A 54,561-nucleotide genomic window follows, 5' to 3' on the forward strand; every position below is an offset into this window, starting at 1 on the left:
CCCTGGAACCCATCCGCCAGGAGGGCGAGGCCCTCCTGGACCTCTCTTCGTCCGGTCCCGGCGGCTGGAACACCTCGGACGTCCCTCCCGAAACGGGGGATCCAAGGGGGCTTCGCCCCTTGGTGGGGTCCAGGGGCAAGGCCCCTGGTGGGGTCCGGGGCGAAGCCCCGAAAAGGCCAACACGGAAGGTGACCGCTTGCCCCGCTACGACGTGGTGATCCTCGGCGCCGGCGCCGCCGGGCTGATGGCGGCAATCGCGGCCGGCCGGCGCGGCCGGCGCGTGCTGCTGCTCGACCATGCCGCCGAGGCCGGCGCCAAGATCCTCATCTCCGGCGGCGGCCGCTGCAACTTCACCAACCTGCACACGGCGCCGGACCGCTACCTCTCGGCCAACCCGCATTTCGCGAAATCGGCCCTCTCCCGCTACACGCCGGCCGACTTCATCGCGCTGGTCGACCGCCACCGCATCGCCTGGCACGAGAAGACGCTCGGCCAGCTCTTCTGCGACGGCTCCGCGCGCGCCATCGTCGCCATGCTGCTGGAGGAATGCGCCGCGGCCGGCGTGGAGCTGCGCCTGCGCCAGCGCCTCCGCGAGGTCACCCGCGCCGAGGCCTTCCGCGTCGAGACCGAGGCCGGCGACATCGCCGCGGAATCCGTTGTCCTCGCCACCGGCGGCCTCTCCATCCCGAAGATGGGCGCCACCGGACTCGCGCACGTCGTCGCCCGCCGCTTCGGCCTGCCGGTCACGGCATGCCGCCCGGCGCTGGTGCCGCTGACCGTGGACGCGGCCATGCTGGAACGCGTCCGCCCGCTCAGCGGCGTCTCGCTGCCGGTGGCGGCGGCGCTGGGCCGGCGTCGCTTCCGCGAGGCGATGCTGTTCACCCATCGCGGCCTCTCCGGCCCGGCGATCCTGCAGATCTCGTCGTACTGGCGCGAGGGCGAGGCGCTGTCGCTCGACCTGCTGCCGGACGCGCCTTCCGACTGGCTCGTCGCGCGCAAGCGGTCCCGCGCGAAGGCGGCGCTGCGCACCGTGCTGGCCGAAGCCCTGCCGCAGCGCCTGGCCGAGGCGCTGGCGCCGCCGGAGAGCGCGGCCGCGCCGATGGCCGACCTGCCGGACCGCACCCTCGCCGCCCTCGCCGCCGGGCTGAAGGCGTGGCCGGTCACGCCGGCCGGCACGGAGGGCTACGCCAAGGCCGAGGTGACGCTGGGCGGGGTGGACACCGCCGCCCTCTCCTCGCGCGACATGAGTGCGAAGGCCGTGCCCGGCCTGTTCGTGGTGGGCGAGGCGGTGGACGTGACGGGCTGGCTCGGCGGCTACAACTTCCAATGGGCCTGGGCCAGCGGCTGGTGCGCCGGCGAGGCGGCGTGAGCCGGAAGCCGCCCGCGGAACGCGCCCGCGGCCCGGCGGAACGCCCTTGCCCCGATGCGTGGCAAGGGGTGACGGCCGCTAGAGCCGATCCAGCCTGACTGTATCAGGCCGGAACGGCTCTGGCCTTTGATTTTTCGCATTTTCCGAGCCGCTGAGCGAGGACGCTCAGCTTGAAAATGCTCTAGACCTTGCCCTCCAGCGTTCGGAATCGGTTGCTTGGCTGCCACCGAGCCGCGGATTCCTCCGACGGAAGGGTTTATCAGGGGCCGATATCAGGGCCTGCCCGGCTCCCCTCCCCGCATGGCTTCCCTCGGGCGATCACCCAGGCCGGCCTCCATCGCGTCATCCCTCCAGCAATCCGGCATGGTCATCCAGGGCCGGCCACCTTTCGGCGTCCGCCTTGCCTGCTTGTCGGCATACATGAGCCGATCGGCTTCCTGGAGCGTGGCGTGCAGCGAGCTGACCGACGGATCGGCAATGGCGATGCCGAGGCTCGCGCCCGGATAGTGGAAACCGTGCCCGGCGAGAACGTAGGTGCCGATCAGGCACGGCGCCAGCCGCCTGCGCATCGCGTCGGCCGCCTCGTCCCGGGCACCGGGCCCGGAAAGCGGCGCCAGCCCGATCACGACGAATTCGTCGCCGCCCCACCGGCCCAGCATGTCGCCTTCCCGCAGGCCGGCTGACAGGCGCCGCCCGCACTCGACCAGGAATTCGTCGCCGATCTCGTGCCCGTAGGTGTCGTTGACCGTCTTGAAGTCGTCGAGGTCGATGAACGCCACGAGAACCGACTGCCGCGTCTGCCTCGCCAGCGTGAAATACTGCTCCAGCCTGGCCAGGATCGCGCGCCGGTTCGGCAGACCGGTCAGCGCGTCGCAATTCGCCGCATACCGCTCCTCCTGACGGCGCATCATCATCTGCCCGGCGACACGGCCGCAGAGCAGGATCAGGGCGAGGCCGAACGCCGCCACGATGCCCCCGGCCCAGAAATGCTGCCGGCGCATCGGCTCCAGAGGGTCGAGCGAGGCCAGCGTAAGCAGCTGATAGGCCTCGTCGGCCAGCGGCTGGCGCCGCAGCAGATAGGGATGTCCGGCGATACGCCACTGGTCGCCCTGATCGGAGCCGGCCATCGCGCGCACCGCCAGGGGTTCGCCGGGATCCTCGTCGTCGTCCGAAGGTTGCGTCTGCAGGGTGCCCGGCGGCAGGAGCGCCGCCACGTTGCGCAGCATGAACGACGCGTCGGAAGCGGTGGTCACGCGGCCCTGGCGGTTCACGATCAGCGCGATGTGCCTGCCCGTCAGGTAGAGCGCCATGGCCGACGCATCGAACTTCACCGAGACCGAGCCCAGCGGCATGTCCTCGGCGTCCTCGATACGGCTGGACACGAAATAGGACGGAGTCCTGTTCAGACGCGCGATGCCGAACATCTGTCCCTTGCCGTCGCGCAGCGCGTCGACGAGGTAGGGCCGGCCCGCATAGATCATGCCGACGATGCTGTCGGGCTCGGCCCAGTTGCTGGCCGTCACCGTATCGTCCGACATGTTGTTCATGTAGATGCGGGCGTAATCGAGATCGCCGGACAGCCTGTTCATGAAGTCGCCGACGCTGCGCACCAGCGGGTCGCGCGTGAACCGTTCCGCGCGCTGCTGGCGCGTCAGCGTTTCCAGGCCGGACGGATCGACGTTGTAGCGGGTGGCGAGCTGGATCACCCCGCTCTGGCGCGCCACCATGTTGGCCACGCTGGCCATCTCCAGGAACAGCCGATCGACCACCCGGGCGGTTGTCCTGGCTTCGTATTCGGCGCTGGCCGCCAGGTCGTCGAGCTGCTCCGCGATGATGCGCCGTGACATCCACCAGCCCAGGCCGGTCACCAACAGCAGCCAGACCACGGCAACGGTCAATGTCACACGGTGCACGATGGGCGGCATCTGCGCTCTGCGAAGTCCTTGCTTTTGTGGCACGCAGCACCAGTCTCCTTCGCGACCGGAACGGACCGTCGGAGGAAGGACGCGCCTGGAGGCGGCATACGCTCCGTGAACGGGAACCTGCGGCGAACCGCCGTTCCGGATGGATTGCGGCTCGCCAGGGAGTCCTGGCCCGGAGCCACGCCCCCCTAGGGGCCGCTTCCCTTAGCATGGCATCCGGAATTGTCGGATACCACCACAAGTTGCCGATGGCGGCCGGGATACGCCAGCCCATGGGCCGCCGGGGCGGCCGCCCCGACGACGCGCCCATGGAAAGCCTCTTCCAGGCCCGCAGGACGAACCCGTCCGGCGGCGCGCCGGTCGGCAAGGCGCGACCACACCAGGCGCGCCGTGTCCGCCTGCGTCAGGACCTTCCGCGGTCGATGGCGCCCCGATCCCGTCCCGGCCGGGCTACGGCACCCCGGAGCGGATGGCGTTCGCCGGCCCGGGGGAGGAGGGACTCACCCATGGGCCCGCCAGAAGAACACCGCCGTCATCGCCGCCCCGTACAGGATGACGAAGCCGCGCAGCACCGGCGCCGGCACCATCCGCGCCAGCAGCGCGCCGCCATAGCCGCCGATCACTGCCCCCAGCAGCACCGCCAGCGTCGCCGGCCAGTGCACCGGCCCGAACAGCGCGAAGCACAGCACGGCGACGCTGTTCATGGCGCTGACCAGCAGCGTGCGCGCCGCGCTCATCGCCTTGATGTCCACCTCGGACAGCAGGCTCCACACCGCCATCATCATGATGCCGACGGCGCCGCCGAAATACCCGCCGTAGATCGAGAGCACCACCTGCGCCGCCACCACCGCCCCCGGCCCGAGCGCCACGTGCCGGCGCAGCAGCGCCCCGGCCTGCCGCCCGAAGGCGAAGGCCAGCGTGCCGAGCAGCAGCAGCCAGGGCAGGATGCCGTCGAAGGCGCTGTTCGGCGTCAGCAGCAGCAGCGCCGCCCCGGCCAGCCCGCCGAGCAGGCTGATCGCGAGCAGCAGCCGGATCGACACCCCCTCGAAGGAGCGGAATTCCGAGCGCCAGGCCAGCGCGCTGGCCAGCGTGCCCGGCAGCAGCGCCACGGTGGAGGAGACGTTGGCCGCCACCGAGGGCACGCCCGTCGCCACCAGCGCCGGCAGGGTGACGAAGGTGCCGCCCCCGGCGGCGGCGTTCATCGCCCCCGCCAGCAGCCCGGCCCCGAACAGCAGCAGCATGGTTTCCATGGGGCCAACCTGTCGCGGATGGCGCCGCGCCGGAATGGGGGATGTACTGAGGCTGCCTTCGGCGCGGACGGAGGCTGGTCGGAGCCGCTCCCTCGGGCCGGGCCGGGGCCGACGGCCGGGAAGGAGGGAAAGGCGTGCGATTCGACCTCGTGGACCTACGGCTGTTCCGGCTGGTGGCCGAGGCCGGCAGCATCACCGCCGGCGCGGAACGTGCCGGCCTCGCCCTCGCCTCGGCCAGCGCCCGGCTGCGGGGGATGGAAGCGGCACTGGGCGTCGCGCTGCTGGCCCGGCACCGGCGCGGCGTAGCGACGACCACGGCGGGCGAGGCGCTGCTGCGCCACGCCCGGCTGGTGCTCGACCAGATGGAGCGGCTGCGCGGCGACATGGGTGCATTCGCCAAGGGGTTGCGCGGCGAGGTGCGGCTGCTGGCCAACACCGCCGCCACCACGGAATTCCTGCCCGGACCGCTCGCCGCCTTCCTCGCCGCCGAGCCGCAGGTGGACGTGGTGCTGGCCGAGCGGCCGAGCCGGGTCGTCGCCGAGGCGCTGTGCGCCGGCCAGGCCGATCTCGGCGTGGTCGCCGACCATGTCGACCGCACCGGGCTGGAGAGCCGGCCGTTCCGGGTGGACCGGCTGGTGCTGGTGGTACCGGGCGGGCATGCACTGGCGCGGCGGCACGGGCCGGTGCCCTTCGCCATGGTGACGGGAGAGAGCTGCATCGGCCTATCCGAAGGCAGCGCGCTGCAGGCGCATCTCGAGGCCCAGGCGGCGCGGCTCGGCGTCCGGCTGCGCTACCGAGTCCGCGTACCCTCCTTCGAGGCGGTCTGCCGCCTGGTCGCGGGTGGCGCCGGCCTGGGCGTGGTGTCGGAGACGGCGGCCCGGCGCTGGCCGCGCGGGCCGGCGCTGCGCCACGCCGCGCTCGCCGATCCCTGGGCGACGCGGCAATTGCGCCTCTGCGCACGCCGCTTCGACGAATTGCCCGCGCATGCGCAGGCGCTGGCGGCGGCGCTCGCCGGCTCAGCGTGAGAGATGACGGGTCTGCAGCACGGTGGTGGAACGCATCGCGGCGGCGGGCAACGGCTTCGGCCCGGCGGCCCGGACGTTGACGAAGGTCTGCAACGTATCGAACCAGAAGGGCGCACCGAGCATCGCGGCAACTGCAGTCAGGAGCCAGCCTAGGACGCTCGTCAGCCAGTCGAACTTCGGGTCCTGCCAGGGCCAGCCCTTCGGCCACCCCAGGGGCAGGCCGATCGAGCCCAGCTCGGATTGCAGGTTCGTGTACCTTGTCCGGACCGCCTCGAAATTCCTCTCGAGGTCCGGATCGACGGGCGGGGCACCGGCCGGAGACCGCGCGGGCGCCGTCTCGCCGGCAGCCGGCGTCGCGGGCGTTCCACGAAATGCCGCGGCATTGGCATCGACCCAGCCCGTCGCGAGGCTGGCCAGGGCCTCCCGCGTCGCCGGCGCGCCCGCGAGCGTCCGCTCGATGCCGATCGAGTCCACGTTGATGACGACGGCGAGGACGAAGCCGATGCAGAACCCGATCACCTTCGCCCAGCGCTTGTAGATGCCGCTGGTACGGGCCATCGCATGGTCGAACCAATCCTCGACCGCGTGCCGCAGCGTCTCGATCTGGCCATCCGCCTGCCGGACGAGGGCCTGGAGCGCGATCTTCGCCGCGCCGTCGGGCAACGCGTCGATCGCACCCGCTACGCCGCCGAAGGTGATCTCGGCTTCCCGCCTGATTGTCAGCAGATCGAACAGGGCGTGGGAAAAATTGGCGGAGGAAAGGTAGGCGGGCCCCCAGAAGCGTTGCCGCACCAGAGGATGCGCCAGGATATCGACCGACCTGGCCTGTGGCGCCGGCAACGGCGCCGCCGCCGGCTCCGGGCCCCGAGGCGACGGATCCACGGCCGCCTGTTGCTGCCCCTTCTGCACCGCCTGATCCAGCAGCCTCGCCAGCGCATGTCTCAGGGTGATCGCCCGCAACCCGACCAGCGCCGCGATCGCCTCCTGAACGGTGGTCACCAGCAGCGAGAACATCAGGAACACGAAAGTCAGACCGATCGCGGTCTCGATCACCGTTCCGAACATCGCTTCCCCCGCCCACCTGGCCGAAGCGGGATGGCCCCGGCCCGAAAGAAACGATTATGCAATAAAAAGCCGGCGGGACTTATGGCATCTCGTTAATCATTCGCAACACTTCCGCGACCACCGCCGCCGTCCCGTCCTTCCCGCCGACGTCGCGCGTGCGCAGCCCGGCCGCGAAGGCCCCGTCCACCGCCGCCTCCAGCGCCCGCGCCGCCTCCTGCCACGCCCCGCCCGCGCCGCGCCCGCCCAGCCAGTCCAGCATCATCGCGGCCGAGAGCAGCATGGCGGTCGGGTTGGCGATGCCCTGGCCGGCGATGTCGGGCGCGGTGCCGTGGCTCGGCTGGAACACCGCGTGCCCGTCGCCGATATCGGCCGAGGGCGCGAAGCCCATGCCGCCGATCAGCCCGGCGGCGAGGTCGCTCAGGATGTCGCCGAACATGTTCTCGGTCGGCAGCACGTCGAACTCCCAGGGCCGGCGGACCAGGTCGAGCGCCATCGCGTCCACGTAGTGGCTGCGCGATTCCACGCCCGGGAATTCCTTCGCGACCCCGTCGAAGATCGAGCGCATGAAGGCGAAGGCGCGGAACACGTTGGCCTTGTCCACCAGCGTCACCACGCCGCGCCGGCCGCGCGCGGCGGCGCGCTGCTCCGCCAGCCGGAACGAGAAGCGCGCCAGCCGCTCGGTGGTGCCGCGCGTGATGCGCAGCGTCTCCTCGGCCGCCTCCGCCGTCACCGTGCCGCGGTCGCGCGAGAAGAACAGCCCCTCCGTGCTCTCGCGCAGGATCACGAGGTCGATCCCCGCCGCGCGCGGATCGGCCAGCACCGTCGGCAGGCCGGGAATGGCGCGGATCGGCCGCACCCCGGCATAGAGGCCGAGGCGGAAGCGCAGGTCGAGCTGCGGCGCGATCTCGGTGCCGTCCGCGTAGCGGATGCCGGGCCAGCCCATGGCGCCGAGCAGGATCGCATCGGCCGCCTCCGCGCGCCGGAAGGTCTCCTCGGACATGGCGGTGCCGGTGTCGCGGTAGCAGAAGGCGCCGGCCTCCAGCGTCTCGAACGCCACGCCGAGGCCGTGGCGGCGTACCAGCACGTCCAGCACGGCGAGCGTCGCCTCGGTCACCTCGCGCCCGATGCCGTCGCCCGGCATCACCGCCACGCGCACGCTGTTGTCGCCGCCGGGCATGACGCCCCTCCCCTTCGCCGTCTTGCCTCCCCTATCCTGCCGCAAGACCGCCCCGGCAAGGGGCAAAGGGAGGGAACGGATGCCGGGAGCTTTCAGGATCGGCCGGCGCGCGTCGCTCGGCCTCGGCGCGGGCATGGGCGCGGCGCTGGCGGCGGGCGCCACGGCGCGACGCGCCTTCGCGCAGGAGACCTACCCGGGCCGCCCGGTACGCATCATCGTCCCCTTCCCGCCCGGCCAAGCCGCCGACATCTTCAGCCGGCTGCTGGCCGAGGAGCTGTCCCAGCGCTGGCCGCAGCGCGTCTTCGTCGAGAACCGCGCGGGCGGCGCCGGCGCCATCGGCATGGAGGCCGGGGCGCGCGCCACGCCGGACGGCTACACGCTGGTCTGCGGCACCTCCGGCACGCTCGGCATCAACCCGAGCGTGCTGACCCGCCTGCCCTACGACGCGGAGCGGGACTTCGCCCCGATCACCAACATCTTCATGCTGCCGCTGGTGATCGTGGTACATCCCGACTTCCCGGCCCGCACGGCGCAGGAGCTGGTCGCCTACGCGAAGGCGCGGCCGGAGGGGACCGACTTCGCCTCGGCCGGCCCCGCCACCTCGCAGCACATGGCGGCCGAGCTGTTCGCGCTGCGCACGGGCGTGAAGCTGAACCACGTCCCCTATCGCGGCAGCGGCCCGGCCATGGCGGACCTGCTGGCGGGCAACGTGAAGCTGATGTTCGACAGCATGGCGAGCGCCCTGCCGCAGATCCAGGCCGGCCGCATCCGCGCCCTGGCCGCCACCACCGCCACCCGCGCCGTGCAGCTCCCCGACCTGCCCACCGTGGCCGAGACGGTGGCGCCGGGCTACGCCGCGATGGGCTGGTCCGGCCTCGTGGCCCCTTCCGGCACGCCGCCCGAGATCGTCGCGAAGGTGAACGCCGACAGCGTGGCGATCCTGCGCGAGCCGCGCGTGGTGGCGCGCATGCAGGAGCTGGGCGGCACCGCCGACCCGCAGACGCCCGCGCAATTCGCCGCCTTCATCCGCGACGAGATCGCCAAGTGGCGCGAGGTGGCACGCGCCGCCAACGTCCGCCTGGACGGGTAGAGCATCGTCGAGCCGCGCGCACGCGCCTTGAAGCCCTCGCCTCGGCGCCCCCGCCTCAGCGCCCCGCCCCGGCGTCTCCCCCGGCGCCCGCCCGGGCGTCCACCCCGGCGTCCCCCCCGACGCCCCCTGCGGGCGCCGCCGTGCCGGGCGGCGGCCCGGCGACGCCGAGGATCGCGTCCGGGTGCGGCACCGGGCGCTGCGGCGGCGGCGCGGGCGCCGCCGTCTCCTCCCAGCCGCCGCCGAGGGCGCGGTAGATCGCCACGACGTCGAGCGTCAGCGCCAGCGTCGCCTGGAGAAGCTGCTGGCGCGACTGCAGGAAGGTGCGCTGGGCGTCCAGCACGTCGATGAAGCTCGACAGGCCGTGGTCGTAGCGCTCGCGCGCGAGCTGGAGCGCCGTTTCCGCCGCCCGCACCGTGCGCCGCAGCGACTCGCGCTGCTGCGCGTCGGTGCGGTAGGCGGCGAGCGCGTTCTCCGACTCCTCCAGCCCGCGCAGCACCGCGGCGCGGTAGGCGAGCGCCGCCTCCCCCGCCTGGGCGCGCGCCACGCGCAGGTTGGCCGTCAGCCGCCCGCCCTGGAAGATCGGCAGCGAGATGCTGGGGCCGATCGAGTAGAAATGGCTCGACCAGTTGCTGAGGTAGCTGAAATCCGTGGCGCGCACGCCCAGGCTGCCGGTCAGCGAGATGTCCGGATAGAACTGCGCCACCGCGACGCCGACGCCCGCGGTCGCGGCGTGCAGGTTCGCCTCGGCCTGGCGGATGTCCGGGCGGCGGCGCGCCAGCGTCGCCGGCAGCCCCACCGGCACCACGGGCGGCGTGGGCGGGATCGGCGCGGCCGCGGCCAGCTCCGCGTCGAGCCGGCCCGGCGGCTCGCCGACCAGCACGGCGAGCCGGTTCATCGCCAGCCGCGCCTGCCGCTCGTACTGCGGCAGCTGCGACTGCTGCGTCTCCACCTGCGCCCGGGCGTTCTCCACGTCGAGCTCGGTGGTCAGCCCCTGCTGCCGCCGCCGCCGGGTGAGGTCCAGCACGCCCTGCGCCGTCGCCACGTTCTCGCGCTGCGAGGCGAGCAGCGCCTGGGCGCCGCGCAGCGTGGCGTAGTTGCGCGCCACCTCCGCCTCCAGCGAGACCAGCCCGTCGCGCGTCGCCTCCACCGAGGCCTGGGTGCGCGCCCCGGCCTGTTCGACGGAGCGGCGGACGCGGCCGAACAGGTCCAGCTCCCAGGAGGCGTTGAGCGCGCCCTGGTAGAGGCTGATCGGCTGCGTCACCTCGCCGAGCAGGTCGCGCCCGGCCGCCCCGACCCGGTCGCCGAGGCCGGGCGAGTACCGGTTCAGCGCCGAATCCGGGGCGCGCAGCCCGTCCACCGCGCCGTAGGCGCCGTGCGACTCCAGCAGGCCGCGCAGGCCGAGCTGCTGGTAGGTGTAGCTGGCGGTGCCGGTCAGGCTGGGCAGGCCGGCGGCGCGCGCCGCGGCCTCGTTCTGCTGCGCCTCGGTGATGCGCAGCACCGCCTGCTGCAGGTCGAGGTTGCCGGCGATGGCGCGCTCCACCAGCGCGGTGAGCTGCGGGTCGCCGAAGCCACGCCACCATTCCGGATCGGGGTCGGTGCCGACGGTGACGCCGGCGAGGATGGCGCCCTCGGCCGGCCGCGCCGCCGGCTCGCGCGTCGAGCGGTCGTTCCAGCCGCCCAGCGGCCAGAGCTTCGGCAGCGAGAAGTCCGGCCCCACCGTGCAGCCGCCGAGGCCGAGCAGCAGCGCGGCGGCGGCCAGGCGGGCGGGTATCCGGGCCAGAGGGCGGGCCAGAGGGCCGGCCGACGGACGGGCCGGCAGGCGGCGCGTGCGGCGCGCCGCCATTCGTCTCGAACGGAGCATGCGATCAGTGTCCCCCGCCGCCCCCCTGGACCTTCAGCCCCGACATCATCAGCGCGGCCGGGATGATGAGGAAGGCGAGGCAGGCGGTGATGATGAAGACGTCGCCATAGGCGAGCACCGCCACCTGCGCGCGCAGCATCTGGAAGACCTGCCCGGTGGCGAGCTGCGCCGCCTCGGCGGCGGAATAGCCGTGGTCGACGAAGGCCTGGCGCAATTGCTGGAGCAGCACGTTGTAGGGCTCGTTGGTCGGCGACAGGTGCCCGACCATGTGCGCCTGGCGGATCTGCATGTGGTCCTGCACCAGCGCCGTCGAGACCGAGATGCCGATGCCGCCCAGCACGTTGCGGCACATGGTGAACAGCGCCGTGGCGTCGCCGTTCAGCTCCTTGGGCAGGGTGGCGTAGGCGAGGGTGCTGATCGGCACGAAGAGGAAGGCGAGGCCCGCCGTCTGGGTGGCGCGCATCAGCGCCAGCCCGGCGAAGTCGATGTCGGGCGTGATGCCCTGCGAGTAGAGCAGCGACGAGCCGAGGACGAGGCCTCCGAAGGCGATCACGTACTTGGCCGGGATGAAGGAGAGCGACTTGCCGACCAGCGGGATCAGCAGCACCAGCACCACCGCCCCCGGCGTCAGCACCAGGCCGGACCAGGTGGCGGTGTAGCCGAACTGCTGCTGCGCGAGCTGCGGGATCAGCACCGCCGAGGCGTAGAGCACGAAGCCCATGATGCTGATGAGCACGCAGCCCAGCGCGAAATTGCGGTCCTTGAATACCCGCAGGTCGACGATCGGGTGCTTCGCGCGCAGCAGCCAGGTGATGCCGCCGACGAAGCCGATCACCGAGAGCAGCGCGGTGATGCGGATGAAGCTGGAGTCGAGCCAGTCCTCGTTCTCGCCGCGGTCCACGGCGATCTCGAGGCCGCCGAGGGCGAGCACGATGAAGCCCAGGCCGACATAGTCGAAGCGGAAGGGCCTGGCGTGCTCCTCCTCCACCCAGGGCGGGTCCTCCACCACCTGCAGCACGCCGAAGAAGGTGATCAGCCCGACCGGCACGTTGATGAGGAAGATCCAGTGCCAGGAATAGGTGTCGGTGAGGTAGCCGCCCACCACCGGGCCCAGGATCGGCGCGATGATGATGGCGATGGCGGTGAGCGAGAAGGCCGCCGAGCGCTTCTCCGGCGGGAAGCTGTCGAGGATGATCGCCTGCTGCGTCGGCTGCAGGCCGCCGCCGAAGAAGCCCTGCAGGGCGCGGAACAGGATGATCTGCCAGAACTCGGTGGCGAGGCCGCAGGCGAAGGAGGCGACGGTGAAGCAGCCGATGCAGATCAGGAAGTAGCGCTTGCGCCCCAGCATGCGGCTGAGCGAGCCCGAGATGGTCAGCACGATGCCGTTGGCGACGAGGTAGGTGGTCAGCGTCCAGGTGCTCTCGTCGTTGCTGACCGAGAGGCTGCCGGCGATGTGCGGCAGCGAGACGTTGACGATGGTGGTGTCCAGCACCTCCATGAAGGCGCCGAGGGTGACGGTGACGGCGACCAGCCACGGGTTGTAGCGCGGCTTCCAGCCGCGCGACGCCGCGCCGCTCATTCCCGCGCCGCCGGCACGCGGCCGCCCTCGGTCCATTCCGTTCCGGCGCCGGCCGTTCCGGTGCCGGTGGTTGCGGTGCCGGTGGTTGCGGTGCCGGCGGTTCCCGGGCCGCCATTGGCCGCGCCGCCGGTCCCGCGTGCCGTCGCCCCGTTCGCCCGCCCCCCATCCGTCCGCCCCGCATCCGCCGGGCGCCCCGCATCCGGGGCGAGGTCCACCGTCGGCACCACGGAGAGCCCCAGCGGCAGCGGGATGCCCGGATCGAGCCCGCTGTCGATCACGATCTTCACGGGAACGCGGCGGACGATCTTGACGAAGTTGCCGGTGGCGTTCTCGGCCGGGAAGGCGCTGAAGCGCGCCCCGCTGCCCATCTGGATGCTGTCCACGTGGCCGCGCAGGTCGAGGCTGGGATAGGCGTCGACGCTGATCCGCACCGGCTGGCCGGGGCGCATGCGGTCGAGCTGACCTTCCTTGAAATTGGCCGTGATCCAGACCTCCGGCGTCACGATGAAGAAGACCTGCTGTCCGGCCTGCACGAAGGCGCCGCGCTCCACGTTGCGACGGGTGATGCGCCCGTCCTGCGGGGCGCGGATCTCGGTGTAGGTGAGGTTCACCTCGGCCTCGGCGAGCTGCGCCTCGGCCTGCTCCACCTGGGCCCGGCGCTGCTGCACCGTGGTCTCGGCGAGCTGGATGCTCTGCTGCACGAGCCCCGCGATCTGCACCTGCGCGTTGGCCTGGGCGACGGCGGCGGTGTTGGACTGGAGCTGCGCCGTGGCGGTGTCCACGCTGGTCTGGGTGGTGGCGCGGGGATCGACGCTGCGCTGGCGGCGGTACTCGGCCTGCGCCTGCGCCTGGCTGGCGCGGGCGGAGTCGCGCTGCGCCTCGGCCTGCTGCAACTGCGCGGGATAGCGGACGCGGGCGATCTGCAGGTCCAGCTCGGCCGCGGCAAGCTGGGCGCGGGCGAGGTCGAGATTGGCCTTCGCCTGATCCCGCGCGGTGACGTAGTCGCGCCGGTCGATGCGCAGCAGCAGGTCGCCGGTGCGCACGAACTGGTTGTCGGCGACGTTCATCTCCACCACGAAGCCCGCCACCTTCGGCGCCATGGAGACCGCCCTGCCCTCGGTATAGGCGTCGTCGGTGGATTCCAGGTTGCGCGTCAGGTACCACCAGACGCCGCCGCCGGCGGCGGCAATCAGCACGAACAGGGCCAGGACGATCAGCGGCCACCGGCTGCGGCCGCGCTTGCCTTCCTTGCCCTTGTCTTTGCCCTTGCCCTCGTCCTGGCCTTCTCCGGCCGTCCCGGCGCCGTCCCGCCCCGACTCGCCATCGGCGGGGTCGGCCTGCTTCCCGGGCTCGCGGCGCGGCCGGTCGCCGCGGTCCGCCTCGGCCGTCGCGCCGCCTTCCCGGCCGGCATCCCGCCCCGTCGCCGCGCCCCGCCCGCCCGGCCGGTGCCCGTCCGCGTCGGGCCCGCCCGTGTCGCGCTCGCCCGTGTCGCGCTCGCCGCGCGGCGTCATCCGCTCGTCGTCGACATCCTCGGAGGGGACGCCCTGTCTGTCAGTCATGCTGTCCTCGTCCCCGGCGGGGTCCCCGGCGGGCTGCCCACATACATTCCTGAACGAATGTAAGACACACACGGTTGGTTGAGCCGCGCCGGGGCGTCCCGGCCGGCCTGGCCGTCACCCCCCGCCGGGAGGCGCATGCCGGAAGCGCGAGCCGGATCAGCCGCGCCCATCCGCCCGCATCGTGGCCAGCAGCGCGCGCAGGATGGCCAGGCCGTCCGGCAGGAGGCGGAATTCCGCCGGGTCGCGCAGCCAGCGAAGCAGCATGCCGTGCACCAGGGAGTGCACCGCCATCGCCGCCTCGTCCGGCAGCCAGGGCGCAGCCAGGGGGCGGCGGGCATGGCCCAGCCGGAACAGCCGCGACAGGGCGGCGGCCAGCGCCTTCTGCGCCTCCACCTGTCGCGACAGGGCCGGGGCCATCTCGCCCACATACTCACATCGCAGGAACAGCACGGTGAGTTGCCGCTGGCGGCGCGGATCGCGGCTGAAGGAGTCGAAGGTGGCCTCCAGCGCCTGCTCCAGCTCGGCCACCGGGTCGGGGTCCGCCTGCTGGCCGAGGCGCGAAAGCAGTTCCTCCTGCGGCAGCAGCAGGCGCTGCTTGATGGCCAGGAACAGGTCCAGCTTGCCGCGGAAGTGCCAGTACACGGCGCCGCGGGTCACGCCGGCGGCGCGCGCGATGTCCTCCAGCGAGGCACGGGTCACGCCGCGCTCCAGGAAGATCTGCTCCGCCGCATCCAGGATGGCTTCCCTGGTCTGCGCGGCCTTCTCCTTGGTCTGCCTCGCCAACGCCGGCCCCTCTCGACGAGGGCGCTCTTACTTACATTCACGGATGTATGCAAACCGACCGTGGCCCGGCACGTCCCGCCACTGGTCACGTTCGTGTCACAGGGCCGGCGGGGCAAGGGGCGGACGGCACCGCCCCCGCCCAACCCGCGCCCGGATGCTCAGCCCCGCGCGAGCCCCGCCGCGCGCATCGCATCGCCCATGATGCGGTCGGATTCCGCCATGCGCGCGGCGAAGCCCGGCCCGTCGGCCCACACCGTTCCGAAGCCGCGCGCGTCCATGAATTCGCGGTACTCGCTGGAGTTGTAGACCTTCTCCAGCGCCTTCCCCAGCGCCTCGCGCACCGGCGCCGGCAGGTTCGGCGGCCCGGCGATGCCGCGCCAGGTGGCGACGGAGTAGTCGATGCCCAGCGTCTCCTTCAGCGTCGGCACCTGCGGGAAGACGCGGCTGCGCTGCGGCGCCATGATCGCCAGGGAGCGGGCGCGCCCGGCATCGATCATCGCCCGCGCCTCCGGCACCGAGCAGGGCACGATGTCGATGCCCCCCGCGGCGAGGTCCTGCATGGCCGGCGCCGCGCCGTTCGAGGGCACCCAGCGGACGTGGTCGCCGCGCAGCCCCATCGCCTGCAGCCAGCCCACCAGGGCGAGGTGCCAGCTTCCCCCCTGCCCCGTGCCGGACGCCTTCAGCCTGCCCGGCGGCGCCGCCCTGATCGCCTCGGCCAGGGCGCGGATGTCGTTGTAGGGCGAGGCGGTGCTCACCTGCACGCCGGGCGGGTCCTCGTTCATCAGGGCCAGCGGCGTGTAGGAGGAAGGGGTCAGCTCGGTCAGCCCCTGCCAGTGCAGCATGGTGATCTCGACCGTCAGGATGCCGATCGTGTAGCCGTCCGGCTGCGCCGCGTTGATCGCCGCGTGCCCCACCACGCCCGAGCCGCCGGTGCGGTTCACCACGTTGACCGGCTGCCCGAGCTCCCGCTCCAGCCCGGCGGCGACGATGCGCGCCGTGGCATCGGTGCCGCCGCCCGCGCCCCAGGGGCAGATGAGCTGGATCGGCCGCGACGGGTAGCGCGCCTGCGCCAGGGCCGGCCGCGCCGGATCGCCCACGGCCAGCCCGGCCGCACCCAGTCCCGCCGTCGCGAGCAGCCCACGACGCCTGATCCCGACCATCCGAACCTCCTCCCCGCTGCGTCCCGCCGGAGGCGGCCGCGCTTCGTTGCGCCGACGCTAGAGCATTTCCACGCCGAGCGCACGCGCTCAGCGGCGCGGAAAATGCGCCGAATCAAAAGGCTGGAGCCGTTCCAGCCGGATCCGGGCAGGCCGGCGCGGCCCGCCGGGAGAAGAGCGGCACCCGCGGGCGCGGGCAGGCGGTGGCGAGTTCCTGCTTGGCCGCCGCAGCGCGTCGCGGCGCCCGCGGGCGCGGGCAGGCGGGCGCCGTCCCGCGCCGCCGGCCCCGCGTGACGCGGAACCGGCCGCCAGGGCGACCCCCGCCGGCAAGGCAGCCGCGTCCCCGGGAATCATGGAACGGATTTCATGATCGCGCCGGAACGGCCTCCAGCGCCCCGGGCCCAGCTTGCCGTTCGAAGCGGGGCGATCCCCGCAGCCCCGATGGAGCCAGTCCCGATGCCGTCCCCGAACCCCGCCCCCCGTCGCCGCCGCGCCGCCTTCGCCGCCGTCCTGCTGGCCGGCTCGGCGCTGGGTGGCCTCGCCTGGAACACGCTGCCGGCCTTCGCCGAGGGCAACGCCACCCAGAACGCGCCGGTCAACGTGCCGGCCGCCGGTGCCGGCCCGATCGCCGTCGCCGCCGCCGCCCTGCCGAGCTTCGCCGACCTCGCCGCCAAGGTGCGGCCGGCGGTGGTGACGATCACCAGCACCGAGCGGGTGAGCGCGCAGGCCGACTCGCCCTTCCAGCAGGGCTCCGGCCCCGACGACATGTTCCGCCGCTACTTCGGCGCGCCCGGTGGCCAGGGGAGTGGCCAGGGGGGCGGCCAGGGCGGGCCCGGCGCCGAGGAGGGCCGTGGCGCCCGCCCGCGCACCGTGCAGGGCCTGGGTTCGGGCTTCATCGTCGATGCCGAGGGGCACGTCGTCACCAACAACCACGTCGTCAACGGCGCCACCCGCGTCACCGTGACCCTGGCAGACGGGCGCGAGCTGCCGGCGCGGCTGGTGGGGCGCGACCCGCGCACCGACCTCGCCGTGCTCAAGATCGACGCGGGCGGCCCCCTGCCCTACCTCGCGCTCGGTGACAGCGACAAGGCGCGCGTCGGCGACTGGGTGGTGGCGATGGGCAACCCGTTCGGCCTGGGCGGCACGCTGACCGCCGGCATCGTCTCGGCCCGCTCGCGCGACATCGGCTCGGGCCCCTACGACGACTACCTGCAGGTCGACGCGCCGATCAACCGCGGCAACTCGGGCGGCCCGCTCTTCGCGCTGGACGGCACGGTGATCGGCGTCAACACGGCGATCCTCAGCCCCTCCGGCGGCTCGGTCGGCATCGGCTTCGCGATCCCCTCCAACCTCGTGCGCAACGTGGTGGCGCAGCTCGAGGAGCATGGCCGGATCGACCGCGGCTGGCTCGGCGTGGTGACGCAGCCGGTCGATGCCAACATGGCCTCGGCGCTGCGCCTGCCCAACAACCACGGCGCGCTGATCGCCGACGCCCAGCGCAACAGCCCCGCGGCGAATGCCGGCGTGCAGTCCGGCGACGTCATCACGGCGGTGAACGGCAAGCCGGTGGCGAGCCCGCGCGAGCTGGCGCGCACCGTGGCCGGCCTCGCCCCGGGCAGCACCGCGACGCTGACCCTGCTGCGCGATGGCAACGAGCGGACGCTGAGCGTCACCCTGGCGCGGCAGCAGGACGAGACGGTGAAGGAGGCGGCCGCCGACCGCCAGGGCGCCGAGCGCGGCATCGGCGTGGCGCTGGCCCCGCTCAACCCGCAGGTCGGCGAGGAGCTGGGCCTGCCGCCCGGCACCCGCGGCGCCGTGATCGCCCAGGTGCGGCCCGACAGCCCCGCCGAGGCGGCCGGCCTGCGACGCGGCGACGTGATCCTCGGCGTGGGCAACCGCGCGGTGGGCGAGCCGGGCGAGGCCGCGCAGGCGATCCGCGAGGCGCTGCGCGGCAACCGCAACGCGGTGGCGCTGCGGGTGCTGCGGGAAGGCCAGTCCATCTTCGTCGCGGTGCCGGCGGAGGCCAACGCGGCCAGCCGCAACGGCTGAGGTCCCGGCGCCGGCCGCCGGAACCCGGCGGCCGGGCCCGGCCTCGGCAGCCACGGTCTACGGGGGCAGGGCCAACGCGCCATGCTCCCCGCAGGATCCCGTCCGACCGAGAGGGGTCGGCCGGATGGGATGACGGGACGGCGGCGGGCAACCGCCGCCGTCCCTGTTGCCCCGCCTCGTTGCCCCGCCTCGGTGTGGGGGCGACTTCCTTCGGTCGCCATGCCGGCATGCCCGACGGGGTGCCGGTACGGCGCAGGGATGGCCGCGCGACACGCGGGCCACCCGTGGCCGCGCGACGCGAAGGGCGGGTGCGGCCGCTCGACACGAGGGCCGCGCGCCTCCGCCTCGCGACGGTACCGACCCCCGGGCAGTCCCGGAACGTCCCGCGCCGGACAGCCGCGGTACCGCCGGCCGGGGCGCCTCGATGGGGCGCCCCGGTGGGGGCGCCCCAGTTGGGACGCCTCAGTCGGCGCGACGGTGCCGCCCCTCCCGGATCTCCTCGATCATCTTCCGGCAGAAATCGGGCAGGTCGTCCGGCTTGCGCGAGGTGACCAGCCCCCGGTCCGTCACCACCGGCTCGTCGCTCCAGCGGGCGCCGGCATTGGTCAGGTCGGTCCGCAGCGAGGGCCAGGAGGTCACGTGCCGGCCCCGCACGCCATCCGCCTCGATCAGCGTCCAGGGACCGTGGCAGATCGCCGCGATCGGCCTGCCGGAATCGACGAAGTGGCGCACGAAGGCCACCGCCGCCGGCAGGGTGCGCAGGCTGTCCGGATTCTTCACGCCGCCCGGCAGGACCAGCGCGTCGTAGCGACCGGGGTCATCGTCGCGCAGCGACCGGTCGGCCGGGATCCGGTCGCCCTTCTCCGTATCGTGGTTGTAGGCCTGGATCGGGCTGCCTTCCGGCGTGACCACGAACACCTCGGCGCCGGCCTTGAGCAGCGCCTCGCGCGGCCTGGTCAGCTCGACCTGCTCGACGCCGTCGGTCGCGAGAATGGCGACGACACGGCCGCGCAGGGAGTCATCGGGGTTTGCGGTTGCCATGCAGCATCCTCCGTTCCGGATCGGATCAGCAGAACGAGGAGCGCGGCGACCGGGTTCGCGAACATTCCGTGCGGCCAAGGGAACCGCCTGGAAGCCGCCGGAGACGGACCGCACGAAGCCCCGCGAACCGCACCCGGCCGACAGGGTTGACAGCGGCGACGCATCCGGCGCTTAGGAACGGCGACAGCTCCGGTGCCCGTAGCTCAGCCGGTAGAGCACGTGACTTTTAATCATGGGGTCCCGGGTTCGAATCCCGGCGGGCACACCACTCTTCTTCGCGCGGGGGCACATCGGGGGCACAAACCTGCAGTGCCCCCTCCCCTCTCCCATCACACCACCCAAGCCCTGACCGCGACCCGCATCGGCATGGCGATCAGGCCCCGGTGCGTCACGGTCATGGCGGTGGCGCCGTTGCAGATCGCCAGCGCCGGGACGCCGCGGAGCAGCGCCCGGTCGCGCAGCACCAGCAGGTCGCCGCGCTGCGCCAGCGCTGGCTGCACCTCCTGCATTCCGGCCGCCTGGCATACCTCGGCGCAGGCCGCCTCAAGGTCCTGGCCGTAGCTCTCGATCACGCCGCGCGCATCGGCCTCGCCGTCGTAGGTCCCGCGCCAGTCCCGCCCCAGGTCCGGGCCACCCATGGCCCGGATGGCGCTGGCGGCGAAGGTGGCGCAGTCGTGGATCGCCCACTGGAACGGGCGCTGCCCGGCCTTCGAAGTAGGCCATCAGCCGTTCGAGCCAGTCGGGGCGACGGGGCATCAGCGCCTGGGTTTGCGGCACGCCGCCGGGCAGGAAGACGAAGGTCCGGGTGTCGGGCGCCTCGCGGTCGGTCAGATCTCCCCATGCCGGGTAGAGGCGCGGCTGCGTCTCGATCAGCAGCAGTCGGCCGACGAATCGGACCTCGGCGGCGATCGCGGTATACTCGTCATAGGTCCCGGCATCGGCGTGGATGACGATCGCCCTCGCCCAGCGCATCAGGCGGGCGATACCCGGCCATCCGGCGGGGCCGGTCGAGCCGGCTGGCGGGGACGCCGCGTCGGCCACGATGGGCCACGATGGCGAGGTGCAGTCCTGCGGCTGCCGCCTCGGCCACCGCCGCGATGATGGGGCTACGACAGGCGCGTCAGATCGCCCTCGGCAGCGTGGCTGCGTGGTGCATGGGTGGCTCCGGAGTGGGGTGGGACTTCTTCGGGAGAAGTCGAAAAAAGGCCGGTGTGTTCCCAAATCCAGAACAAAAGTCTTGTTCCCGAATGTGGAACAGGCTACATCATGCCCATGCAGATCATCGCGAAGCGCACGCTGCGGCAGTTCTGGGAGCGGGAGCCGCAGGCCGAGGCGCCGCTTCGCCTCTGGTTCGCGATGGTCAACAAGGCCGAGTGGAACAACCCCGCCGAGGTCCGCGCCACGTTCGGCTCGGCCGACTTCGTGGCCGACAGCCGCGTGATCTTCGACATCGGCGGCAACAAGTTCCGGCTCGTCTGCCGGATTTCGTACCGCTTCAAGCGGGTGATGGTGAAGTTCGTCGGCACCCACCGCGAGTACGACGATATCGACCCCAGCACCGTCTGAGGGCGCAGAAGGGAGCCTCACGCATGGACATTCGTCCGCTTCGCACCGAAGCCGACTACGACTGGGCTCTCCGCGAGGTGGAGAGCTACTTCGACAACGAGCCCGAGCCCGGCACGCCCGAGGCCGACCGCTTCGACGTGCTCTCCAGCCTGATCGAAGCCTACGAGGCCAAGGTCTGGCCGATCGAGGCGCCCGACCCGGTGGATGCCATCCGCGCCCGCATGGAAGATGCCGGCTACAGCCAGACCGATCTGGCTGTGTTGCTCGGCTCTCGGTCCCGCGCCTCGGAAATCCTGGCCCGCAAGCGCGGGCTGACGATGGAGCAGGCGTACAAGCTGCACACCGAGTGGAGGATCCCGGCCGAAGCCCTGATCCAGCCGCTGCACGCTGCATAGGAGAAGGGCGCCTCGTCGCCAGGACGCCCTCGGTTCAGGCCGTCGGTCAGGTGTTGTGGCGCACCGCCAGCAGCTCGTGGCGGCGATGGTCGAACCTGCTGCGGAGGCAGGCCACACGGCCATTGCCGCGATGATCGGAACGACGACGGGTATGTCAGTGCGCGGCCGCCGTCTCGGCCGACGCGCCACTATCAGCCGGCTCGCCGAGCTTCCCGCGGAGGAAGGCGCGCCAGGCGTCCAGGTCGACGGCCTCGCCGGCCTTCTCGGCCAGCCCCGGCCAGTCGACTTCCTCGAAGTCGGACAGGCGCCAGATCGACGCCTGCTGCCAGTCGTCGCGGCCCGGAGGAGGCGGCACGTCCGCTGCGTCCAGCAGGTCGGCCACCTGCTGGATCAACGCCATCTGCGCACCCATGGCGATCGCGTAGGCCACCCGCATCGGCGCGCCGCAATGCACGGCGAGGGCGGCGATCGTGGGCGGCGCCCGGTGAGCCATGCCCGGCAGCACCGCCGCCAGCATGCCGTCCATCGGCTCGCTCAGGTGCTCGGTGCCCGGCGGCGGCTTCGCGTTGCGCCCGGGATCCTCGCGACGGCGATCTTCGGTGGCCCGGGCGCGCTGGTGGTAGTTTCGCAACGCCGGATCGACGTTGGCATGCACCCAGGTTGCGGCGGCGTCGGGATCGACCTGCCCGCTGGCGAGCACGGGCATCCCGAGCTGATCCCAGCGGGTGACTTGGCTCTTGTGGACGTTCATCAGCCGCGCGAAGGCGGCCTTGCTCATGGGAGCAGCCATCGGCAGTGCCTCCGGGCACAACTAATGCGCGTGGGTTGGGTTGCGATTATGTACGGTTTCGTGCCTAGAAAAGGCGCGCGACTCCGCCACCCGTGTGTCACCCACCCCCCCCCTGGGGCCCCACGCCTGGACAACCATCAGTCGTGCCCTCCGTTGGCTGGGGTTAGGTCCGGGCAGCCGCGCAGGATCTCGATCGCCCGCGCGACGTCGTGGTCGAGGAGGCCGACGCGCCAGTGCGGCTGCACCAAGTGGGACGCGTGCGCCTCCAGGCCCTCGGGCCGGTCATCGAGGACGACGTATCGGCCTGCATCGTGGGCCTGGAGCCAGCGGGTGATCTCGTCTCCCCGCGTCGGGCCGTCCTCGTCTGTGCACCAGTCCGCGTGAAAGGGCGCCGTGAGGCCAGCGTGAGCGAGATGCGGCCGCACATCCCCATGCAGCCGCCACGTGCTCGACACGACCACAAGACTGGCGGTCTCGGCGCAGAGGCGGTTGAAGCGTTCGATGGCATCGACATGCAGGACGCGCCGCGGCTTCTGGCCGGATCGCAGCCGCTGCTTCCAGCCCGCTGGGTAGAAAGCGAGAACGCCATCGATGTCGAGGAAGATGATCGTGGAAAGGCAGTGTTCGGATGCGACCATTGCCTGCACTCGGTTCTGGTTCACTGACACGCCAAGAAACTTGGGCACGAGGTGCAGCGCATCGACCTTGATGCTCCCCGCCTACCCGCCAGCCTTCTTCGTCGGCTGCTTCGGCGCGTTCATGCGCTCGTAGATCTTCTCGGCGTTGGGGATCTTCAGCGCGCTCGGCTTGTAGCCCCTGTGGCTTGCGTCGGTGACGATCGCACCATCCGCCGCGGCCTTCACGGTGTGGGCGACCTCGCGGAAGAACTCGACGGGGCAGCCGCAGTGCACCGCCTTGCTCGCCATCACGGAGAGGCCGAGCGTGTGGCCGATCGTCGTGATCATGCTGGCGCGCTCGATGTCGGCGCGCACGGCCTGGATCGAGGCGCCGCGATGCATCAGCGGCGCGATCAGCTCGGGGAAGCCGGCCGCGCTGCATTCGGCGACGATGGCGGTCATCTCGGCGGCAGCCTGCCTTCCCTTCGCGCCCATGCTGGCCGTGGCTTCGGGGAACATCGCCACCGGAGCGGCGGCGAGCTGATCGCCGGCGGGGGTAGCGGCTTCTTGCGGTGAGGGCGTCGGGGCGGGCACCGCGGCGACGGCCACGGGCGCCGTCACAGCCGGCGCTGGTGGGGCATTGGCCTTCACCTTGGCCGTCGTCGCGGGCGCTGCCGCCTCTCTCGCCTTCGCGGCGGCATGCACCAGGCTGGCCCCGACCGGGGCGGTCACCTTCTGCGTCATCGCGTTCATATCGTGTGGTCCTCTCGGATCTGGGTCGGCGCGCTCAGCCACGCACCAGTCGGCGCAGGCTCTGCGGGCGGATGCAGGCGATCAGCGGGTTGGACTGGACTTCCAGCACCACCTGCTTGCTGGTCTGCCGCTCTGGCCGACGCAGCACGTAGAGCTGTTCGCCAGGGGCCTGGACGGCTTCCATGCTGTCGGCGGGTGCGTAGTAGGTCTGGAACAGGCCGGGGACGCCTTCCACGAACAAGCGCGCTTCATCGGTCGGCACGGCGACGGTGGCGTTGTCGTCGGTGCCACGGTAGTTGACCCAGAGGATGCCGGCGTAGCTGAAGGCTGAGTAAGGCGTGCTCTCCGAAATTGCCTTCGCGATGTCCTGGCTGCCCAGCGCGTCGAACTTGCGGGCATGGACCACCTCCCGGCAGGTCCAGAAATCATCGAAGAAGTTGTCGCCGCAGAGGACCGTGATCATCGCCTTGCTGGTGGGCAGGCCGTTCAGTGCCCGCACGACCTGTCGCTTGAGCCCCAGCGCCCGCTGCACGATGACGGCGGTGTCGGAGGTGCTGGTGGAGAAGGGGATCGTCACCGGCGCCGGCCGCGTGGTCCCCGTCCAGCCGAAGAAGTCGTAGAGGATGGTCGCGTTGTCCGCGTCGTAGACCACGCCGTCGATCGCCCCCAGCAGCAGGTGCTCCAGCGTCAGGGCCCATTCTGTCAGGATGCCCCACGGGCCTTCCAGGCGGTCGTTGATCAGGCTCTCCAACGTCTCGGGCTGGCCGGTGCCGGGCCGCAGCGCGGCGAGAAGCTCGTCGGCGGTGACCTCGAACTCGCGGCTGAAGTGGTAGGACGGCAGCTTCCGGATCGCACCCTGCGGCCGCACCAACTGGCTCGGCGTCGATCCGCGCGGGCTGCTGGACAGCAGGCGGATCGAGCCGGTGGCTTCCTCGAAGGCAGCGTCGAGGGTGGTGATGCCCTCGGCCGGCGCGATGCCGCGGCTGCTGAGCAAGCCCGGGACGTAGGGCGGCTACTGATCGACGCCGAGGATGTAATAGATCGTCGGCGTGCCAGTGGCATCGGACATGATGATGCTCCCTGTCACGGCCACGCCGTCACGGCTCGTCCGGCTGGTATTCGTCGTTCAGGCCGAAGCCCTTCAGCCACGACGCCACGCGGTCATCATTTCCAGGCGCGGGACTTCCGATCCAGGACCGGGTTGCGCAGTTCGGCCTCGGGGTGGTGCCTCTCCATGCACTCCTGCGATCGCGCCCAGGCATCGGCGAGCCGGCTCACTTCCTCCCGCTGCGCGGCGCCGTCGCGGATCAGCGCCTGCAGCTTGGGTGCGGTCCTGCGCCACCATTCGGCCCGCGCGGCGTCGGCCTTCTCGTAGGCACGCAGGGCCGCCTCGTGCTGCCCGATCGCCTCGGACTTCTCAGCATCGGCGCGCCGGGCATGCAGTTGCTCGATCACCGCTTCCACCCGTTCGGCCAGTTCGCGGGCGGCGACCAGCGCCTTGTCGGCGGCGGCAAGCTGCGCCGGCGTGCCATCAAGCAGCAGGGCATCGCGGCGGCGCTTCGCCTCAGTGACGCCTATCTGCGCCTCGGCGCGAGCGGCCTCGGCGCGCGTCAAGGAATCGGCGATCGCCGCTGCGGTGTTCGCGGCGGGTCGCAGGGTGCTCAGGTCCATGACATGAACTTCCGGAAGGAGTGGATGGCGGGTGATGGCGTGCGCTGGGAGACGGAGCAGGTGTCGCGCCGCTGCAGCGTGGCCTCGGCGGCGTTGAGCCGCTCCAGCACGAGATGCAGCGTGTCGGCCTCGGCATCGGCCACGGCGATTGCGGCCTCGGAACCGTCGGTCAGAAGCAGCGATTCACGTCGGGCACGGATGGCAGCGATCCGCTGCTGCACGGCGCTGCGTCGCCGCTCGATCTCCTGCAGCCCTTGTACCGGGCTCAGGGATAGGAGGTCGTTGATCCGCACGAAGGCTCTCCAAGCATGGAGAGAATTTTCGATAGATTGCAGATATATACGTGACTTCTATGCAATCACGCTGTGTCGCTGGCGAGATCGTGGATGCGCCGCCAGCCGAGAGAGCGGCCGTCGCTGAGCATCGTCAGCCGGAACAGGGCACGGCGCAGCACCGAACTGGCGAGAGGTACGCCGTCGCGCTCGCGATCGCCAGGCCAGCACTCGATCAGGTATGTGTCCCAGGCACGCGACAGCGCCTTCGCGGCGACGGTCGGCGGCATCGTGCCGAACAGCGCGATGGCGGCACGTACGGCCTCGCGGCGCTTCTCCTTGATCGGCTCTGGTGGCGGCGGGATCTGCCGCGCCAGCCATTCGGCTTCGGCCTGCGGCAGCAGGGCCAGGACGCGGGCGCGCATCGCGACGTCGGCCGGGGTCACGGCATGCGCCCCCGGATCAACTCGGCGTAGTACCTGACGGCCTGCACCGCGCCCGGCGCCGGCGGGACGGCGTTGATGTTGTGCATCACGACGGCGTTGATGTTGTGCATCATGAAGGCGCTGCGCTCCGCCGGCTTGAGCAGGCCGAGGTTCAGCAGCACGAAGTTCACCTCCGCGCGGAATCGCTGCGTCCGTGTGTCGGCTTCCCAGGCGTAGGGCGGCGGCGGCGGTGGCGCGCTCCTCGTGCCGGGCCGGGTGGTGCTCCCCACGGCGGGGATCACGTCCTCCCAGGTCAGGCCGGCCGAGGCGAGGATGCGCGTCGCCGCGAGGCCTGCGGCAGCCCGCTCGCCGTCGTGCGGCGAGGCCAGCAGGGCCAGTACCTCCACCCGCCGCTCGCGCTTCTCAGGGCTGAGGGGGCGGCTCATGGCTGCGTCCCCATCACCTCGACCCAGGCCAGCCGCTCTGCCTCGGCCCGCGGCAGCCCGGCGTCGAACTCCAGGATCGCGGCCCGCTCCTCGAAGGCGTCGCGGAGATCGGCCTGCAGGGTGCCCGGCGATACCTCGGCCCGGGCCCGCCACCGCTCCGCCAGAACCGCCAGGGATGTTCTCTTCTGAGCCATATCCTGCGTTTTCAGGTCGGAAGGGTCGGAATGGTCGGAAGGCGAGCCGATATCAGCCACTTACGAGCTTCCGACCACTCGGGAGGCGGTCGGAAGCGGTCGGAAGGAAGCCCTCTCACGGGCTGTTCTCCGCCTTCGCCGCGCCCAGCAGGTCCGGCTTCACGGCGTAGCAGCGCTTCACCCCCACGCCGGGCAGCCACACGTTCTGCGCCAGGTTCTTGCCGTCGCCGATGTCGAGGAAGCCCTTCGCCCGCAGCGTGCGCGCCGTCTCGGCCGGGTCGGTGCCGGCCTCGGTGCAGAGCTCCCGCCACACCTCCGGCGCGATCAGGTACTCGTCCCGGCCATCCTTCTGCCGGCGCCGCCAGCCGGCGCGCTTGACCACGGGCCGCTCGGGATGCGTCTCGACCCAGGAGCCGTCCAGCTTGTGCAGCGCCACGAAGCGGCTCGCCCCGTGCTCGGTCAGGAACAGCCGTACCGCGGCGAGGTGCTGCGCCTCCTCGGTCGAGGCGCTGCCGCCGCGCCGGCCGAGCCAGCGTTGCAGCATGGCCTCGGCGGCCTTCACCGCCTCGTCCTTCGGCCAGGGCAGGATGTCCCACGCCCGCGCCAGCTCGCCGGCCAGCGCCACCAGGGCACAGCGGCGGGCCACGTCGCGCACCTGCGGGTCCGCGTCGGCCGGCAGCAGCTTGGCGAAGCGGGCGCGCATGGCGTCCGCCGCGTCGGCGAGGCCGGTGGGGTTCTCCCGACGCTCGGCCACCAGGCACGCCAGGAAGGCCCGGATGGCGGTGCCGTGGTGCCGCCGCAGCGCGCCGTGCAGATCGGTCATCAGCGCCTCGGGCGAGGCGCGGCCGTGCAGCGCGGGCCAGATGCCGGCCGAGTCCACCGGGATCGAGGGCAGACGCACCTCGGCCCCGGCCGGGAGTTTCTGCCCAGCCTTCGCGACCATCGCGGGAAGGTCGAGCTCACCGGTGCTGAGCAGGAAGGCGCGCCAGGTGCGACGGCGCTGCGCCGTGGCGTCGCGACGGAGGCGCCCCTTCCCACTTTCGTTCGCCAGCATGTATGCAGATGCCGCCACTTCACGCGGATCGGCCTGATGCAGCTCATCCAGGCCCAGCAGACCATCGCCGGATTCCTCGGCGGCGCCTTCCAGAGCGTTTCCGGTGCTACGCCAGTCGCGGAGCGCACCACCCTTGAACGGCAGCCCACAGGCGGAGAGGCCAAGGCGCAGCGCGAGGGTCTTGCCGACCTTCGACCGGCCGGCGAGGTGGAAGCCGCCGCTCGGTTCGCCGAGGGGATCGAGGAGTGGCCCGGCGAAGGCACAGGAAATGACGAAGGCGGCAACATGGTTGCCCACCGCCAGCTTCGCCACCTCCTCTTGCCAGCCCTCCAGCGTGCCGGCGGTAGCGACAAGTTGGGCACCATTCTCGGGCGGCGCCTTCATCACCACCGCCTCGGCGGCATCGCCGATCACCGTGCCGTCGGGCAGCACGTAGGCGTCGCCGTGCCAGCCGGCACGGGAGACCAGGGTGACGCGGCTGCCGGCCTGCACCTCGCCCAGCGCCCGGCGTAGCAGCAGCCGCGCCGCCGGGTCGGGCGAGACGCGCAGGCCGCGATCCACCAACTCGGCCTCCATCTCACCGGGTCCGACCATCAGCAGCCGCGCCGGCAGCGGCCAGGTGTGTGGCCGGCCGTCGCGGTCGTTCCAGCGCAGCCAGAGGCCCCAGCCCTCGCCGGCGGCGTCGCGCGCCTCGCCCAGCACGACGAAGGGCGCCGCGAGCCAGATCAGGCCCTGTTCGCCGGCGTCGGCGTGCAGCCCGTCGCCGCGCATCAGGAAGCCGAACGGCCACCGCACCTCGCCCGGGCCGGGCGGCGGGCGGGAGCGGTCGGCCTCCACGGCCGCGGCACGGCGGCGGGCCCGCTCGGCCTTCACGGCCTCGTCCAGGGCACCGAGGCCAATCCCGGCCTCCTGCGCGGCCGCCTTGCGCTCCGCCTGGTACTCGACCGGCGAGAGGGCGGCGAGGCGGGCGACCGTCGCCTTGACGTGCTCCGGCGACTGCGGCTCCGGCTCGGCCTCGGCGGGCGGCGCGTCGGCCAGGGTGAACCCGTCAGCCACGGTGCGCCTCCATCAGGATGTCGTTGAAGTCGGCACCGGGCCGGTCCGGTGTCGCGATGCGGACTTTCCGCCCCTCGGCCGTCCAGCGCGTCCAGGCGGCACGGGCGGCGTCCTGGCCGGCGGGGTCGGCGTCGGTCGCGATGACCACGCTGCGGACCTCCGGCGGCAGCACCAGGCCGCGCGCCAGGTTGCCGGCCGAGATCGCGGCCCAGGCCGGCAGGCCGAGGAGACGGCCGGCAGAAGCCGCGGTCTCGATGCCCTCGCCGATCACCAACTCGGCCGCGGCGGGGTGCAGCCGGATGGCGCCGCCCCACACCGGGCCGAGGCTGGCCTTCGCCGGAGTGACGGCCGCCTTCCGAGCCGTGGCCGGGTCCAGGAAGGTCCGATGCGCCGCCACGACGGCGCCGGTGGAATCGCGCACGGCGGCGATCATGGCCGGGTAGGTGCCGCTCTCGGGGTGCGGGGTGCTGGCCAGGAAGTGCAATGCCGGGGAGGCGGCGAGGCCGGCGAGGCCCCGGCCCATGAGGTAGCGGTCGGCCAGGGTGCCGGCTGCCGGCAGGCACCGCTCCAGCATGCGCAGGGCGGCGGCCTGACGACGCCGGCGCGCGGCATCGTCGCCCGTGGTGTCGCGCTCCGGCGGCTGCCATTCACCGCCGGCGATGCGGGCGACGGTGCTGCCCAGCGTGTCGCGGTCGCACCCGTTCGAGCAGTACAGCAGCGGCCGGTCGCGCCCGGCGCGGACGCTGAAGGCGCCGCTGTAGCCGCAGCTTGGGCAGGCGCCGCGCCAGGACTTCGGGTGTTTCTTCAAGCCAAGGCGGCCGGCGAGGTCGGAGACGCTGGTCATGCCTCGCCTCCCAGCCCGGAACCCTGCAACCGGCCGACCAGGTTCAGCAGCAGGTCGCGCTCGCTGGCTTCGGCTGCCTTCAGCACGTCGAGCTCGTGCCGGGGCAGGTGATCCTCGATCGCCACCTGCACCAGCGCGCGGAGCATGGCCGGCTCGATCGCGTCGAGCTCGACGGAAATCTCGCCGAAGCCCTTGGCCCGGCTGTCGGTCGTCTTGGTTGGGCGGGTCGGCAGGTTCCATGCCCGGATCTGCCCCGGCGTCACCGCCAGCCGCTCGAAGTGGATCTCGGCGCCGGGCGCCATCTCACGCAGCGTCGCCTCGATCTTCTCGCCAGCGTTGACGCCGGACGGATCGAAGTCGCCGAGGTGGTACACGTAGGCCGGCACGTCGAGCTCGGCGATGTACTCCGCCGACGAGTGCAGGAAGGTCAGGCTGGCATAGCCCCTCGCCACCATCAGCGGCACGTCGTAGAGGCTGGTGACGGGATAGACCACGCCGGAGAGGGCGTCCTTCTCCAGCCACACCTCGACGTAGCTGCCGGCTGTGGCCCACAGGCTCTTGCGGTACAACCGGGCCGTGTCGTTCAGCGCCTCGGCGATGCCGCTGTAGGTGCGTGGCTTGCGCTGCCAGCGGGTGTTGTCGGCCAGCCACTCATAGGGCAGCTCGCCGGCGCGGCGCATCTCGGCCAGGTCGGCCTTGACCTTGCCGTAGCCCTGCTCGGTCTTCTCCACCACACCGCGGACGGTGGCCTGATAGAAGACCTGCCGGACCGTCATCGGCTTCATCGCCTCGATGATGGCGTACAGGGCGGCGCGCCGCTCCTGCATCTCGGCGCGGGTGGCCCGCTGGCGCTTTATCGACCTAGGCGGATAAGCGGCGTCGGAGGCACTCATGCCGGCACCTGCTGGACCTGCGGCGGAAACCTGTCGCCGCCGGCGGCGCGCAGTACGGCGGGATCGAGGCGGGCGTACACGCCAAGACGGTCCACGACCTCGGTGGTGATGCCGTACCGCTCGCCCAGTTCGGCCAGCAACTCGGCGACGGCGCGGGGCCCGAGGCGGCAGATCAGTTCCGCGCCTCGCCGCAGGCGCACGTCAGTCACGGCCGCGCTCATTGCAGCGGCTCCACGTCATCGGGGTTGACCAGGAAGTTGCGTGGGTCCTGGCCGAGGATCCGGCGCCCTTCCTCCTCGCTGATGCCGAGCTTCGCGTGCAGCTCATCGAAGGGCACCACCAGCTCGCCGGTGTGCCGGTTCACCATCGGCCGGATGCCGTGCTCGGCCAGGAATTCCATCAGCTTCGCGCGGAGCTTCTGCTGCAGCTCGGACGGCAGCTTCGCGATGTCGTTCGGATCGAACATCACCGCGTGCCCTCCGCCACCGGATGCACGCCGCCGCGCACCTTCGCGCTGATGATCAGGGCCGGCAGGTGGCGGCCGGCGGCGTTGCGCCGCTCCTCCTCGCCGCGCACCAGGTCGTACCAAGCGGCCTCCTGCGCGGTCGCCGTCTCGATCAGCAGCACCCGCCGGACGAGCCGCGCGGCGTCGGCCACCGCCTCGTAGTCCCGCGCCGCGCCGCCCGAGGCGTGGAGCATGACGGCGGCGGACCATGCCAGCAGCCGGCGCGCCTGCGGGAAGGCCTCGGGAGCGGGCGCCGGCCCGCCGCTCGCGGGATCGCCGGAGACGACGATGACGGTGGGCGGTCGGGTGTGGTCCAGCACGCGGGCCGGTACGCGGCCACCCGGCGCCAGGAGGGCCAGCTTGAGGTCGCCGGCGAGGGCGGCGCGGTACAGCGGGATCGCGAAGGCGTGGGGGCTGCCGTCGATCTGGCGGATGACCGCGCTCAGCATCGCGGGACTGCCCATCTCGATGCAGCCGGGGCAGGTGTTCATGGGCGCACCTCCAGGGCACGCAGCGCGGCGAGCGCCGCGGCGACGTTCGGGAACAGGGTGGGGATCGGGTTGCCCGGCAGCGCGACGGCGGCCTTGGGCTCGCCGTCGGCGTTGATCAGGCCGGGCATCAGCAGCAGACGCGGGCCGGCAGGCAGCGGCGCGCGCTGGCGCGGCTGGCGGCGATGGCGGGTGGGCTTGGGCACGTCGGGACCTCCAGCGATCTGGGGCCCGGCGGCGGAGGCTTTCGGCTTGGCGGCGGCGCCGCACTGCGCTAAAAAGCGAACGGCATAGTTGTTCAGTAGCGCGCAGTACGGTTTCGCAGCCCGCCGGTGGATCCTCCACTGCGCGGGCTGTTTCCGTTCAGGCACTCATCTCGTGGGTGACGCGGTGCTGCTTCTTCGCCCTGCGGGCGGCCACCGCCTCCGTGGGCAGCATGCGCGTGCGCATCACGGCGGCGCGCAGCTCGGAGCGAACCCAGCGCGGGGCGCGCGCTGCCGGATAGACCGGCGCCGGGAAGCGGCCGTCGCGCACGCCACGCCAGAAGGCGGGCAGGCTCAGGCGGACCTCGGCGGCACCCTCGCGGGCGGTGAGCAGCGGATCGTCGGACGCGGGCGTCGGGTGCGGAGCCGATGCGGGAAGGCTGGGCTTGGGCAAGGCATCCTCGTGTCTCTCGGGATGCCCCCTACTCTCCACACGGAAATGATCGCGTCTAAAGTTCTCGCGTCTCCCGGAAAAGATCGCGCGAAGATTTCCGCGATGATTTACCCGGCCTGCCTCGGGCGGCCGGGCCGCAGCCCCTCGCCGGAAGGGAGGGCGCGGAGCGCACTTTCGATCTGCCTGTCTCGCGCGTGGATCAGTTTGGCTTCCTGCTCCACTTCGGAGCGTGAAGGCTCTTGGCCACCCTCGCGAGCTTGTCGCAAGAACGCCCGGATGTGATCGTGCACGCGCGCGTCGCTCGGCCTCGGAGACGCGGTTGGCGTGGGTTCGGCCGCCTCGGGTGGTGACGAACGTAGGTCGCCTGGCGGCCAGAGCGTGGCCACCTCCGAGGTCTTGAAGTGGACGTCTCCATAGGTCGACTGGCCTTGGTGCGAAATTACACCGCGTCGGGCAATACGAACTGCTGAACTGGCAAATCGGAAGGAAGGAACTGGCTCCGGAAGCCCGACTGGATGACCGCTGATGTCGAGCGGTGTTGCCAGCATCGTCAACTTTTCTCCGCGCACAGCAGCCAAAATCGTGTCCTCTGCGCGATGCAGGAGCTGTTGGCGATTCTGATAAAGCTCGATATCGACAGCCAATCTCACGATGAGAGTGGGCAACGGCTCGCTGTATTGCTCGGCGATCTCTCGGGCGCGTTGTCGAGCATGAAGGACCCACCTCGGTTCCTCCCCGCGCATGTTGACGTGGACAGCCTCGTCTGACGGCACCCAAATCGGGGGCCCGCCATTCATCTCCTCCAATGCGGCCAGTGTGGGCTGCCGCCTGAGATCGCGGTCGGGATCTGGCAGAAAATCCCACTTCCCGACGAAGTAGGAGGAAAGGTTTTCCTCTTCTGGCCACGGATGCCCGAGAGCGATCCAGTTGACCACCTGCATGGCCGACAAATACGTGTCGGCCGGCAAATCGCCCCGCACGACCGTATCTGGGGAATTGGAGTTCAAAGCCGCCGCCTCCGCAGCACACTCCGCACATCGAAGGCGGCGGGGCAACCCGGTGCGGAGGCGTCGGGATTTCGGGGGCCAGCCTAGCCCCGCCGGAGATGACGATAGCAGAGCGGCACGATTCGCGCCGCAGCCCACGAGTGAATCCGCGCGATGCTTGTTGGCCCGGCATCACACTAGGCTCCGCGCGACGTGCCGCTCGAGCCATGCCGGCGTGACACCCGCCGCGTCGCACCAGAGGCGCCGTGCGATCGCCCACGGGCCGGTGCGATCGGTCAGGAAGGCCCTCGCCTCCTGCCGCTCGGCCGCGGTCACGCTGGCGGCACTGCCACCGCGGCGGGCGGCGCCCACCACGCGCTTGGTGGTCGCATCGCTGATCGCCTGCCGGATCACGGCCAGCGCCAGTTCGCGCTCGCGCATGGCCTCCTCGGCGCGCTCACCGATCGCAGTGGCGGCGGGTGGAAGCGCCCCACCGTGGGGCGCCTCCGTCGTGCCGGGGCGGGTCATGCCGCGCCGCCCAGCGTCAGGATGTCCTGGCAGAGCTGCCAGAGCATTTGCTCGTCGCTGTCGTGGGGCTCGATGCCATCAGGGGCGTAGCTCACCCGTGTCAGGGCGAGCCGGGCCCGCGCAGCGGCGCCGGCCGAGGTATGCGCCGGCAACTCCCAGGCGTCGGCCAGCAGTTCGTGCAGCCGCGGCACCATGGCGCACTGCGCCTCGTGCAGCCGTTCCTCCTCGACTCTATCGCCAGCCTCGAAGGCGGCATCTTCGGCCAGCGACAGCCGCTCCATGTCGGCGTGCCAGGCCAGCGCCGCCTCGCAGCGGCGGATCAGCTCGGCGTCGGGGTTCCGCGCCTCGGCGGCGCAAAACTGCGCCGGCGCCGGGACGGCCGGCAGCACGGCGGCGCCCAGCAGGGCGCGCCGGCGGGAGACGGGCGCCTTCATGCTGCACCCCCAGTGGCTTGCCGCTCGGCTCGGCACCGCTCCGTCGCCCAGGCCTGCGCCTCGCCGCGCCCCTTGAACTTGCGCGCCACCTCCGGGCTGCTGTCCGGCGGCACCACCAGCCAATCCGGATTGCTGAGGAACTGCGGACCGCAGCCCACCACCAGCTCCCGGTAGTATGGCACCGGCAAGATGCGCCAGCCGGCGGCGTTCAGATCGTCCAGCCGCATCATGCGGGCGCCGGCGCGGCCGCCAGTGCGCTGGGGCGTCGCGTTGGAATCGGGGAACTCGCCGCAGGAGATGCTGGTCGGGATGTTGACGGCGCGCTCGTAGGGCACCGGCCCGATCGAGCGACGGAGGTGCCGCACCACGGCGGCCGCCATGCCGGCCCGGCACGCGATCGCCGTCACGACGGGGTTCTTGAAGGCGTTCATGCCCCCGCGCTCCCCTTCGGTGCCGGCGGGGGAGGCGGAGGTGGGGGTGGGGGCGGCACGTAGTCGTCCGGGTCGCCCTCGTAGCTTCCCGGCGGCGGGACCTTGAAGGCGCGCAGCCGGCGCGTCGGCACACGGTCGGTGAACAGGTGCAGCGGCACGATGCTGCACTCGTCCGGCTCGGCCTCGCCGTCGTGGTCGGGCTCGGCGTCAGGGTCGCCGTCCAGCAGGTCGAGGGCAGCGATCAGGTTCTCGATATCGGCTTCGAGCTGCTGGCGGGTGAGCACCAGCTCGGCACGGCGCCGCTCCTCGGCGGTCATGCGGCGCAGGATGCGCGGGAAGGCGAGCACGATGGCCTGGGGCGATTCGGTGGCGCTCATGCCCGCACCTCCCCGATCAGGTCGCGGGCCAGCGAGCCGGCGAGCGCCGCGGCGGGGCGGTCGTCACCCTCCACCAGCTGGGCCAGGACGGTGGCCTTCGCCACCATGCCGGCCGTCGAGGTGGCGGGCAGCGCGATCGCCTGCCGCAGCAGGTCGCGCGCCGGCATGGTCAGGGCGCGGGCCCGGGCCATGATGGAATCGCTCGTGGCGGGATCCGGCGCGGCCGCGCTGAGCTCGGCCAGCCAGGCAGCCTCGCGCACGCTGCGCAGCCAGCGGTCGGCGACCGCCAGCAGCAGCGCGTCGGGCGGGGTGGTGCCGATCGCCGCGATGGCGGTGGGCAGCAGGGCGCCGAGGGGAAGACGAGCGGTTTGGTTCCCCGAAATGGGGGAACCAATGACGGGGCGCGCCGGGCACGCACCGCCGTTCGCCCCCGGAGGCGGGGACGTGATAGGGATATGGGCAGCCATTGCCTGCTGACTCCTTCAGCGGGTGGGGGTCAGGCCGGGTGGAAAGCTCTCACCCTCTCCATCCGGCCGCTACGGATGTTACGTAGCATACGGCGCGCACGTCAATGGTTTACGTAGGTGCCGTAGTCGCCGTATCGTTGCCGCATGAACCGGAAGCCCACGCGCTTCGAGCTTCGTCTTCCGCCGGAGCTCGGCGATGAAATCGACCGCTGGCGCCGCGAGCAGCCGGACCTCCCGCCGCGTGCTGAGGCAGCGCGCCGCCTGATTGAGCTGGGGCTGGAGGCGGCGAAGCCGCGCCCCCAGGCCGGCGGCGGCGACGTGGGCAACGGCTAGCGCCATGAGCATGGGGACGATGACGGTCGTCGCCCTGTTCTGCAGCGCCGTGGCGCTGATCGTGTCGTTCTCGCCGCCGGCGCTGGGCCCGCGGCTGAGCGAGTGCCGCAGCATCACGGACGGCACCGCGCGGCTCGCGTGCTACGACCGCATTGCGGCGGCGCGTCGGTAGTTGTCGGCATGGGGTTCGTGCCCGGCGGCATTCAGCTCCGGGACTCCACAACTTCCGGCCAAGGCTGATAGCGTATCGACTCCGGATCGAACGGAGCCCTGATGCGCCTCCTGGCCCTCTCGATGTTGCTCGTGATTGCGGCCTGCCAAGCTCCGCAGCCAGTACCGGCCCCTGCACAGGCCTCCGCGCCATACACCGGCCCGAGAGCGCTGGCTTGCCCATCCAACCTGTCGGCGTCTGAGTGCCAGGAAATCAGGGCGCGGGATGCACAGTGGCGAAGCGCCAACGCGTCTCGCATCCAACCACCGGCCGCGCCTTCGACAGCGCAGATGACGCCGGAGCAGCGCCGCGAAACAGAGAAGCAGGCCCGCGAAACACGGCTAGTAGATATGGCCGTTGCCCGGGCGCCTAATCTATCGGCCGAAATCCGCAAGGCCGCCGAAGCCAATATTGATGCCGATATCATGGCAGAGCGGGCTGGCGGCAGGACCCGACCAGTTTCTGCCGGTGCCCGCTCAGCACGCATTACCGCAGAAGATCAGCGCTTAGTAGATCGCGTAGAGGCCCTCCGCCGGAGCGTGATTTCAGGACAGGAGCAAAACCAAATTCAGGCCCAACGATCTGCGCGAGACCAAGCCGCGATTCAGATTTGCACCTATCGCGGGCAAATGCTTGATGCCCAGGTCGGCGCCTCCAACCGCTCGATCCTCAATCTTGAAGGAATGATCGCCGGAGTTCGGGCTCGTGACGCTTGCCTCCAGGTCTACCAGCAGACCGGAATTGTGCCCGGCCTCTAGCCCTCTGCGCCGGCCCGCCAAGGGCCTGTTCTGTTCAGACCTCCACCTTCGCCCTGGCGACCAGCAGCTCGGCGGCGAAGGCGAGCACGAAGGCTTCGCGCGGAACAGGTGTTGGTTCTGAACAGCAAAATCTGAGAGGAAAAATCTGTGTCAAACACGGATATAATAGGCTCAAAAATTGACGACGAGGTGCTGGAACGAGTATTCAAAAGCCGAGAAGATTTGCGCAAAGCCAATGAGGATTTGCGCAAGGCGGTAGAACATCGAGAGGCCAGATACAGACGCATCCAAGATGCCAACGATGCCGCAGCCATTCAAATGGCTCATGCCATGCTGCGCACAAACATGAGTTTGAATGCTGGCGCTGCTATAGCTCTACCCACTATTGCAGGCTTGTTCAATCTCGATGCTCATGCTGTTTTGGTTCCTCTGATGTGGGCAGGCGCACTGCTTGCGCTTGGGGTATCGACCTCTGCGTCTGCATATTTTGTCGGCTACTTTATTTTAAAGGCTCGCTCTGATGCGGGAGCGGAGTGGGCAGAAAGCGAAAAATCCGCCGTGTACCACAGCCACTTCGGCGAAGAGATTTCCCCGGGCTCTAAGGAACAATCTTTGGAGTACAACAGGAGAGGCCATAAACTTTGGAGGCGCGCTTACAGGCTGGAGGCATTAGGAATCACGCTCTGTATTACTTCCTTTAGCGCAGCTATTGCTGGCGGCTTGGTGGGCGGAACAGCTTTACTTCGTGCGCCTCAAAAAAACCTTGCTGTCCTCTCTATTCCTGCGGCCATTCCTACAACTGCACGTTGACCGCCAGTGTCACTGACGGTGATGCCGCCAGACAGCATCACCCCAGCTACGCAGGAAGCGATTGGGTCGATTACGTCGCGCTTCTCACTTGCTGTAATTCGATTAGCCAAATCGCAGGCGGACGATATTTCGAAGCACACTCCTTTACTCTCCGCGAGGTTTCTGCGCAAATATCTCCACATACGATTCGAGGCTAACCCCATGGCAACCAAGCAAACCATTGATCTCGACAGCATGACTGCCGAGGAGCTGCGAGCGCTGATTACCGCAGCCGAGGCCAAGTTCGCCGAGAAGCGCGAAGACGCACTCCAGGCGCTCAAGACCGAGATGGAGGAGCGGGCCAAGCAGCTCGGCCTTTCGGTCGGCGACCTCTTCGGCTATGCCCCACCCGAAAGCCATGACAGTGCCCGCGGAGGCCGCAAGCCGCGCAAGGATGCCGGCAAGACCATCGAGCCGAAGTATCGTGGCCCGAATGGCGAGGAATGGACCGGGCGCGGGCGCAAGCCGAAGTGGCTGATGGCAGCGGAAGCCGACGGCAAGGATCCGGAGCAGTTCAGGATCGCGGCCTGATTTCTCCGGTCGGGCACCTTTCCAGGGGGCGGGCGCGCCGTCCTCGCTCCCCGCAGCGGCCCCTGCGGCAGCGGCGCATCGCCGCCTCGGTGACGGCGCTGTTCAACGACCAAGCACGCGGCGAGCAGCCCGTGGCGCGCCACCTGGACGGGCTGTTCGGGCCCGGTGCCGTGTCGTGGCGGGTGCATGGCGACGTCGGCGCGATGATGGTGGGCGGCGTCGCCGGATGCGGCAGCAGATGCTGCACCCGGGCATGCTGGCCGGGGTGTGGGACCATTCGCGTTTGCGCGAGGACATGCACGGGCGGCTGCGGCGCACGGCCCGCTTCATCGCCACCACCACCTACGACAGCCGGGAGGAGGCGGAAGCCGCGATCGCCCGTGTCCGCGCCGTCCATACTCGGATACGCGGCACGCTGCCGGACGGCACGCCCTACGCTGTGGATGACCCGGCACTGCTGGCCTGAGTGGAAAAATTTGCACATCCTATTTTGCCAAACCCATGCGCCGCGCCAAACTCACTTGAGTAAACGTTTCGGTGAGTCCTTAATAGGCAGATGCTTGAAGTTGCGCTCAAGGACCGCCGATGCTCGATGAACAAGCCTTAAAAGTTTTACAGGCTCAACTTGATGAAAATCGAGATTGGCTAAAATTCGTGCTTAGCGAGTACTTTAAGTGGTACGCAGCGTTTCTTGCACTAAACTTGGCGGCGCTAGGTTTTTTCACGACGAACAAACCACGCTCCGTTGCTGCTCTATTTATCGCAATTGATATTGTTGGGGCAATTTTAGCTGCGCAAGTATTATCTTGGTTGAAGAAAGCCGAACAGGATGCCGACAATCAGCGAACGCATTTGATTTTGGGCGCGCAATTAAATATAGACTGCATGACCTCTTATCCATCACGCCCAATTAAATTTGGATTGCAAGCTGCCGCCGGAACACAACTTACTTTTGCGGCAGTCTGGTTATGGTTTTTTGTGAAACGTCTGCTTCCGACATTCTATTGATTTAGATGGCGCCATATCACCCTATCGCTTATGGTTATCTCTGAGGCGTCCAGCACACATCCTAGCCATCAATGCGTAAGCATGTAACGCGCGATAGAGCGGCTGCGCCTTGATCACCAATAAAAGCGAACGTGCTACGCGCCAAGCTTGGCGGTCGGCGAGTTACCAACCACCAGCCCCAAAGATATACTTATCGGCTACGCAGAAAGGATTTTAGGCTCTCGACGGATTGGTATAAAAGCCTCAAGTTTACTGGTGGCTGGCCGAACGTTTTTGCCCGACCGCTCTATAATACCCATTTTAATGAGGGCATTCACATCTCTCATTACTGTCTTAAGCGTTTTTCCTGCATATAGCTCAGCCAGTTGGGGCGTCAGTCTTCTAATTTGATTTAGAGGATATCCTTCCGGAGTTTCGGACACCGCTAGCGCCAAGTGGCGACGTCGATGATCAGATGGAGATTTTTTATCCCTGAATTCGCCGTGCACGAAATTTTGCCAGACAGCCTTAAATTGGTAATTTTGAACAAACTTAATCTGCTCTTTGAGTTGCCCACAAAAGCCTTCGACGGCATATTTGATAAAAGGCATTACATCGCCACCACTTCTACTCGCATTGTCCAATTGCCGGTAATATTCAGCCCTGGTCTGATTGTAGTGATTGCTTAGCAGATGAGCTGCGGCGCTGGGCGCGCCAGCTTCGAGAAGTAAACGAGCTTCAACGAGGCGAGCTGTCCGCCCATTACCATCTCCAAATGGGTGAATCCAGGCTATATAGAGATGGGCAAGAATGGCTTTTAGAACACCAAATACCACATGCCGACCAGGAGTTGGGTTGAAAGTAGAACTTGCTAGCCACTCACACATACGGCCAAGAAGATATTCACAATCCTCTGGCGGCGCACCTCTATAACGACCAACTTCTACGCGATGTTCACGAATACTACCCGGAATAGTGGCGTCATCTACTTCAAGCCCCTCAAGGATCTGCATGTGATATTTTTTGATGTCTGAAGAAGACATATTACACTCTTCGCGTGTCATTACTTCATGTAATACAAAATTTGTTGCTTTAAGAACGTTATCAACTTCTTTTCCTAAATACTCTTTTGAGGCGGGAAGTTTTAATTGACCCTCAATACGTTTTGCAACCTCGCTTTCGCTAAGGGTATTTCCTTCAATCGCAGTAGTGGCCATTATGCCCTTCACTAAGTAAATCTTGTGAAGCATTGCAGCAGTTTCGGGATCAAGCGAAGCGTTTCCCAAGTGATCGCATTTACTTTGGATTTCACCGAGCGCCATCCAGGTGACAGCGTCAGCGCGTCCCATGTCTATGTGGAACGTGAGCCACGGATGTGTCTTGAGGTATGAGCGCTCGTTTGTCCGCATGTTTGTCCAACCCAAATCACTGTTTTCAAAGGACATTAGTGCCCATTCTGGGTATAAGATGTCCTATCCTGGCGGACACTACCATGGCTTAGTGAATGATACATGTGGTTCCTCATTGGGAGGCTCTGACTCCAGGGCGCTCGCCGTCGCCATCAGCCCTACCTTCCGACCCTTCCGACCGGCCGTAAGCGTAACAAACTTGGTCGGAAGTGAGCAAAATCAATGGCTTTTCCGACCCTTCCGACCCTTCCGACCGCCCAGCGTAAGACCTGGCTGAAAAAGAGAAGGCCGGAAGAGCTGGTCAGGCCTTCCGGGGCGGCTTGCGGGAGGCGAGCGGCACCACCTCGGCGCTCGGCTGCGGCGCGACCAGCCCCGCCAAGTGCGCCTGCCAGCGCCCCACGGCCGCCAGGATCTCGGGCCCGTAGTCGTGCCGGTCGTAGGTCCGCTCCAGCTTCGTCCGGCCGGAGATGTGGTTGATAGCCAGCTCGGCGTGCTCCCGCGGCACCCCGATCCTGGCCATGCCGGTGCGGGCGGTGCGGCGCAGGTCGTGCCAGCGCCAACCCGTCACACCTGATGCAGCGTCGATGCGCTGCTTCAACTTGCTCCACCCCTGAAAGCCGGAACCCCGGATCCGGCCGAGCAAGCGCCATCCTGTTCCTGCCCTTTCACCGTGCTCCGGCCAAACGGCGCGCAGAGCGACCAGAGCCAGGTCGGAAAGCGGTAAGGTGATGGCCTGTCCGTTCTTGGCTCGCTCCTTCGGAATGGTCCAATGACCGGAAGCCAAATCCACTTCTCCGGTTGCGATGTCGGCAACCTCGGTACGGCGCGCAGTGGTCAGGATCAGCAGATGAACGAAAGCGCGCGGCTTTGGGCCTTGGCGATCGGCAGCACGCCAGATGGCTTGCAGCTCTGAATCGGTCAGTACTCGGGATCGCGACGACACTGCCGGCGCCAGTGTCGCCGCCCCCTTGCGTGGCAACAGATGTATGGGGATCCAACCATGGGCCTCGGCATAGCTGAGAAACGACGAGATGGTTCGATACAGCAGAGCCGCCGTTGCCGGAGCTCCGCGGCGCTTGGCTGCAACAATGCCCGCCCACTGTTCCCGCGTGGTGTCCCGGAGCGGCAGCTTGCCGAGCTTTGGCACCACCTCGTTGGTCAGCATGCTGCGGTACTGCGCCACGGTGGTGTGGGCGAGCGGCTTGACCCGATCCCGCTCCCGAGCCCTGATCCACTCCTGGATCCGATCCGCGACCGACTGCTCTGCTGCTTTCGCCTTGCGGGCCGATCGCGCAGCTTGAGCCTCGGCGACCGGGTCCCCTCCCCGCTGCACCTCAACGAGCCGCGCCTGCGCTGTCCGGCGCGCCTCCGCGATGCCCATGGCGGGCCAGGTGCCGATCGTCGGGCGGGTCTGTTTCCCATCCCTGGTGCGCGTCCGAATGCTCCAGGTCGCCCTGCCCTCGGCAGTCAGGCGCAGAACAAGCCCAATCACCCTGGCGTCGCGTATTTCCAGCCGACCGGACGCGGGAGGGGTAAGGGCGCGCAGGAACGCATCCGTCAGGTCGCGTCGCATGGTGCTCCAGCCGAATCAGGATGTGCCCCCGATTTTACGTGGGGGCACAGCGGGGGCACAAATTCGGCGCGATGCTGAGATACAGCAGGATGCTCCGGTGTATTCTAAGAGACTGAGAAACCGATAAAACTGCCCGAGAGATCGTTGCTTAGGCCGATATGCGGTAGGCAGGATCCCTAACTTTTAATCATGGGGTCCCGGGTTCGAGTCCCGGCGGGCACACCAGCCATTCCTCGCCCCCGCCCCTGGGGCGCATCGCGACCGCCCTGCGCGGCCCCGCCTGTCCCGGCACCGGCCTGAACCCGATGCCGATTGCGGCATCGACGGCATCCCGCCATGCCCTGGCGGGACGATCCATGCTAGCACCCCCCGCCATGAACGAACGGCAAACCGGCAGCGGCCATCCCTCCCTGCCGGCATCGCTGGCGTCGGGCGCGCGCCCGGCCATCCGGCGGCGCCTGGCGCTCCCGGCCGCGGTGGACCGCCGGCGGATCGTCTGGCGCTACGCCATCCCGGTCGCCCTCTACCACCTTCTCGCCCTGCTGGCCTTCCTGCCCTGGTTCTTCAGCTGGACCGGCGTGGCGCTGGCGGTGCTCGGCCTCTACGTGTTCGGCACGCTGGGCATCAACCTCTACTACCACCGGTTGCTGACCCATCGCGGCCTCGTCGTGCCACGCCCGGTGGAACGGGTGCTCGCGATCCTCGGCGTCTGCTGCCTGCAGGACGCGCCGGCCCGCTGGGTGGCGGTGCACCGGCGCCACCACGAGCACGCCGACGAACGCCCGGACCCGCACAGCCCGCTCGCCGGCTTCCTGTGGAGCCATGTCGGCTGGATGCTGGTGGAGAACGCCGACCTCGCCCGCCTCCACATCTACGAGCGCTACGCCAAGGACATCGTGCGCGACCGCTTCCAGCGCCGGCTGGAGCGCAGCTACGGCTGGATCAACCTCGCCTCCTGGCTCGCCTTCTACGGCGCCGGCCTCGCGGCGGGCCTGCTCGCGGGCTGGAGCGTCGCCGCCTCGGCGCAATTCGGTGCCAGCCTGCTGGTCTGGGGCGTGTTCGTGCGCACCGTGCTGGTCTGGCACATCACCTGGTCGGTGAACTCCGCCTCGCATCTCTGGGGCTACCGCAGCCACGAGACCGGCGAGGACAGCCGCAACAACGTGCTGGTGGCGCTGATCTCCAACGGCGAAGGCTGGCACAACAACCACCACGCCGACCCGCGCTCCGCCCGCCACGGCCACCGCTGGTGGGAGCTGGACGTGACCTGGCTCACGATCCGCCTGATGGGCCGGCTCGGCCTCGCCGGCAACATCGCCGGGCCGCGCCGGCGCGCGCGCCCCGCCCCGCCCTGACACCCGCCGCCACCGGGCCCCGGCCTCGCGCGCCGACCCGGCGTCTGTCCGGATGACCGGCAGGGCGGGCCGGCGAGGGATCCGTCGCGCCGGAAAGAAGGGGCCGCCGGCGCGGCGCTTCGTGCCGAGGCCCCGGCCCTGCCCAAGCGGGCGGAGGACCCGCCGGACCGACCGCGGGCCGCCCGGGCAGGCCCTCAGTTCGTCGGCACCGGCCGCGCGCGCTGGATGACCCGCAGCCGCTGGGCGATCTCGGTCGGCGTCGTCACCTGCCGGCCGGCGGTGTAGTTCGCCTCGCGCGACGGCGCCTGGTTCGCGGTCGAGGAACCGCTCGAGATCTCGAACCCCGCGTTGAAGCCGCCGCCCATCGGGGTGCTGTCCGTGCCGGCCCGCAGGCCGCCATCCCACTTGCCGGTCCGCCCGCGGTTGCTGCCGATCGTCACCACGCTGCCCCTCGCCGTCTCGCTGCCGCTCCACTGCGTCGTCTCGCTGCCCTGCGCCGTGATCGGCTCCGCGTAGAAGAGCAGCGTGTTGCCGTGGGTGCGGCAGGTGTAGGGCGTGGAGGCAGTCAGGTCCGGCAGGTCGGAGGAGGCGGCGGCGAAGGCGGAGACGCCCAGGATGCCGCCCTCCAGCAGGTTCCAGTAGCAGTCCCTGACGTGGATGATGCCCGTCGGGTCCGGGCGCAGGCAGCGCGGCAGGAGGGGGCCCCTGTTCTCCACGGGGATCGTGTAGACCCGGTCGTAGTACATGGTCATCCAGACCAGGAAGAACCGGTACTCCGCCAGCGGCAGGCCGACCCCGGCGCCCGAGACGTGCAGCAGGAGGTCGCGCTTGACGTAGCCCTTCAGGGCAACCGGCTGATCCACCTTGTCCAGCAGAACGGGCGGCATGGCTCGACCTCCGTCCCGGCCTTCCTACAGGTCCACCGAAGTTTCGTTCCGGTCAAGAAAATTCAGGAACGTATGGCGATCGCGCCCTCGGCGCCACCGGGCCGACGAACGGCCGCAGGAAGGTTCCGCCAGGCGCGGCCGCGGGGAGGGCCCGGGATCCGTGCGGGCCGGCCCGCGCCGCCGGCGCGGCTCACCCCGGCAGCAGCGGCCGCGGGTCCACCGCCGTGCCGAACCAGTTCATCGCGAAATGCAGGTGCGGCCCGGTCACCCGCCCGGTGGCGCCGGAAAGCCCCAGCGTCTCGCCACGCTCCAGGCGCTGCCCCACCGCGCAATCCATCCGCGAGAGATGCGCGTGCAGCGTGCCGACGCCGTGGCCATGGTCCAGGATCACCGTGTTGCCGGTGAAGTAGAGGTCCTCGGCCAGCAGCACGCGCCCGGTGGCCGAGGCCTGGATCGGCGTGCCCACCGGCACCGCCACGTCCAGCCCCAGATGCGGCGCGCGCGGCTGCCCGTTCAGGATCCGGCGGCTGCCGTAGACGCCGCTGATCCGCCCGCGCGCCGGCCAGTCGAAGCCCGCCGCGAACCAGGCCTCCGGGCTGTCCGTGCGCCGCAGCGCGTTGAGCTTCGCCTGCTCCGCCCGGATGCGCTCCAGCTCCGCGGCGTTCGGCGTCACCATCCGGCCGGGCAGGCCCGACAGGTGCTGCTCCTGCCATTGGCGCGGCGCGACGGCGAGGCGCCGGGTCTCGGCGGCCCCGCGCGGCGGCCGGATCACCAGCACGGCCTCCGGCACCGCGTCGCGGCCGAAGCCGAAGACGAAGCTGCCATCCGCCCCCACCCGCACCGGCCGCCCGTCGAGAGTCAGCCGCGTGCCCGGCGGCGCATGGCCGATCAGCAGCCCCCCCTGCGCCGGCTCGCCGCGCCAGGAGACCGTGCCGGCCGGCGCGCCGTCCTGCGCCGGCTCCGGCGCGGCGGCGGCCGTGCCGGCATCCCGGGCGCAGCCGGCCAGCGACGCGAAGCCGAGCAGCGCGGCGCGCCGCCCCAGCAGCCGCGCCCGGGGCGCGACCGGGGAGAGGCAGGACGCATGGCCCGACGGACCGGAGGGCGGCGCGCCCGGCGCCCCGTCCGAAGCCACCGGAGCCGGCGGCGGCATCGCCCCGCCCCCGCTCACAGCAGCGCCTCCTGCTCCGGCGCCGGCGGCCGCCGGCGCCCCCGCGCGGCCCGCCCCGATCCCTCGGCCACCACGGCGACGGTCCCGTCCGCGAAGGCGAGGCTGAGCCCCTGCCCGGGCCTCACCGCCGCCGCCTGCATCACCGGCTCGCCCTCGGCGTCGCGCACCAGCGCGAAGCCGCGCGCCAGCACGGCCTGGTAGGAGACGCTCTCCAGCCGCGCCGAGGCCGCCTCCAGCCGCGTCCGCGCCTCGCGCAGCGTCGCCCGCAGCGGCGCGTCGTTGAACCGCAGCAGCGCCGGCGCGCCGCGCCGCGTCTCGGCGCCGCGCCGCCAGGCCGCGTCCAGCCGCTCGCCCAGCCGGCCGAGCCGCCCCCGGCCATCGGCCAGCACCTCGCGCGGGTGCGGCAGGCGTGCCGCCAGCCGGTCCAGCGCGGCGCGCCGCCGCTCCACCAGCGCCAGCCTCGCGCCGGCCAGCCGCTCCGCGCGGTCGTCCAGCCGCTGCCGCGCCGTGGCCAGCATCCCCGGCAGGTCCGGCAGGTGCCGCTCGGCCTGCACCAGCCGGAAGCGCGCCCGCTCCAGCGCCGCCTGCGCCGCCCGGGTCAGCCGCGCGCCGCGATGCGCCACCTCGGCCAGCAGGTCGAGCCGCGCCGGCACCGCCATCTCGGCGGCGGCGGTGGGCGTCGGCGCGCGGCGGTCGGAGACGTGGTCGATCAGCGTCGTGTCCGTCTCGTGCCCGACCGCCGAGATCAGCGGGATCCGGCAGGCGGCGGCGGCGCGCAGCACCGGCTCCTCGTTGAAGGCCATCAGGTCCTCCAGCGAGCCGCCGCCGCGCGCCACGATCAGCACGTCCGGCCGCGGCACGGGCCCGCCTTCGGGCAGGGCATCGAACCCCGCGATCGCCGCCGCGATGCGCCCCGCCGCCTCCGGCCCCTGCACCGGCACCGGCCACAGGATCAGCCGCCGCGGGAAGCGCCGCGCCAGCGTGGTGCGGATGTCGTGGAACACCGCCCCGCGCTCGGAGGTCACCACGCCGATCACCTCGGGCAGCAGCGGCAGGCGGCGCTTGCGGCCCTCGTCGAACAGCCCCTCGGCCAGCAGGCGCTGGCGCAGCGCCTCGATGCGCGCCAGCAACGCGCCCTCGCCCGCATATTCCAGCCGCTCGATGGAGAGCTGGTACTTGGAGCGGTCGGCATAGGTCGTCACCCGCCCCGTCGCGATCACCTCGACGCCGTTCTCGGGCGCGAGCCCCACCGTGCGCACCGCGCCCTTCCAGATCACCGCCTCCAGCTTGGCGCCGGCATCCTTGAGCGAGAGGTAGATGTGCCCCGACGGATACCGCTTCATCTCCGTGATCTCGCCGCGCACCCGCACGCGCCCGAAGGCGCCCTCCAGCGTGCGCTTGATGGCGCCGGAAAGCTCCGAGACCGCGTATTCGGGCAGGTTGGAGCGCGACTCCGGGGGTGGCAGCGTGTCCATCGCGGGAGCTTAGGGCGGGCGGGGGGCGGCGCCCAGCGCGGGCCAAGCCCCGGGTGCGCCCTGGGCGACATCTGCTGCGATGGGCGCTATGTTCGGCCCCGGAGGTTCCGCATGGGCGTCATCCAGCTCTCCGACGAGCTTCAGCACGCGATCGAGCGACAGGTGGCCGAGGGCAGGGCCGCCAGCCCGACGGCGTTCCTGGAGGAGGCCGTCATGCGCCTGATCGACGAAACGGCCGCGGAGGAGGACGAGCTTCGGCGGACCATCGAGGCCGGCTCGGCCGACATCGACGCCGGCCGCCACCGCACGGTGGCAACGCCCGATGACGAGCGACGGCTGCTGGACGAGATGATGGCGCGGCTCCGGTCCCGCCTCCCTGCCGGCGGATAGTGGCCTACCGCCTTGCCAGGACGGCGGAAGACCAGATCGACGCCCTCCTCCTCGACAGCGCGCGCGATCACGGCCTGGAGGCGGCAGGCCGGTACGGCCGGTTGATCCTGGCGGTCATGGCCGCCCTCGGGAAGGAGCCGTGCCTGATCGGATCGGTCGAGGTGCCCGGCCTCGCAGGCGTTCGTGCCTACCCGACCCGACTGGGACGGCGATGGGTCGAGCTGTCACACCGCGTCACGAATCCCCGCCACCTTGTCGTCTATCGCCTGGCGGCGGACGGCGTTGTCGAAGTCCTGGGCCTGGTCCACGACCGCATGGTGCTCTCCCGCGCTGCCCGGATGATTGTGAGGACGAACGACCGGCGTTGACGCGGGTGGACAGCAGATACTTGGACAGTAAAATCCTACTTCCGCTAATGAAGCAAAAATAAAGAATTCTGCACCGTCGCCCGAAGGCATTCAGATCAACGGCTCAGCGCTTGCAGAAGTCTGCACAGGTCGGTCCGGGGCTGTTCCCGGAAATCGATGGCAGGCCGATGACTGGCGGTCTGCCGCGCCCCGTGTCCGGAATCCTGCCTCCCACCCCTGCCCCCCGGCCCGCCGCCCCCACCCTCCCCCCGCCCCCAACCCGTGCTAAGCCCCGCCCATCGCGAACACGGAGGCGGAAACCATGCGGGTGCTGTTGGTCGGCGGCGGCGGGCGCGAGCATGCGCTGGCCTGGGCGCTCTCCGCCTCCTCGCTGCTCACGAAGCTCTGGTGCGCCCCCGGCAACGCCGGCATCGCCGCCCTGGCAGAGTGCGTCCCCATCCCCGCCGAGGACGTCCCCGCCCTCCTCGCCTTCGCCAGCGAGCAGCAGGTGGACCTCGTGGTCGCCGGCCCCGAGGCCCCGCTCACCCTCGGCCTCGCCGATGCCTGCGCCGGCGCCGGCATCCGCTGCTTCGGCCCCTCCGCCGCCGCCGCGCGCCTCGAAGGCAGCAAGAGCTTCATGAAGGAGGTCGCCGACGCCGCCGGCGCCCCCACCGCGCGCTGGCAACGCTTCGACGACCCCGAGGCCGCCCGCGCCTACATCCGCGCCCAGGGCGCCCCCATCGTGGTCAAGGCGGACGGCCTCGCCGCCGGCAAGGGCGTGGTGGTGGCGACGACCGTCGAGGAGGCGGAGGACGCCATCGCCGGGATCATGGAAAGCCGCGTCCACGGCACCGCCGGCGCCACCGTGGTGATCGAGGAATGCCTCGCCGGCGAGGAGATCTCCTTCTTCGCCCTCTGCGACGGCGAGACCGCCCTGCCGCTCGGCGCCGCGCAGGACCACAAGCGCGTCGGCGAGGGCGACACCGGCCCCAACACCGGCGGCATGGGCGCCTACTCCCCGCCCCCCGCCTTCACGCCCGAGCTCCAGGCGCAGGTGATGGCCAGCTGCATCCGCCCCACCCTGGCCGAGATGGCCCGCCGCGGCACCCCCTTCCGCGGCGTGCTCTTCGCCGGGCTGATGCTCACCGCCGAGGGCCCGAAGCTGCTCGAATACAACGTCCGCTTCGGCGATCCCGAATGCCAGGCGCTGATGGTGCGGCTGCGCTCGGACCTGCTCGCCGCCCTCCTCGCCGCCTGCGACGGCGAGCTGGCCAACATCGACCTGCGCTGGGAGCCGGTGCACAGCATCGTCGTGGTGATGGCCGCCGCCGGCTACCCCGGCCCCTACGCGAAGGGCACCGTGATCGGCGGCCTCGACCGCGCCGCCACCATCGACGGCGTCGAGGTGTTCCACGCCGGCACGGCGCGGCGCGACGGCGCGGTGGTGGCCACGGGCGGCCGCGTCCTCGGCATCACCGCCACCGGCCCCACCCTGCGCGCGGCGCGCGACGCCGCCTACGCGGCGGTGGACGCGCTGGACTGGCCGGAAGGCTTCTGCCGCCGCGACATCGGCTGGCGCGCGCTGGGCGGGGCGGGCTGAGCGGGGCGGGCGGGGCAGGCCGGCCGGGACGGATCGAACCGGTGATGTTTCTTCGCTGGCATGAAGTAGTTCGCCAACATACAACTCCCACCCGGGACGGTTCCCGGGGAGCCGGGCCGCAATCTTCCGGCCGGATGACCAGGCCATGCGATCGGTCACGAAACAGTTGACCTGGCGCTTCCGGACCATGGCCGGGGCCGTCACCCTCTGCCTGCTGATGCTGGCGGCGATCCCGATCGGGCAGTCGTACCACGACTACCGCCTGTCGATCCGGACCCAGGAGGAGCTGCGCGGCTTCCGCGCGCTGCTCGACGCCGCCAACGCCCTCTCCGCCGAGCGCGGCCCGGCGAACGCCGGCATGGCCGCCACCGACGCCGACGCCGATCCGTCCGCGGCGCTCGATTCGCAGCGCCGGCAGGTCGATGCCGCCCTGGCCGCGATCGAGGCCCGCCCCCTGCCCGGCCGGGAGGCGGCGCTGCTGGCCGGCGCCCGGCGCGCCCTGGCCGCCGCCCGCCTGGAGGTGGACCGGGTCCGCGCCACCCCGCACGCCGGGCGCACCCTGGCCGGGTTCGAGCAGGCGGTCGCCGCCATGTTCGGTGCCTGGGACGGCTTCCGCGAGGTGGTCGACGTCGCCGCGGCGAGCCTCGTCGCGCGGGACGAGGCGCTGTTCCCGGCGGTCTTCGCCGGCACCGCGCTCATGGACCTGCGCGAGCAGGCCGGGCGCGCCGGCTCCAACGTCATCGCGCCGATCGCCCTGCGGCAGCCGATGCCGGCGGCCAGCCTCGCCGCCTCCCGGACGACGCGCGGCCAGCTCGCGGCGCTCTGGCGCCTCTCGGCCATGCCGGACGACCTGCTGGCCGATCCCGCCAGGCTGCGCCGGATGCGCGCCGAGGTGGAGCGCCGGTTCCTCGGCGACGGGCTCGGGCTCGTCGACGCGATGATCGCGCAGGGCCTGTCGGGCAGCGGCTACGGCCTGACCGCCGCGGCCTTCACCGAACGCTTCGTCGCCACCTTCGGCCCCGTGCTGCGCCTCCAGTCGGCGGCGATCGACGCGGCGGCGGCGAGCCTCGCCGCGAAGCGCCGCGCGGCGGTGCTCCGCCTCGCGGCGCTCTCGGCCATGGCGCTCGCCCTGATCGGCCTCGCCATGCTCGCCGTCGTGCAGGTCGAGCGCCACCTGTTCCGCCCCCTGCTGCGGGCCCGCGACGAGGTGCTCGCCGTCGCCCTGGACGAGCCCGACGAGGGCAGCGCTCCACCCGCCGCCATGAACGAGATTGCGCAGCTCTTCACGGCCATCAGGGTGCTGCGGGAACGGATGCGGCAGCGCCGCCGGCTGATCCACGAGCTGCGGCAGATCGCGGCGACCGACAGCCTGACCGGCCTGCCGAACCGCGCCGCGCTGGAGCAGGCGGCCGTCGCGCTCGGCACCTCGCCCGACCGGATGGCGACGGCCTGCCTGCTCCTCGTCGACATCGACCGCTTCAAGTCCATCAACGACCGGCACGGGCACCTGGCCGGCGACCACGTGGTGCGCGCCGTGGCATGCCGGCTGCGCGACGCGTTCGGCGGGTCCGGCACCGTCGCCCGCTTCGGCGGCGACGAGTTCGCGGCCCTGGCGGCCTTCCCCTCGCCGGCCGACGCCACCGCCAAGGCGGAGGCGTTGCGCCACGACATCTGCGCGCGGCCGATCGGGCTGCCGGACCAGGAGGCCCGGGTCGCCGTCTCCGTCAGCATCGGCCTCGCCTTCGGCGCGCACGACTGGACCACGCTGGTGCGCCGGGCCGACGCCGCCCTCTACGAGGCCAAGGCGGCGGGCCGCAACGCCACGCGCGTGGCCTCGCCCTGACAGTGACGCCCGCGGCCCGGCGCCCGCCGGCCGCGGTTCAGAGCTGGCTGACCTCCGTCACGTCCATCGGCGCCTGGATCCAGTCGTAGCCCTCGCCGGCCCTGGCGACGTGGCCGAGGCCCGGCCAGGGGAAGTGGTAGGAGAGCACCGCCGTCCGGTCCGTCGCCAGCCGGTCGAGCATGCGGGCGCGGGTGCGGGCGGAGAGCTTCGGGTCGGTGTCGAAGGAGAATTCCCAGAGCGGCTGGCGCAGCAGCAGGACGTGGTGGTGCGCGAGGTCGCCGGTGTTGACCACCGTCCGCCCGTTCGAGGTGATGGCGTAGCAGCTGTGGCCGAGCGTGTGCCCGGGGCTGGCGAGGGCGAGGACGCCCGGCGCCACCTCCTGCCCGTCGCGCACCATCACCATGCGGTCGCGGTAGGCGCCGAGGTTCTTCTTCGCGCCGTCGATGAAGGCGGTCATGAATTCCGGGCCGCGCTTGTTGGCGTCGTCGGTCCAGAATTTCAGGTCGGTCTCGGTGATCGCCACCTGCGCGTTGGGGAAGTTGCGGTTGCCCTGCGCGTCCACCAGCGCCCAGCAATGGTCGCAATGCGCGTGGGTCAGCACCACGAGGTCGATCTGCTCCGGCTGGATGCCGGCGGCGCGCATGTTGCGGATCAGCCGGCCGGTGGTGGGGCCGAACATCTGGCTCGCCGGCCCCATGCTCTCGCCCATGCCGGTGTCGAACAGGATGAGCTGGCTGCCGGTGTTCAGCACCAGCGCGTTCTGCTCCAGGTTGGCCGCGTCCGTCGGCAGGAAGGCGCCGCGCATCAGCGCGTTGATCTGCTCGGGCGGCGAGGCGGGGAAGGCCGGCTCCGGCTTGCCGAGCGGCAGCCGCCCGTCGGAGATCACCGTCGCCTGGTAGTCGCCGATTCGGAATCGGTACCAGGCCGGCGGCAGGTCCTCGCGCATCGGCGCGCGCGCCTCGGCGACACCGGTGGCGAGGCCCGGCGGCAGCAGCGAGAGGCCGACGGCGGCCGCCGACGCGCCGAGCAGGGCCCGGCGAGAGATGCTTGGCATGGTTTCCTCCGGGGAGCTTCTCGTCCCGACGGCGGCGACGTTACCACCGGAAGGCGAGTGCCCCACAAGCGGAAACCTGCCGGGCGCCGCGCCGGACGGGGCGCGCCCGGTCAGTCCCCGTCCAGCTCCGGATAGTGCCGGAAGATGCCGTCGCCGAAGGGCAGCCGCCGGTCGCTCGACAGGTACTCCCGCAGCGCGTTCAGCGACGCCACCGCCTCGTGCAGCGCCACCACCCGGCCCAGCTTCGGCTCCAGCGTCGCCATGCGCCTCGGGAAGGCGAAGCGCAGCCCCTCCACCACCTGGAACAGCGACAGGTCCGCGTAGCTCCAGCGGCCGCCGCCCGCCAGCCAGCGCCCCTGCCATTCCAGCACGCGCTCGAACCAGCCGAGGAATTTCGGCATCCGGTGCTCGCGGAAGCTCCTCGCGCGCAGCAGCGCCGGCCCCTTCTGGTCCTCGTAGTACCGCTCGACGGCGACGGGGTGGTGCACGTCGTGCGCCTCGGCCACGAGGTCCATGATGGTGAGCTGGAGCTGGTTCACCCAGAGCCGCCCCGCCTGGTCCTCCGGCGCCAGCCCGTGCCGCTCGCCGAGGAAGAGCAGGATGTTGGCGGTCTGCCCGATGACGAGGTCGCCGGCGACGAGGTAGGGGGGCGCGAAGGGTGGCCGCTCGCGCTCGCGCCCGAGATCGGCCATCAGCGCCTCCTCGGACTCGCGGGCGCGGTCGCGGTAGCGGATGCCGCCCGCCTCCAGGGCGAGGCGCACGAACTCGCCGCGCCCGGGTATCCCGTCCCAGTACCAGAGATCGTAGGTCATGCCGGCCTCTCCCCTTTTCGCCGCATAACGGCGCGGGGCAGCCGGCGTTGCGGACCGTTCCGGCCGCGCGCGGTCAGAAGGCCGCGCGCACCCGCAGCGCGAACACCGAGACCGGGCCGCGGTCCCGGTTGTAGGCGGGGTTGACGACGAGCTGGTAGTCCGCCGCCGCGTTGATGCCGGGCGCGAGCCGGGCGTCGTAGTAGGTCTCCCAGATGAATTCGCGCCCGTAGGTCAGCCGGCCGTCGCCGGTGATGAAGCCGATGCCGCCCGCCTCCAGGAAGCGCCGGTGGCTGCGCGAGATGCCGCCCGAGTTGAACGCCGTGCCCACCGTGTCCCCCGGCCGCTCCCAGGGCCGGCCGTTCAACGACAGGCCGGCGGAGACGGCGTTGTCCATCTCGGTGAACATCCAGTTCTGCGCGCGCCCGTCGTTCCAGGAGAGCCGCACGAAGGCGCCGAGGTCGCGCGTCAGCCTCTGCTCGGCATTGAGCAGCAGCATGTGCTTGGGCCGGTAGCCGCCGGTCGGGTTGATGGCGGTGTCGGTGATGTCGCCGGCCAGCAGCTCGTCCCAGTTCTGCGAGCGGGTGCGGCTGTAGCCGTAGAGCAGCCGCACCGCCCCGGGCCGGTCGTTGACGTGGAAGTAGCGCGTCAGCTCGGCCAGCGCCTGGTAGCCGCGGAAGGGCTGCGGATCCAGGCTGAGGCCGTTGATCCGCCGCGCCACCTGGAAGGCGCCGGTGCGCAGCGCCCAGGTGCCGTTCTCCAGCTCCACCGCCACGCCGTTGGTGTAGCCGCGCGCATCCGCCGCGAAATCGACGCCCGCGCCGCCCACCAGCGCCCAGTTCATGAACTGGGTGCGCGGGTCGTGCGCGTAGCTGTTGTCGTCGAAGATGTCGTAGAGCGAGAGCTTGCCGGCGGTGATGGTCAGCCGGTCGCGCGGCAGCGGCTCGCGGAAGCGCAGCGGGTCGTTGTCCAGCTCCTCGGTCGGGATGCGGACGTCGGAGAGGGCGATGGTCTGGCGGAAGAAGGCGCGCGGGAAGTAGCCCGCGAGGTAGTTGGTGCCGAGCCGGAAGGCCTCGCCGTTGGGGAAGGCGGCGACGCCGGTGCTGTTGGAGATGCCGAAGCCCTGGCTGGTCTGGGCATCGACCACCACCTCCGCCCCCTGCCACAGCCGCCGCCCGATCGTGATGTCGGCCGAGAAGGTGTTGCGCGCCAGTGGCGCCGGGTGCAGCGATCCCGCCGCCCGGTAGGGCGAGGCGAAGCCGGCATTGCCCTGCAGGATGGCGGTGGCCTGGCCGCCGAGCAGCCAGCCCTGCGCCTCCAGCGCCGCGCGCCGCGCCTCCAGATCGGGAAAGATCGCGTCGCCGAGGTCGGCGCTGGGCAGGGCGGCGGCGCCGCGCGCGGTGGACTGCGCCCGGGCCGGGGCCGCCGGCGTCAGGGCCAACCCGAGGGCCAGTCCCAAGGTCAGCCCAACGCCGAAGGCGGCGGAACGGGGGGCGATTCGGGCGCGGCGTCGGCTGACCATGGCCCGGGGTTTAGCGTCGGCCATGTCGGAAGCGGAACCGGCGCGCGGCGCCAGGTCCGTGACAACTCGAAGAAACATCCCGGCCGCTTCCCGTGCCCTACGCCAGCGCCGCCGCCCCGCCCGCGCCCCGCGTCAGCCGGCCAGCATGTCCGCCAGCAGCTTGACGTTCAGCACCACGACGAGCGCCGCCGAGACCCAGCCCAGCACCGCCTGCCAGCGCGGCGCCGCCAGCGTGCCGAGGCGGCGCCGGTCGGTGACGAACATCACCAGCGGCAGCACGGCGAAGGGCAGTTGCAGCGAGAGCACCACCTGCGACAGCACCAGCAGCTCCGCCGTGCCGCTCTCGCCGTAGAGGAAGGCGACGACGATGGCCGGGATGATGGCGAGCAGCCGGGTGATCAGCCGCCGCAGCACCGGCGGCAGGCGGATGCGCAGGAAGCCCTCCATCACCACCTGCCCGGCCATGGTCGCGGTGACGGTGGAATTGAGGCCGGAGAGCAGCAGCGCCACGGCGAACAGCGTCGCCGCGCCGCCGCCCAGCAGCGGCACCAGGAGCTGGTAGGCGTCCTGGATCTCGGCCACCTCGGTATGGCCGCCCGTGTGGAACACCGCCGCCGCGACGATCAGGATCGAGGAGTTGACCAGCAGCGCCAGCGTCAGCGCGATGCAGGAATCGGCCGTCGC

The 54,561-nt window shown here is 70.9% G+C and carries 59 protein-coding genes, 1 tRNA gene and 2 pseudogenes (1 of these 62 only partly in view); 19 read left to right on the plus strand and 43 right to left on the minus strand.

Features of this window, described 5'->3' with window-relative positions; translation table 11 throughout:
- Positions 1–196: 196 nt before the first annotated feature.
- Positions 197–1,369 carry a BaiN/RdsA family NAD(P)/FAD-dependent oxidoreductase gene (locus M0638_RS20305; RefSeq protein WP_248668832.1) on the plus strand — a complete coding sequence of 391 codons (1,173 nt, stop codon included), beginning with the start codon at positions 197–199 and terminating at the stop codon, positions 1,367–1,369.
- A gap of 272 nt (positions 1,370–1,641) precedes the next feature.
- Here M0638_RS20305 and M0638_RS20310 read toward each other — a convergent pair whose 3' ends face one another.
- Entirely contained in the window at positions 1,642–3,294 is a 1,653-nt protein-coding gene (locus M0638_RS20310) for a GGDEF domain-containing protein (protein ID WP_248668833.1), read from the minus strand.
- A gap of 497 nt (positions 3,295–3,791) precedes the next feature.
- A complete protein-coding gene (locus M0638_RS20315; protein ID WP_248668834.1) occupies positions 3,792–4,541 on the minus strand; it encodes a sulfite exporter TauE/SafE family protein in 750 nt (249 codons plus the stop codon).
- A gap of 134 nt (positions 4,542–4,675) precedes the next feature.
- On the opposite strand from M0638_RS20315, the gene M0638_RS20320 reads away from it, so the two are divergent.
- The gene (locus M0638_RS20320; protein ID WP_248668835.1) at positions 4,676–5,566 is read left to right on the plus strand and encodes a LysR substrate-binding domain-containing protein; all 891 of its coding nucleotides are present in this window, start codon (positions 4,676–4,678) and stop codon (positions 5,564–5,566) included.
- On the opposite strand, the gene M0638_RS20325 is transcribed toward M0638_RS20320, so the two are convergent.
- Positions 5,558–6,631, minus strand: a complete 1,074-nt coding sequence (locus M0638_RS20325; protein WP_248668836.1) for a hypothetical protein — start codon at positions 6,629–6,631, stop codon at positions 5,558–5,560. The genes M0638_RS20320 and M0638_RS20325 overlap by 9 nt on opposite strands.
- Before the next feature lie 79 nt (positions 6,632–6,710).
- Positions 6,711–7,808, minus strand: a complete 1,098-nt coding sequence (locus M0638_RS20330) for an isocitrate/isopropylmalate dehydrogenase family protein (RefSeq protein ID WP_248668837.1) — start codon at positions 7,806–7,808, stop codon at positions 6,711–6,713.
- A 79-nt stretch (positions 7,809–7,887) separates the two neighbouring features.
- Between M0638_RS20330 and M0638_RS20335 the strand changes: the two genes are divergently transcribed.
- Positions 7,888–8,898, plus strand: coding sequence for a Bug family tripartite tricarboxylate transporter substrate binding protein (locus M0638_RS20335; RefSeq protein WP_248668838.1), 1,011 nt, complete (start codon positions 7,888–7,890; stop codon positions 8,896–8,898).
- A gap of 55 nt (positions 8,899–8,953) precedes the next feature.
- Here M0638_RS20335 and M0638_RS20340 read toward each other — a convergent pair whose 3' ends face one another.
- The 5 genes from M0638_RS20340 to M0638_RS20360 all read right to left on the minus strand — a co-directional run bounded on the left by M0638_RS20340 (position 8,954) and on the right by M0638_RS20360 (position 15,840).
- Positions 8,954–10,759 (minus strand): efflux transporter outer membrane subunit, encoded by a 1,806-nt coding sequence (locus M0638_RS20340; RefSeq protein WP_248668839.1) that lies wholly within the window; start codon positions 10,757–10,759, stop codon positions 8,954–8,956.
- Between the two features lie 4 nt (positions 10,760–10,763).
- Positions 10,764–12,338 carry a DHA2 family efflux MFS transporter permease subunit gene (locus tag M0638_RS20345; RefSeq protein WP_248668840.1) on the minus strand — a complete coding sequence of 525 codons (1,575 nt, stop codon included), beginning with the start codon at positions 12,336–12,338 and terminating at the stop codon, positions 10,764–10,766.
- On the minus strand, positions 12,335–13,897 hold the full coding sequence (locus tag M0638_RS20350) for an HlyD family secretion protein (protein ID WP_248668841.1): 1,563 nt from the start codon (positions 13,895–13,897) through the stop codon (positions 12,335–12,337). Before M0638_RS20350 ends, M0638_RS20345 begins: the two co-directional genes overlap by 4 nt.
- Before the next feature lie 156 nt (positions 13,898–14,053).
- Positions 14,054–14,680 carry a TetR family transcriptional regulator gene (locus tag M0638_RS20355; RefSeq protein WP_248668842.1) on the minus strand — a complete coding sequence of 209 codons (627 nt, stop codon included), beginning with the start codon at positions 14,678–14,680 and terminating at the stop codon, positions 14,054–14,056.
- A gap of 158 nt (positions 14,681–14,838) precedes the next feature.
- Positions 14,839–15,840, minus strand: a complete 1,002-nt coding sequence (locus tag M0638_RS20360) for a tripartite tricarboxylate transporter substrate binding protein (RefSeq protein WP_248668843.1) — start codon at positions 15,838–15,840, stop codon at positions 14,839–14,841.
- 453 nt (positions 15,841–16,293) lie between these two features.
- Between M0638_RS20360 and M0638_RS20365 the strand changes: the two genes are divergently transcribed.
- Positions 16,294–17,886, plus strand: coding sequence for a DegQ family serine endoprotease (locus tag M0638_RS20365; protein WP_248668844.1), 1,593 nt, complete (start codon positions 16,294–16,296; stop codon positions 17,884–17,886).
- A 462-nt stretch (positions 17,887–18,348) separates the two neighbouring features.
- Here the strand turns inward: M0638_RS20365 and M0638_RS20370 are convergent, their stop codons facing one another.
- On the minus strand, positions 18,349–18,927 hold the full coding sequence (locus M0638_RS20370; RefSeq protein WP_248668845.1) for a type 1 glutamine amidotransferase domain-containing protein: 579 nt from the start codon (positions 18,925–18,927) through the stop codon (positions 18,349–18,351).
- Positions 18,928–19,119: 192 nt separating this feature from the next.
- Between M0638_RS20370 and M0638_RS20375 the strand changes: the two genes are divergently transcribed.
- Positions 19,120–19,195: transfer RNA gene (locus M0638_RS20375), tRNA-Lys, on the plus strand.
- Between the two features lie 61 nt (positions 19,196–19,256).
- Here M0638_RS20375 and M0638_RS20380 read toward each other — a convergent pair.
- Positions 19,257–19,625, minus strand: a pseudogene (locus tag M0638_RS20380) (DUF6950 family protein); the annotation flags it as partial.
- Positions 19,626–20,193: 568 nt separating this feature from the next.
- Between M0638_RS20380 and M0638_RS20385 the strand changes: the two are divergent.
- Both M0638_RS20385 and M0638_RS20390 read left to right on the plus strand, forming a co-directional pair.
- Complete coding sequence (locus M0638_RS20385; RefSeq protein ID WP_248668847.1) at positions 20,194–20,493, plus strand: type II toxin-antitoxin system HigB family toxin; 300 nt, start codon at positions 20,194–20,196, stop codon at positions 20,491–20,493.
- Between the two features lie 23 nt (positions 20,494–20,516).
- On the plus strand, positions 20,517–20,888 hold the full coding sequence (locus M0638_RS20390; protein ID WP_248668848.1) for a helix-turn-helix domain-containing protein: 372 nt from the start codon (positions 20,517–20,519) through the stop codon (positions 20,886–20,888).
- A gap of 154 nt (positions 20,889–21,042) precedes the next feature.
- Here M0638_RS20390 and M0638_RS20395 read toward each other — a convergent pair whose 3' ends face one another.
- The 23 genes and pseudogenes from M0638_RS20395 to M0638_RS20505 all read right to left on the minus strand — a co-directional run bounded on the left by M0638_RS20395 (position 21,043) and on the right by M0638_RS20505 (position 34,776).
- Entirely contained in the window at positions 21,043–21,678 is a 636-nt protein-coding gene (locus M0638_RS20395; RefSeq protein WP_248668849.1) for a hypothetical protein, read from the minus strand.
- A gap of 137 nt (positions 21,679–21,815) precedes the next feature.
- Entirely contained in the window at positions 21,816–22,346 is a 531-nt protein-coding gene (locus M0638_RS20400) for an HAD domain-containing protein (protein WP_248668850.1), read from the minus strand.
- 51 nt (positions 22,347–22,397) lie between these two features.
- On the minus strand, positions 22,398–23,039 hold the full coding sequence (locus M0638_RS20405; protein WP_248668851.1) for a hypothetical protein: 642 nt from the start codon (positions 23,037–23,039) through the stop codon (positions 22,398–22,400).
- A gap of 43 nt (positions 23,040–23,082) precedes the next feature.
- Positions 23,083–24,045 (minus strand): annotated as a pseudogene (locus M0638_RS20410) (major capsid protein); the annotation flags it as partial.
- A gap of 167 nt (positions 24,046–24,212) precedes the next feature.
- Positions 24,213–24,719, minus strand: a complete 507-nt coding sequence (locus M0638_RS20415) for a hypothetical protein (protein ID WP_248668853.1) — start codon at positions 24,717–24,719, stop codon at positions 24,213–24,215.
- Positions 24,710–25,012: a hypothetical protein gene (locus M0638_RS20420; protein ID WP_248668854.1), complete on the minus strand. Its 303-nt coding sequence runs from the start codon at positions 25,010–25,012 to the stop codon at positions 24,710–24,712. Before M0638_RS20420 ends, M0638_RS20415 begins: the two co-directional genes overlap by 10 nt.
- Positions 25,013–25,077: 65 nt before the next feature.
- Positions 25,078–25,437, minus strand: a complete 360-nt coding sequence (locus M0638_RS20425; RefSeq protein WP_248668855.1) for a hypothetical protein — start codon at positions 25,435–25,437, stop codon at positions 25,078–25,080.
- Positions 25,434–25,862, minus strand: coding sequence for a hypothetical protein (locus tag M0638_RS20430; RefSeq protein ID WP_248668856.1), 429 nt, complete (start codon positions 25,860–25,862; stop codon positions 25,434–25,436). Before M0638_RS20430 ends, M0638_RS20425 begins: the two co-directional genes overlap by 4 nt.
- Positions 25,859–26,116: a hypothetical protein gene (locus tag M0638_RS20435; protein WP_248668857.1), complete on the minus strand. Its 258-nt coding sequence runs from the start codon at positions 26,114–26,116 to the stop codon at positions 25,859–25,861. The genes M0638_RS20430 and M0638_RS20435 overlap by 4 nt, the downstream gene beginning before the upstream one ends.
- 55 nt (positions 26,117–26,171) lie before the next feature.
- A complete protein-coding gene (locus M0638_RS20440) occupies positions 26,172–28,166 on the minus strand; it encodes a DUF927 domain-containing protein (RefSeq protein WP_248668858.1) in 1,995 nt (664 codons plus the stop codon).
- Entirely contained in the window at positions 28,159–29,010 is an 852-nt protein-coding gene (locus M0638_RS20445) for a DUF7146 domain-containing protein (protein WP_248668859.1), read from the minus strand. The genes M0638_RS20440 and M0638_RS20445 overlap by 8 nt, the downstream gene beginning before the upstream one ends.
- Positions 29,007–29,903: a hypothetical protein gene (locus M0638_RS20450; RefSeq protein WP_248668860.1), complete on the minus strand. Its 897-nt coding sequence runs from the start codon at positions 29,901–29,903 to the stop codon at positions 29,007–29,009. The genes M0638_RS20445 and M0638_RS20450 overlap by 4 nt, the downstream gene beginning before the upstream one ends.
- Positions 29,900–30,124, minus strand: a complete 225-nt coding sequence (locus M0638_RS20455; RefSeq protein ID WP_248668861.1) for a hypothetical protein — start codon at positions 30,122–30,124, stop codon at positions 29,900–29,902. Before M0638_RS20455 ends, M0638_RS20450 begins: the two co-directional genes overlap by 4 nt.
- Positions 30,121–30,369 (minus strand): hypothetical protein, encoded by a 249-nt coding sequence (locus tag M0638_RS20460; RefSeq protein ID WP_248668862.1) that lies wholly within the window; start codon positions 30,367–30,369, stop codon positions 30,121–30,123. The genes M0638_RS20455 and M0638_RS20460 overlap by 4 nt, the downstream gene beginning before the upstream one ends.
- The gene (locus tag M0638_RS20465) at positions 30,369–30,899 is read right to left on the minus strand and encodes a hypothetical protein (protein WP_248668863.1); all 531 of its coding nucleotides are present in this window, start codon (positions 30,897–30,899) and stop codon (positions 30,369–30,371) included. Before M0638_RS20465 ends, M0638_RS20460 begins: the two co-directional genes overlap by 1 nt.
- The gene (locus M0638_RS20470) at positions 30,896–31,102 is read right to left on the minus strand and encodes a hypothetical protein (protein WP_248668864.1); all 207 of its coding nucleotides are present in this window, start codon (positions 31,100–31,102) and stop codon (positions 30,896–30,898) included. Before M0638_RS20470 ends, M0638_RS20465 begins: the two co-directional genes overlap by 4 nt.
- Before the next feature lie 157 nt (positions 31,103–31,259).
- The gene (locus M0638_RS20475) at positions 31,260–31,553 is read right to left on the minus strand and encodes a helix-turn-helix transcriptional regulator (protein ID WP_248668865.1); all 294 of its coding nucleotides are present in this window, start codon (positions 31,551–31,553) and stop codon (positions 31,260–31,262) included.
- 107 nt (positions 31,554–31,660) lie between these two features.
- Positions 31,661–32,560, minus strand: coding sequence for a hypothetical protein (locus M0638_RS20480; RefSeq protein WP_248668866.1), 900 nt, complete (start codon positions 32,558–32,560; stop codon positions 31,661–31,663).
- A 171-nt stretch (positions 32,561–32,731) separates the two neighbouring features.
- On the minus strand, positions 32,732–32,980 hold the full coding sequence (locus M0638_RS20485; RefSeq protein ID WP_248668867.1) for a hypothetical protein: 249 nt from the start codon (positions 32,978–32,980) through the stop codon (positions 32,732–32,734).
- A gap of 83 nt (positions 32,981–33,063) precedes the next feature.
- Positions 33,064–33,501: a hypothetical protein gene (locus M0638_RS20490; protein ID WP_248668868.1), complete on the minus strand. Its 438-nt coding sequence runs from the start codon at positions 33,499–33,501 to the stop codon at positions 33,064–33,066.
- Complete coding sequence (locus M0638_RS20495) at positions 33,498–33,932, minus strand: hypothetical protein (protein WP_248668869.1); 435 nt, start codon at positions 33,930–33,932, stop codon at positions 33,498–33,500. The genes M0638_RS20490 and M0638_RS20495 overlap by 4 nt, the downstream gene beginning before the upstream one ends.
- Positions 33,929–34,309, minus strand: a complete 381-nt coding sequence (locus tag M0638_RS20500) for a hypothetical protein (RefSeq protein WP_248668870.1) — start codon at positions 34,307–34,309, stop codon at positions 33,929–33,931. Before M0638_RS20500 ends, M0638_RS20495 begins: the two co-directional genes overlap by 4 nt.
- Positions 34,306–34,776 (minus strand): hypothetical protein, encoded by a 471-nt coding sequence (locus M0638_RS20505; protein WP_248668871.1) that lies wholly within the window; start codon positions 34,774–34,776, stop codon positions 34,306–34,308. Before M0638_RS20505 ends, M0638_RS20500 begins: the two co-directional genes overlap by 4 nt.
- Positions 34,777–34,920: 144 nt before the next feature.
- Here M0638_RS20505 and M0638_RS20510 point away from each other — a divergent pair, with 144 nt between their 5' ends.
- The 7 genes from M0638_RS20510 (at position 34,921) to M0638_RS20540 (ending at position 38,466) form a co-directional block, all read left to right on the plus strand.
- A complete protein-coding gene (locus tag M0638_RS20510) occupies positions 34,921–35,109 on the plus strand; it encodes a hypothetical protein (RefSeq protein ID WP_248668872.1) in 189 nt (62 codons plus the stop codon).
- Between the two features lie 19 nt (positions 35,110–35,128).
- A complete protein-coding gene (locus M0638_RS20515; RefSeq protein WP_248668873.1) occupies positions 35,129–35,281 on the plus strand; it encodes a hypothetical protein in 153 nt (50 codons plus the stop codon).
- Between the two features lie 329 nt (positions 35,282–35,610).
- Complete coding sequence (locus M0638_RS20520; RefSeq protein ID WP_248668874.1) at positions 35,611–36,078, plus strand: hypothetical protein; 468 nt, start codon at positions 35,611–35,613, stop codon at positions 36,076–36,078.
- Positions 36,079–36,225: 147 nt separating this feature from the next.
- Positions 36,226–36,888: a hypothetical protein gene (locus M0638_RS20525; protein ID WP_248668875.1), complete on the plus strand. Its 663-nt coding sequence runs from the start codon at positions 36,226–36,228 to the stop codon at positions 36,886–36,888.
- Between the two features lie 201 nt (positions 36,889–37,089).
- Complete coding sequence (locus tag M0638_RS20530) at positions 37,090–37,458, plus strand: H-NS histone family protein (RefSeq protein WP_248668876.1); 369 nt, start codon at positions 37,090–37,092, stop codon at positions 37,456–37,458.
- A gap of 238 nt (positions 37,459–37,696) precedes the next feature.
- Positions 37,697–37,924, plus strand: coding sequence for an oxygenase MpaB family protein (locus M0638_RS20535; RefSeq protein WP_248668877.1), 228 nt, complete (start codon positions 37,697–37,699; stop codon positions 37,922–37,924).
- A gap of 119 nt (positions 37,925–38,043) precedes the next feature.
- Entirely contained in the window at positions 38,044–38,466 is a 423-nt protein-coding gene (locus M0638_RS20540) for a hypothetical protein (protein WP_248668878.1), read from the plus strand.
- A gap of 197 nt (positions 38,467–38,663) precedes the next feature.
- Here the strand turns inward: M0638_RS20540 and M0638_RS20545 are convergent, their stop codons facing one another.
- Positions 38,664–39,890: a Fic family protein gene (locus M0638_RS20545; RefSeq protein WP_248668879.1), complete on the minus strand. Its 1,227-nt coding sequence runs from the start codon at positions 39,888–39,890 to the stop codon at positions 38,664–38,666.
- Positions 39,891–40,155: 265 nt separating this feature from the next.
- Positions 40,156–41,427, minus strand: a complete 1,272-nt coding sequence (locus M0638_RS20550) for a tyrosine-type recombinase/integrase (RefSeq protein WP_248668880.1) — start codon at positions 41,425–41,427, stop codon at positions 40,156–40,158.
- 374 nt (positions 41,428–41,801) lie between these two features.
- Here M0638_RS20550 and M0638_RS20555 point away from each other — a divergent pair, with 374 nt between their 5' ends.
- Positions 41,802–42,782 carry an acyl-CoA desaturase gene (locus tag M0638_RS20555; RefSeq protein ID WP_248668881.1) on the plus strand — a complete coding sequence of 327 codons (981 nt, stop codon included), beginning with the start codon at positions 41,802–41,804 and terminating at the stop codon, positions 42,780–42,782.
- Between the two features lie 194 nt (positions 42,783–42,976).
- Here M0638_RS20555 and M0638_RS20560 read toward each other — a convergent pair whose 3' ends face one another.
- The 3 genes from M0638_RS20560 to xseA form a co-directional block, all read right to left on the minus strand.
- A complete protein-coding gene (locus M0638_RS20560; protein ID WP_248668882.1) occupies positions 42,977–43,669 on the minus strand; it encodes a hypothetical protein in 693 nt (230 codons plus the stop codon).
- A 190-nt stretch (positions 43,670–43,859) separates the two neighbouring features.
- Positions 43,860–44,837 (minus strand): M23 family metallopeptidase, encoded by a 978-nt coding sequence (locus M0638_RS20565; RefSeq protein WP_248668883.1) that lies wholly within the window; start codon positions 44,835–44,837, stop codon positions 43,860–43,862.
- Positions 44,834–46,312, minus strand: coding sequence for an exodeoxyribonuclease VII large subunit (gene xseA, locus M0638_RS20570; protein ID WP_248668884.1), 1,479 nt, complete (start codon positions 46,310–46,312; stop codon positions 44,834–44,836). The genes M0638_RS20565 and xseA overlap by 4 nt, the downstream gene beginning before the upstream one ends.
- 111 nt (positions 46,313–46,423) lie before the next feature.
- Between xseA and M0638_RS20575 the strand changes: the two genes are divergently transcribed.
- From M0638_RS20575 to M0638_RS20590, 4 genes are all read left to right on the plus strand, one after another.
- Positions 46,424–46,702: a ribbon-helix-helix domain-containing protein gene (locus M0638_RS20575; RefSeq protein WP_248668885.1), complete on the plus strand. Its 279-nt coding sequence runs from the start codon at positions 46,424–46,426 to the stop codon at positions 46,700–46,702.
- A complete protein-coding gene (locus M0638_RS20580; RefSeq protein ID WP_248668886.1) occupies positions 46,702–47,070 on the plus strand; it encodes a type II toxin-antitoxin system RelE/ParE family toxin in 369 nt (122 codons plus the stop codon). The genes M0638_RS20575 and M0638_RS20580 overlap by 1 nt, the downstream gene beginning before the upstream one ends.
- Before the next feature lie 301 nt (positions 47,071–47,371).
- Positions 47,372–48,649 carry a phosphoribosylamine--glycine ligase gene (gene purD, locus M0638_RS20585; protein WP_248668887.1) on the plus strand — a complete coding sequence of 426 codons (1,278 nt, stop codon included), beginning with the start codon at positions 47,372–47,374 and terminating at the stop codon, positions 48,647–48,649.
- Positions 48,650–48,794: 145 nt separating this feature from the next.
- The gene (locus M0638_RS20590) at positions 48,795–50,492 is read left to right on the plus strand and encodes a GGDEF domain-containing protein (protein ID WP_248668888.1); all 1,698 of its coding nucleotides are present in this window, start codon (positions 48,795–48,797) and stop codon (positions 50,490–50,492) included.
- Between the two features lie 37 nt (positions 50,493–50,529).
- Here the strand turns inward: M0638_RS20590 and M0638_RS20595 are convergent, their stop codons facing one another.
- From M0638_RS20595 to M0638_RS20610, 4 genes are all read right to left on the minus strand, one after another.
- Positions 50,530–51,546 (minus strand): MBL fold metallo-hydrolase, encoded by a 1,017-nt coding sequence (locus tag M0638_RS20595; protein WP_248668889.1) that lies wholly within the window; start codon positions 51,544–51,546, stop codon positions 50,530–50,532.
- 110 nt (positions 51,547–51,656) lie between these two features.
- Positions 51,657–52,358, minus strand: a complete 702-nt coding sequence (locus M0638_RS20600) for a glutathione S-transferase (RefSeq protein WP_248668890.1) — start codon at positions 52,356–52,358, stop codon at positions 51,657–51,659.
- A 73-nt stretch (positions 52,359–52,431) separates the two neighbouring features.
- Entirely contained in the window at positions 52,432–53,796 is a 1,365-nt protein-coding gene (locus M0638_RS20605; RefSeq protein WP_248668891.1) for a carbohydrate porin, read from the minus strand.
- Positions 53,797–54,009: 213 nt separating this feature from the next.
- Positions 54,010–54,561 carry the 3' end of an Nramp family divalent metal transporter gene (locus M0638_RS20610; protein ID WP_248668892.1) on the minus strand. Its footprint extends 735 nt past the window's final position, so the window shows 552 of its 1,287 coding nt (coding positions 736–1,287); the start codon falls outside the window, past its right edge — the gene reads right to left on this strand; it ends in the stop codon at positions 54,010–54,012.

The sequence above is a fragment of the Roseomonas acroporae genome (genome assembly GCF_023223525.1).
Lineage (GTDB): Bacteria > Pseudomonadota > Alphaproteobacteria > Acetobacterales > Acetobacteraceae > Roseomonas_E > Roseomonas_E acroporae.

Excerpts from the sequence above, each read along its gene's own strand:
- M0638_RS20600 (WP_248668890.1), bottom strand. The coding sequence starts at position 52,358 with ATGACCTACGATCTCTGGTACTGGGACGGGATACCCGGGCGCGGCGAG.
- M0638_RS20485 (WP_248668867.1), bottom strand. The coding sequence starts at position 32,980 with ATGCGCGAGCGCGAACTGGCGCTGGCCGTGATCCGGCAGGCGATCAGC.
- M0638_RS20495 (WP_248668869.1), bottom strand. The coding sequence starts at position 33,932 with ATGAACGCCTTCAAGAACCCCGTCGTGACGGCGATCGCGTGCCGGGCC.
- M0638_RS20350 (WP_248668841.1), bottom strand. The coding sequence starts at position 13,897 with ATGACTGACAGACAGGGCGTCCCCTCCGAGGATGTCGACGACGAGCGG.
- M0638_RS20460 (WP_248668862.1), bottom strand. The coding sequence starts at position 30,369 with ATGTTCGATCCGAACGACATCGCGAAGCTGCCGTCCGAGCTGCAGCAG.
- M0638_RS20545 (WP_248668879.1), bottom strand. The coding sequence starts at position 39,890 with ATGTCCTTTGAAAACAGTGATTTGGGTTGGACAAACATGCGGACAAAC.
- M0638_RS20365 (WP_248668844.1), top strand. The coding sequence starts at position 16,294 with ATGCCGTCCCCGAACCCCGCCCCCCGTCGCCGCCGCGCCGCCTTCGCC.
- M0638_RS20395 (WP_248668849.1), bottom strand. The coding sequence starts at position 21,678 with ATGGCTGCTCCCATGAGCAAGGCCGCCTTCGCGCGGCTGATGAACGTC.
- xseA (WP_248668884.1), bottom strand. The coding sequence starts at position 46,312 with ATGGACACGCTGCCACCCCCGGAGTCGCGCTCCAACCTGCCCGAATAC.
- M0638_RS20535 (WP_248668877.1), top strand. The coding sequence starts at position 37,697 with ATGCTGCACCCGGGCATGCTGGCCGGGGTGTGGGACCATTCGCGTTTG.
- M0638_RS20550 (WP_248668880.1), bottom strand. The coding sequence starts at position 41,427 with ATGCGACGCGACCTGACGGATGCGTTCCTGCGCGCCCTTACCCCTCCC.
- M0638_RS20370 (WP_248668845.1), bottom strand. The coding sequence starts at position 18,927 with ATGGCAACCGCAAACCCCGATGACTCCCTGCGCGGCCGTGTCGTCGCC.
- M0638_RS20590 (WP_248668888.1), top strand. The coding sequence starts at position 48,795 with ATGCGATCGGTCACGAAACAGTTGACCTGGCGCTTCCGGACCATGGCC.
- M0638_RS20335 (WP_248668838.1), top strand. The coding sequence starts at position 7,888 with ATGCCGGGAGCTTTCAGGATCGGCCGGCGCGCGTCGCTCGGCCTCGGC.
- M0638_RS20515 (WP_248668873.1), top strand. The coding sequence starts at position 35,129 with ATGACGGTCGTCGCCCTGTTCTGCAGCGCCGTGGCGCTGATCGTGTCG.
- M0638_RS20595 (WP_248668889.1), bottom strand. The coding sequence starts at position 51,546 with ATGCCAAGCATCTCTCGCCGGGCCCTGCTCGGCGCGTCGGCGGCCGCC.
- M0638_RS20510 (WP_248668872.1), top strand. The coding sequence starts at position 34,921 with ATGAACCGGAAGCCCACGCGCTTCGAGCTTCGTCTTCCGCCGGAGCTC.
- M0638_RS20540 (WP_248668878.1), top strand. The coding sequence starts at position 38,044 with ATGCTCGATGAACAAGCCTTAAAAGTTTTACAGGCTCAACTTGATGAA.
- M0638_RS20360 (WP_248668843.1), bottom strand. The coding sequence starts at position 15,840 with ATGGTCGGGATCAGGCGTCGTGGGCTGCTCGCGACGGCGGGACTGGGT.
- M0638_RS20505 (WP_248668871.1), bottom strand. The coding sequence starts at position 34,776 with ATGGCTGCCCATATCCCTATCACGTCCCCGCCTCCGGGGGCGAACGGC.
- M0638_RS20555 (WP_248668881.1), top strand. The coding sequence starts at position 41,802 with ATGAACGAACGGCAAACCGGCAGCGGCCATCCCTCCCTGCCGGCATCG.
- M0638_RS20345 (WP_248668840.1), bottom strand. The coding sequence starts at position 12,338 with ATGAGCGGCGCGGCGTCGCGCGGCTGGAAGCCGCGCTACAACCCGTGG.
- M0638_RS20385 (WP_248668847.1), top strand. The coding sequence starts at position 20,194 with ATGCCCATGCAGATCATCGCGAAGCGCACGCTGCGGCAGTTCTGGGAG.
- M0638_RS20520 (WP_248668874.1), top strand. The coding sequence starts at position 35,611 with ATGACGCCGGAGCAGCGCCGCGAAACAGAGAAGCAGGCCCGCGAAACA.
- M0638_RS20430 (WP_248668856.1), bottom strand. The coding sequence starts at position 25,862 with ATGAGCCGCCCCCTCAGCCCTGAGAAGCGCGAGCGGCGGGTGGAGGTA.
- purD (WP_248668887.1), top strand. The coding sequence starts at position 47,372 with ATGCGGGTGCTGTTGGTCGGCGGCGGCGGGCGCGAGCATGCGCTGGCC.
- M0638_RS20450 (WP_248668860.1), bottom strand. The coding sequence starts at position 29,903 with ATGAGTGCCTCCGACGCCGCTTATCCGCCTAGGTCGATAAAGCGCCAG.
- M0638_RS20415 (WP_248668853.1), bottom strand. The coding sequence starts at position 24,719 with ATGGACCTGAGCACCCTGCGACCCGCCGCGAACACCGCAGCGGCGATC.
- M0638_RS20530 (WP_248668876.1), top strand. The coding sequence starts at position 37,090 with ATGGCAACCAAGCAAACCATTGATCTCGACAGCATGACTGCCGAGGAG.
- M0638_RS20500 (WP_248668870.1), bottom strand. The coding sequence starts at position 34,309 with ATGAGCGCCACCGAATCGCCCCAGGCCATCGTGCTCGCCTTCCCGCGC.
- M0638_RS20390 (WP_248668848.1), top strand. The coding sequence starts at position 20,517 with ATGGACATTCGTCCGCTTCGCACCGAAGCCGACTACGACTGGGCTCTC.
- M0638_RS20405 (WP_248668851.1), bottom strand. The coding sequence starts at position 23,039 with ATGACGCAGAAGGTGACCGCCCCGGTCGGGGCCAGCCTGGTGCATGCC.
- M0638_RS20330 (WP_248668837.1), bottom strand. The coding sequence starts at position 7,808 with ATGCCCGGCGGCGACAACAGCGTGCGCGTGGCGGTGATGCCGGGCGAC.
- M0638_RS20455 (WP_248668861.1), bottom strand. The coding sequence starts at position 30,124 with ATGAGCGCGGCCGTGACTGACGTGCGCCTGCGGCGAGGCGCGGAACTG.
- M0638_RS20560 (WP_248668882.1), bottom strand. The coding sequence starts at position 43,669 with ATGCCGCCCGTTCTGCTGGACAAGGTGGATCAGCCGGTTGCCCTGAAG.
- M0638_RS20325 (WP_248668836.1), bottom strand. The coding sequence starts at position 6,631 with ATGTTCGGAACGGTGATCGAGACCGCGATCGGTCTGACTTTCGTGTTC.
- M0638_RS20575 (WP_248668885.1), top strand. The coding sequence starts at position 46,424 with ATGGGCGTCATCCAGCTCTCCGACGAGCTTCAGCACGCGATCGAGCGA.
- M0638_RS20310 (WP_248668833.1), bottom strand. The coding sequence starts at position 3,294 with ATGCCGCCCATCGTGCACCGTGTGACATTGACCGTTGCCGTGGTCTGG.
- M0638_RS20490 (WP_248668868.1), bottom strand. The coding sequence starts at position 33,501 with ATGAAGGCGCCCGTCTCCCGCCGGCGCGCCCTGCTGGGCGCCGCCGTG.
- M0638_RS20340 (WP_248668839.1), bottom strand. The coding sequence starts at position 10,759 with ATGCTCCGTTCGAGACGAATGGCGGCGCGCCGCACGCGCCGCCTGCCG.
- M0638_RS20465 (WP_248668863.1), bottom strand. The coding sequence starts at position 30,899 with ATGAACACCTGCCCCGGCTGCATCGAGATGGGCAGTCCCGCGATGCTG.
- M0638_RS20315 (WP_248668834.1), bottom strand. The coding sequence starts at position 4,541 with ATGGAAACCATGCTGCTGCTGTTCGGGGCCGGGCTGCTGGCGGGGGCG.
- M0638_RS20445 (WP_248668859.1), bottom strand. The coding sequence starts at position 29,010 with ATGACCAGCGTCTCCGACCTCGCCGGCCGCCTTGGCTTGAAGAAACAC.